This is a genomic window from Falsiroseomonas sp. HW251, assembly GCF_050563545.1.
In the GTDB taxonomy this organism is placed as follows: Bacteria; Pseudomonadota; Alphaproteobacteria; order Acetobacterales; family Acetobacteraceae; genus Falsiroseomonas.
The window spans coordinates 166,582-220,335 of the sequence record NZ_JBNXUM010000002.1 but is presented as its reverse complement, the minus strand read 5'-3'; the positions used below and the strand labels follow the sequence as shown (position 1 = coordinate 220,335).

At 72.6% G+C, this 53,754-nt stretch carries 54 protein-coding genes (1 of these 54 only partly in view); 27 read left to right on the top strand and 27 right to left on the bottom strand.

All coding sequences use genetic code 11. The features are described from left to right. Nucleotides 1–47 precede the first annotated feature (47 nt). Together ACLF3M_RS02965 and ACLF3M_RS02960 are read left to right on the top strand one after the other, a co-directional pair. The gene (locus tag ACLF3M_RS02965) at nt 48–1,985 is read left to right on the top strand and encodes a TonB-dependent receptor plug domain-containing protein (protein ID WP_430655350.1); all 1,938 of its coding nucleotides are present in this window, start codon (nt 48–50) and stop codon (nt 1,983–1,985) included. A 180-nt stretch (nt 1,986–2,165) separates the two neighbouring features. Next, nucleotides 2,166–3,806 carry a hypothetical protein gene (locus ACLF3M_RS02960; protein WP_430655349.1) on the top strand — a complete coding sequence of 547 codons (1,641 nt, stop codon included), beginning with the start codon at nt 2,166–2,168 and terminating at the stop codon, nt 3,804–3,806. Here the strand turns inward: ACLF3M_RS02960 and ACLF3M_RS02955 are convergent. The 7 genes from ACLF3M_RS02955 to ACLF3M_RS02925 all read right to left on the bottom strand — a co-directional run bounded on the left by ACLF3M_RS02955 (nt 3,803) and on the right by ACLF3M_RS02925 (nt 10,765). Continuing rightward, nucleotides 3,803–5,053: a M16 family metallopeptidase gene (locus ACLF3M_RS02955; protein WP_430655348.1), complete on the bottom strand. Its 1,251-nt coding sequence runs from the start codon at nt 5,051–5,053 to the stop codon at nt 3,803–3,805. The two genes, ACLF3M_RS02960 and ACLF3M_RS02955, sit on opposite strands and share 4 nt — an antisense overlap. Continuing rightward, nucleotides 5,050–6,777 carry an insulinase family protein gene (locus ACLF3M_RS02950; protein WP_430655347.1) on the bottom strand — a complete coding sequence of 576 codons (1,728 nt, stop codon included), beginning with the start codon at nt 6,775–6,777 and terminating at the stop codon, nt 5,050–5,052. The genes ACLF3M_RS02955 and ACLF3M_RS02950 overlap by 4 nt, the downstream gene beginning before the upstream one ends. A 5-nt stretch (nt 6,778–6,782) precedes the next feature. Then, the gene (locus ACLF3M_RS02945; protein WP_430655346.1) at nt 6,783–6,995 is read right to left on the bottom strand and encodes a hypothetical protein; all 213 of its coding nucleotides are present in this window, start codon (nt 6,993–6,995) and stop codon (nt 6,783–6,785) included. Between the two features lie 120 nt (nt 6,996–7,115). Beyond that, a complete protein-coding gene (argF, locus tag ACLF3M_RS02940) occupies nt 7,116–8,072 on the bottom strand; it encodes an ornithine carbamoyltransferase (RefSeq protein WP_430655345.1) in 957 nt (318 codons plus the stop codon). Next, on the bottom strand, nt 8,069–9,265 hold the full coding sequence (locus ACLF3M_RS02935) for an aspartate aminotransferase family protein (protein ID WP_430655344.1): 1,197 nt from the start codon (nt 9,263–9,265) through the stop codon (nt 8,069–8,071). The genes argF and ACLF3M_RS02935 overlap by 4 nt, the downstream gene beginning before the upstream one ends. A 233-nt stretch (nt 9,266–9,498) precedes the next feature. Next, nucleotides 9,499–9,852, bottom strand: coding sequence for a hypothetical protein (locus ACLF3M_RS02930; protein ID WP_430655343.1), 354 nt, complete (start codon nt 9,850–9,852; stop codon nt 9,499–9,501). 127 nt (nt 9,853–9,979) lie between these two features. Then, complete coding sequence (locus tag ACLF3M_RS02925) at nt 9,980–10,765, bottom strand: PRC-barrel domain-containing protein (RefSeq protein WP_430655342.1); 786 nt, start codon at nt 10,763–10,765, stop codon at nt 9,980–9,982. 148 nt (nt 10,766–10,913) lie between these two features. On the opposite strand from ACLF3M_RS02925, the gene ACLF3M_RS02920 reads away from it, so the two are divergent. From ACLF3M_RS02920 to ACLF3M_RS02875, 10 genes are all read left to right on the top strand, one after another. After that, nucleotides 10,914–11,519 carry a RecX family transcriptional regulator gene (locus tag ACLF3M_RS02920; protein WP_430655341.1) on the top strand — a complete coding sequence of 202 codons (606 nt, stop codon included), beginning with the start codon at nt 10,914–10,916 and terminating at the stop codon, nt 11,517–11,519. Next, nucleotides 11,516–12,289, top strand: a complete 774-nt coding sequence (locus ACLF3M_RS02915) for an AzlC family ABC transporter permease (RefSeq protein WP_430655340.1) — start codon at nt 11,516–11,518, stop codon at nt 12,287–12,289. The genes ACLF3M_RS02920 and ACLF3M_RS02915 overlap by 4 nt, the downstream gene beginning before the upstream one ends. Beyond that, nucleotides 12,289–12,594 (top strand): AzlD family protein, encoded by a 306-nt coding sequence (locus ACLF3M_RS02910; RefSeq protein WP_430655339.1) that lies wholly within the window; start codon nt 12,289–12,291, stop codon nt 12,592–12,594. Before ACLF3M_RS02915 ends, ACLF3M_RS02910 begins: the two co-directional genes overlap by 1 nt. Before the next feature lie 317 nt (nt 12,595–12,911). Further along, nucleotides 12,912–15,746, top strand: a complete 2,835-nt coding sequence (gene ileS / locus ACLF3M_RS02905) for an isoleucine--tRNA ligase (protein WP_430655338.1) — start codon at nt 12,912–12,914, stop codon at nt 15,744–15,746. Nucleotides 15,747–15,954: 208 nt separating this feature from the next. Then, the gene (gene lspA, locus ACLF3M_RS02900) at nt 15,955–16,452 is read left to right on the top strand and encodes a signal peptidase II (protein ID WP_430655337.1); all 498 of its coding nucleotides are present in this window, start codon (nt 15,955–15,957) and stop codon (nt 16,450–16,452) included. Continuing rightward, entirely contained in the window at nt 16,449–16,997 is a 549-nt protein-coding gene (locus tag ACLF3M_RS02895) for a DUF3035 domain-containing protein (RefSeq protein ID WP_430655336.1), read from the top strand. Before lspA ends, ACLF3M_RS02895 begins: the two co-directional genes overlap by 4 nt. A gap of 82 nt (nt 16,998–17,079) precedes the next feature. After that, on the top strand, nt 17,080–18,060 hold the full coding sequence (locus tag ACLF3M_RS02890) for an Hsp33 family molecular chaperone HslO (RefSeq protein ID WP_430655335.1): 981 nt from the start codon (nt 17,080–17,082) through the stop codon (nt 18,058–18,060). Between the two features lie 158 nt (nt 18,061–18,218). Then, nucleotides 18,219–18,842, top strand: coding sequence for a hypothetical protein (locus tag ACLF3M_RS02885; protein ID WP_430655334.1), 624 nt, complete (start codon nt 18,219–18,221; stop codon nt 18,840–18,842). Between the two features lie 25 nt (nt 18,843–18,867). Continuing rightward, the gene (locus ACLF3M_RS02880) at nt 18,868–19,254 is read left to right on the top strand and encodes a RidA family protein (RefSeq protein ID WP_430655333.1); all 387 of its coding nucleotides are present in this window, start codon (nt 18,868–18,870) and stop codon (nt 19,252–19,254) included. Nucleotides 19,255–19,339: 85 nt separating this feature from the next. Continuing rightward, nucleotides 19,340–19,930: a hypothetical protein gene (locus ACLF3M_RS02875; protein ID WP_430655332.1), complete on the top strand. Its 591-nt coding sequence runs from the start codon at nt 19,340–19,342 to the stop codon at nt 19,928–19,930. 143 nt (nt 19,931–20,073) lie between these two features. Here the strand turns inward: ACLF3M_RS02875 and ACLF3M_RS02870 are convergent, their stop codons facing one another. The 13 genes from ACLF3M_RS02870 to ACLF3M_RS02810 form a co-directional block, all read right to left on the bottom strand. Then, on the bottom strand, nt 20,074–20,427 hold the full coding sequence (locus ACLF3M_RS02870; protein ID WP_430655331.1) for a hypothetical protein: 354 nt from the start codon (nt 20,425–20,427) through the stop codon (nt 20,074–20,076). A 24-nt stretch (nt 20,428–20,451) separates the two neighbouring features. Then, complete coding sequence (locus tag ACLF3M_RS02865) at nt 20,452–21,423, bottom strand: VOC family protein (RefSeq protein WP_430655330.1); 972 nt, start codon at nt 21,421–21,423, stop codon at nt 20,452–20,454. Continuing rightward, on the bottom strand, nt 21,420–22,397 hold the full coding sequence (locus ACLF3M_RS02860) for a Bug family tripartite tricarboxylate transporter substrate binding protein (RefSeq protein WP_430655329.1): 978 nt from the start codon (nt 22,395–22,397) through the stop codon (nt 21,420–21,422). Before ACLF3M_RS02860 ends, ACLF3M_RS02865 begins: the two co-directional genes overlap by 4 nt. Continuing rightward, complete coding sequence (locus tag ACLF3M_RS02855; protein ID WP_430655328.1) at nt 22,390–23,517, bottom strand: FAD-dependent monooxygenase; 1,128 nt, start codon at nt 23,515–23,517, stop codon at nt 22,390–22,392. The genes ACLF3M_RS02860 and ACLF3M_RS02855 overlap by 8 nt, the downstream gene beginning before the upstream one ends. Continuing rightward, a complete protein-coding gene (locus ACLF3M_RS02850) occupies nt 23,514–24,581 on the bottom strand; it encodes a Rieske 2Fe-2S domain-containing protein (RefSeq protein WP_430655327.1) in 1,068 nt (355 codons plus the stop codon). The genes ACLF3M_RS02855 and ACLF3M_RS02850 overlap by 4 nt, the downstream gene beginning before the upstream one ends. A gap of 1 nt (nt 24,582) precedes the next feature. Then, entirely contained in the window at nt 24,583–24,810 is a 228-nt protein-coding gene (locus ACLF3M_RS02845) for a recombinase-like helix-turn-helix domain-containing protein (RefSeq protein WP_430655326.1), read from the bottom strand. Nucleotides 24,811–24,821: 11 nt separating this feature from the next. Beyond that, nucleotides 24,822–25,760, bottom strand: a complete 939-nt coding sequence (locus tag ACLF3M_RS02840; protein WP_430655325.1) for a PDR/VanB family oxidoreductase — start codon at nt 25,758–25,760, stop codon at nt 24,822–24,824. Then, the gene (locus ACLF3M_RS02835) at nt 25,757–26,572 is read right to left on the bottom strand and encodes an aspartate dehydrogenase (RefSeq protein ID WP_430655324.1); all 816 of its coding nucleotides are present in this window, start codon (nt 26,570–26,572) and stop codon (nt 25,757–25,759) included. The genes ACLF3M_RS02840 and ACLF3M_RS02835 overlap by 4 nt, the downstream gene beginning before the upstream one ends. Continuing rightward, entirely contained in the window at nt 26,569–28,236 is a 1,668-nt protein-coding gene (locus tag ACLF3M_RS02830; protein WP_430655323.1) for a thiamine pyrophosphate-binding protein, read from the bottom strand. The genes ACLF3M_RS02835 and ACLF3M_RS02830 overlap by 4 nt, the downstream gene beginning before the upstream one ends. Nucleotides 28,237–28,365: 129 nt before the next feature. After that, nucleotides 28,366–29,148 carry an SDR family oxidoreductase gene (locus ACLF3M_RS02825; protein WP_430655322.1) on the bottom strand — a complete coding sequence of 261 codons (783 nt, stop codon included), beginning with the start codon at nt 29,146–29,148 and terminating at the stop codon, nt 28,366–28,368. Further along, nucleotides 29,148–29,933, bottom strand: coding sequence for an IclR family transcriptional regulator (locus ACLF3M_RS02820; protein WP_430655321.1), 786 nt, complete (start codon nt 29,931–29,933; stop codon nt 29,148–29,150). The genes ACLF3M_RS02825 and ACLF3M_RS02820 overlap by 1 nt, the downstream gene beginning before the upstream one ends. Next, nucleotides 29,926–30,702: an alpha/beta fold hydrolase gene (locus tag ACLF3M_RS02815; protein ID WP_430655320.1), complete on the bottom strand. Its 777-nt coding sequence runs from the start codon at nt 30,700–30,702 to the stop codon at nt 29,926–29,928. The genes ACLF3M_RS02820 and ACLF3M_RS02815 overlap by 8 nt, the downstream gene beginning before the upstream one ends. Next, the gene (locus tag ACLF3M_RS02810) at nt 30,699–31,439 is read right to left on the bottom strand and encodes an SDR family oxidoreductase (protein ID WP_430655475.1); all 741 of its coding nucleotides are present in this window, start codon (nt 31,437–31,439) and stop codon (nt 30,699–30,701) included. Before ACLF3M_RS02810 ends, ACLF3M_RS02815 begins: the two co-directional genes overlap by 4 nt. A gap of 185 nt (nt 31,440–31,624) precedes the next feature. On the opposite strand from ACLF3M_RS02810, the gene ACLF3M_RS02805 reads away from it, so the two are divergent. Next, nucleotides 31,625–32,647, top strand: coding sequence for a Bug family tripartite tricarboxylate transporter substrate binding protein (locus tag ACLF3M_RS02805; RefSeq protein WP_430655319.1), 1,023 nt, complete (start codon nt 31,625–31,627; stop codon nt 32,645–32,647). Between the two features lie 66 nt (nt 32,648–32,713). Here ACLF3M_RS02805 and ACLF3M_RS02800 read toward each other — a convergent pair whose 3' ends face one another. Next, complete coding sequence (locus ACLF3M_RS02800; protein ID WP_430655318.1) at nt 32,714–33,388, bottom strand: hypothetical protein; 675 nt, start codon at nt 33,386–33,388, stop codon at nt 32,714–32,716. A gap of 203 nt (nt 33,389–33,591) precedes the next feature. On the opposite strand from ACLF3M_RS02800, the gene ACLF3M_RS02795 reads away from it, so the two are divergent. The 3 genes from ACLF3M_RS02795 (at nt 33,592) to folE (ending at nt 35,417) form a co-directional block, all read left to right on the top strand. Continuing rightward, nucleotides 33,592–34,200: a LysE family translocator gene (locus ACLF3M_RS02795; protein WP_430655317.1), complete on the top strand. Its 609-nt coding sequence runs from the start codon at nt 33,592–33,594 to the stop codon at nt 34,198–34,200. A 46-nt stretch (nt 34,201–34,246) separates the two neighbouring features. Continuing rightward, a complete protein-coding gene (apaG, locus tag ACLF3M_RS02790; RefSeq protein WP_430655316.1) occupies nt 34,247–34,651 on the top strand; it encodes a Co2+/Mg2+ efflux protein ApaG in 405 nt (134 codons plus the stop codon). Between the two features lie 127 nt (nt 34,652–34,778). Further along, the gene (gene folE / locus ACLF3M_RS02785; RefSeq protein WP_430655315.1) at nt 34,779–35,417 is read left to right on the top strand and encodes a GTP cyclohydrolase I FolE; all 639 of its coding nucleotides are present in this window, start codon (nt 34,779–34,781) and stop codon (nt 35,415–35,417) included. On the opposite strand, the gene ACLF3M_RS02780 is transcribed toward folE, so the two are convergent. Beyond that, on the bottom strand, nt 35,414–36,355 hold the full coding sequence (locus ACLF3M_RS02780; protein ID WP_430655314.1) for a Bug family tripartite tricarboxylate transporter substrate binding protein: 942 nt from the start codon (nt 36,353–36,355) through the stop codon (nt 35,414–35,416). The genes folE and ACLF3M_RS02780 overlap by 4 nt on opposite strands. A 106-nt stretch (nt 36,356–36,461) precedes the next feature. Here ACLF3M_RS02780 and ACLF3M_RS02775 point away from each other — a divergent pair, with 106 nt between their 5' ends. Genes ACLF3M_RS02775 through ACLF3M_RS02760 form a run of 4 tightly spaced genes read left to right on the top strand, consistent with a single transcriptional unit; the run spans nt 36,462 to nt 38,882 of the window. After that, nucleotides 36,462–36,830 (top strand): helix-turn-helix domain-containing protein, encoded by a 369-nt coding sequence (locus tag ACLF3M_RS02775; protein WP_430655313.1) that lies wholly within the window; start codon nt 36,462–36,464, stop codon nt 36,828–36,830. A 20-nt stretch (nt 36,831–36,850) separates the two neighbouring features. Beyond that, complete coding sequence (locus ACLF3M_RS02770; protein ID WP_430655312.1) at nt 36,851–37,918, top strand: hypothetical protein; 1,068 nt, start codon at nt 36,851–36,853, stop codon at nt 37,916–37,918. Continuing rightward, nucleotides 37,915–38,505 carry a YdeI/OmpD-associated family protein gene (locus ACLF3M_RS02765; protein WP_430655311.1) on the top strand — a complete coding sequence of 197 codons (591 nt, stop codon included), beginning with the start codon at nt 37,915–37,917 and terminating at the stop codon, nt 38,503–38,505. The genes ACLF3M_RS02770 and ACLF3M_RS02765 overlap by 4 nt, the downstream gene beginning before the upstream one ends. A gap of 17 nt (nt 38,506–38,522) precedes the next feature. Continuing rightward, on the top strand, nt 38,523–38,882 hold the full coding sequence (locus ACLF3M_RS02760) for a thermonuclease family protein (RefSeq protein ID WP_430655310.1): 360 nt from the start codon (nt 38,523–38,525) through the stop codon (nt 38,880–38,882). Between the two features lies 1 nt (nt 38,883). On the opposite strand, the gene ACLF3M_RS02755 is transcribed toward ACLF3M_RS02760, so the two are convergent. Continuing rightward, nucleotides 38,884–39,834 (bottom strand): cupin domain-containing protein, encoded by a 951-nt coding sequence (locus ACLF3M_RS02755; protein ID WP_430655309.1) that lies wholly within the window; start codon nt 39,832–39,834, stop codon nt 38,884–38,886. Between the two features lie 65 nt (nt 39,835–39,899). Between ACLF3M_RS02755 and ACLF3M_RS02750 the strand changes: the two genes are divergently transcribed. Beyond that, on the top strand, nt 39,900–40,667 hold the full coding sequence (locus ACLF3M_RS02750; protein ID WP_430655308.1) for an IclR family transcriptional regulator: 768 nt from the start codon (nt 39,900–39,902) through the stop codon (nt 40,665–40,667). A 244-nt stretch (nt 40,668–40,911) separates the two neighbouring features. Here the strand turns inward: ACLF3M_RS02750 and ACLF3M_RS02745 are convergent, their stop codons facing one another. Further along, the gene (locus tag ACLF3M_RS02745; RefSeq protein ID WP_430655307.1) at nt 40,912–42,237 is read right to left on the bottom strand and encodes an NAD(P)/FAD-dependent oxidoreductase; all 1,326 of its coding nucleotides are present in this window, start codon (nt 42,235–42,237) and stop codon (nt 40,912–40,914) included. Between the two features lie 118 nt (nt 42,238–42,355). Here ACLF3M_RS02745 and ACLF3M_RS02740 point away from each other — a divergent pair, with 118 nt between their 5' ends. From ACLF3M_RS02740 to ACLF3M_RS02725, 4 genes are all read left to right on the top strand, one after another. Beyond that, complete coding sequence (locus ACLF3M_RS02740) at nt 42,356–42,919, top strand: GbsR/MarR family transcriptional regulator (RefSeq protein ID WP_430655306.1); 564 nt, start codon at nt 42,356–42,358, stop codon at nt 42,917–42,919. A gap of 3 nt (nt 42,920–42,922) precedes the next feature. Continuing rightward, nucleotides 42,923–44,260, top strand: a complete 1,338-nt coding sequence (locus ACLF3M_RS02735; RefSeq protein WP_430655305.1) for a cytochrome ubiquinol oxidase subunit I — start codon at nt 42,923–42,925, stop codon at nt 44,258–44,260. A gap of 1 nt (nt 44,261) precedes the next feature. Further along, nucleotides 44,262–45,275, top strand: a complete 1,014-nt coding sequence (locus ACLF3M_RS02730; protein ID WP_430655304.1) for a cytochrome d ubiquinol oxidase subunit II — start codon at nt 44,262–44,264, stop codon at nt 45,273–45,275. A 211-nt stretch (nt 45,276–45,486) separates the two neighbouring features. After that, nucleotides 45,487–46,815 carry a glycosyltransferase family 4 protein gene (locus ACLF3M_RS02725; protein ID WP_430655303.1) on the top strand — a complete coding sequence of 443 codons (1,329 nt, stop codon included), beginning with the start codon at nt 45,487–45,489 and terminating at the stop codon, nt 46,813–46,815. On the opposite strand, the gene ACLF3M_RS02720 is transcribed toward ACLF3M_RS02725, so the two are convergent. After that, complete coding sequence (locus ACLF3M_RS02720) at nt 46,768–48,036, bottom strand: hypothetical protein (RefSeq protein WP_430655302.1); 1,269 nt, start codon at nt 48,034–48,036, stop codon at nt 46,768–46,770. The genes ACLF3M_RS02725 and ACLF3M_RS02720 overlap by 48 nt on opposite strands. A 153-nt stretch (nt 48,037–48,189) precedes the next feature. Here ACLF3M_RS02720 and ACLF3M_RS02715 point away from each other — a divergent pair, with 153 nt between their 5' ends. Next, nucleotides 48,190–49,737: a right-handed parallel beta-helix repeat-containing protein gene (locus ACLF3M_RS02715; protein ID WP_430655301.1), complete on the top strand. Its 1,548-nt coding sequence runs from the start codon at nt 48,190–48,192 to the stop codon at nt 49,735–49,737. Between the two features lie 12 nt (nt 49,738–49,749). Here ACLF3M_RS02715 and ACLF3M_RS02710 read toward each other — a convergent pair whose 3' ends face one another. Beyond that, a complete protein-coding gene (locus tag ACLF3M_RS02710; protein WP_430655300.1) occupies nt 49,750–50,700 on the bottom strand; it encodes a hypothetical protein in 951 nt (316 codons plus the stop codon). Beyond that, nucleotides 50,681–51,922 carry an ATP-binding protein gene (locus ACLF3M_RS02705; RefSeq protein ID WP_430655299.1) on the bottom strand — a complete coding sequence of 414 codons (1,242 nt, stop codon included), beginning with the start codon at nt 51,920–51,922 and terminating at the stop codon, nt 50,681–50,683. Before ACLF3M_RS02705 ends, ACLF3M_RS02710 begins: the two co-directional genes overlap by 20 nt. A gap of 404 nt (nt 51,923–52,326) precedes the next feature. Here ACLF3M_RS02705 and ACLF3M_RS02700 point away from each other — a divergent pair, with 404 nt between their 5' ends. Then, nucleotides 52,327–53,754: the 5' portion of a GumC family protein gene (locus ACLF3M_RS02700; RefSeq protein WP_430655298.1), read on the top strand. The gene runs 810 nt beyond the window's last position; only the first 1,428 of its 2,238 coding nucleotides appear in the window; it begins with the start codon at nt 52,327–52,329; its stop codon lies off the right edge, out of view.

Genomic DNA, 53,754 nt, shown 5'->3' with positions numbered 1-53,754 from the left:
GGGGAAACCCGGCCGGGCATGTCGTCACGCCGCACGGAGGGATATCCATGCGCCGCCATCTGTTGCTCAGCAGCGCGATCGCGCTGTCCACGCCTGCCTTCGCGCAGAGCCCGCCGCCGGTCCCCGACACCGTCGTCACCGCCACCCGCATCCCGACGCCGCTGGACCGCGTCCCCGCCGCGGTCACCGTCATCACCCGCCAGGACATCGAGGAACGGGGCTATCGCACACTGGCCGAGGCGCTGGTCTCCGTCCCCGGCGTGCGGCTCGTGCAGGGCGGCGGCTTCGGCCAGCAGGCCAGCGCCTTCGTCCGCGGCGCGGCGTCGCGCCAGGTGCTGGTTCTGCTGGATGGCGTGCCGCTGAACGACCCGTCGGAGCCGAACGGCGCCTTCAACTTCGGCAACGAGCTGCTCGGCGACATCGAGCGGATCGAGGTGGTGCGCGGCCCCGCGAGCTCGCTCTATGGCTCGGGCGCCGTCGGCGGCGTCGTCAACATGATCACCCGCCGCGCGCCGGCCAACACGCCGGCCCAGGTCTTCGGCGAGGCGGGCTTCGGCTCCGAGCGCACGGTCTCCGGCAACATCGGCGGCGCCGGCACGACCGACCGCTGGAACTGGCTGCTGATGGGGCAGGGCATCTCGTCCCGCGGGTTCAACGTCACGCCGCCGCGGCTCGCGACCAATATCGGCGAGGCCGACGGCTTCAACGGCCAGGCGGCCACCGCGCGGCTCGGCTTCCGGCCGAATGCGCAGTCGCTGGTGCAGGGGTTGCTGCGCTGGCGGCAGAACAACGTCAGCCTCGACAGCGTGCCCTATGACGACCCGAACAACCGCCTGACCGACCGGATGACCTACGGGCAGCTGCAGGCCGAGACGACGCTGGGCGGCGTCTGGACCACGGGCCTGCGCGCGTCCTTCGTCGGCGCCAACCGGCGCAACCTCAATCCCGCTGATGACGCGCAGTTCGCGCCCGCGGACGACATCTACCGCGGCAACCGGCAGAGCTATGAATGGGCGAACATCCTCCGGCTTGGCGATGCCGGGCCGTTCGGCGGGATCGCGGTGAATTTCGGCGTGATCCAATCGCTCGAGACCGCGGACAGCCGCGCGGGCGACCTGCCCTTCCAGACCACGACGGACGCGTCGCAGCGCGCGACGACCTACAACATCGGTATCCAGGCGCGGCTGCTGGACCGGATCGAGCTGCAGGCCGGGATCAGCCAGGAGCAGGCGCAGGGCTATGACGGCTTCACGGCCTGGCGGCTCGGCGCCAACATCGCGATCCCCGAGATCAATTCGCGCGTCATCGCGGCGGCTGGCACGGCGTACAAGGCGCCGTCGCTGTTCCAGCGCTACGGCGTGATCGGAACCTTCTTCCGCGGCAATCCGAACCTGCGGCCGGAGGACAGCTTCAGCTGGGAGGTCGGCATCGAGACCGACATCCCGGCCTTCGGCAACAGCGGCTTCGCGACCGCCGGCGCGACCTGGTTCCGGTCGAGCTTCAACAACCTCATCAACTTCAACGCCGCCTTCGACACGCTCGAGAACATCGACAAGGCGACGTCGCAGGGGGCGGAGCTGTACCTGACGCTGCGGCCGTGGCGCTGGCTCGAGCTCTATGGCGGCTGGACGATCACCGAGGCGAAGGACGGCGACGGTAACCCGCTGCCGCGGCGGCCGCGCAACGTGGTGACGGCCAATGCGCGGCTGGCCTTCGACCGCTTCGTCATCGTGCCGGAGGTGCTGTTCACCGGCCCGTCGCCGGAGGGCCCCTTCGCGAGCTACCTCGACGACGGGACGTCGGTGTCGGGCTATGCCTACAACAAGTCGGGGGCGGTGCTGAACCTGACCGCGACCTATCGCGTGACGGACCAGGTGAGCGTGTTCGCGCAGGGGCGGAACCTCGGCGGCAGCCGCTTCGAGCCCGCGAACGGCTTCGCGGTGCCGGGGCGCGCGGCCTATGCGGGGGTGAGGTTCGCGTTCTGAGGGGGTGGCCTCCCTCGCCTATGCGGCTCACTGCCCCGCATGCGGGGGGCCGACGCACTGTGTCGGCGCCCTGCAATCGGGGGAGGAGCCGATTCCAGTCCGCCCCATCCGCGTTCTAGACTTCTTCTGCAGCACGGGAGGCAGGCCATGGCGCGCGGTCCGAAAGGCATGACCAACCGCATGGCTTTCGAAGTCTGCCGCCGGCAGATCGAGTCCGACATCCGCACGGGCTGGCGTCCCGACGACCCGCACATGGCGCGCTCGATGGTCGCCGCTGTCTGGGCCGGGCGTTATGGACGCAGGCGTGGCGTGATCGAGGGCGCCCATGGCAGCGCCGGCATTGCCGATCGCGCCCTCGCCGACCGGCTCGCCATGCGCTGGCGCGCGCGGGACGCCGCGCTGGCGGGCCAGCCCGGCTGGCCAGCCGACATCGCCGAGCGCCTGGCGATGACCTATCGTCACCTCGGCAGCATCGGCCAGCTCGATGTCGCAACGCCGCAGGCGCCGCACGCCCATGGCCCGTCCTTCCGCGCGCTCTGGCTGGAAGCCGAGAAGGCCGGCGCGGACGAGGCCGGGTGCCTCGCAGCCATCGAGGCCTGGTCGAGGCGCCCGCTCGGCCCGGCTCCTGCCAAGGCCAGCGAGAAGCGCGTCGCGCCCTATCTCGCCCGCCCCGTGCCTTGGACCGAGACGGACGATCCCGACCAGCCCTGGGCAGCGGAAGTGGACGGACAGGCCTGGCTCGTCCAGCTCAACGACTTTCCGGAGGAGCCGCCCTACACGTTGCTTGTCGCGGGAAAGTCCGTCGGCAGCCTGCTCGACTGGCCCGAGACATGGCACCGCGGCGCCGATGCCAGCGAGGCAGCATCCGCCCCGGCGCCCGCTGCCATTATCCTGCCGGAGAGGCCGGAGGCCTGGCCGGCGCGCTACGAGGCTGGCGAGCACGAGGCGGTCTGGGCGGAGATGGTCGCGTGCGGCCCGCGCATCCGCGAGGCCCCCTTCGCCGCCCCGGCGGAGGCGGTGGCGCGCGAGACGATGCGCCGCGTACGCCGGAACATCGAGATCCTGCTGCCGCGCCTGGCCGCCGCCGGCTACGTCTTCGGCCTGCCCGACGCGCCGCGCGGCGAGCTGCGCATGATGATGGGCGGCCAGGTCATGGGGCTCGGCGACATGCTCTCCGCCGCGGGCCAGATGGACCCGTCGCGCCTGCCGAAGGAACTGCAGGGCGCCTTCGGACGGCTGCTCGGCTCGCTCGGCCAGATGGCCGGCGCCACGCCGAAGGCGAAGGCCCGGCCGGCGGATCCGCTGAAGGACGCCGACGTGTTCAGCCCGCCCGACCGCGGCGCCGCGCGGATCCTCGCGAAATTCGCTCGACGCGGCCTGCCGTTGCCGCTGAGCCTGCGCTTCTGGATCGAGGAGGTCGGGCGGGTGGACCTGACCGGTCGCCATCCTGTTCTTGCTCCGCCGGCGCGGGAGGGCGGCCCGTTGCCGGATCCGCTCTCGATCATTCCCGACAGCGACGATATCGCCGACCAGCTCGAAGGGCGTGACCGCGAGGACGAGCCCGAGCCCCTGATCCTCTGCTACAGCCCCGCGGACAAGTCAGCGCCCGACGTGCAGCAGACGGAATGGGAGGACGGCATGGCGATGCCGATCCCGAACGCCGGCGCCGATGCGCCGCTGGTCGGCGGCGCGGAGCACCCCGGCCTTGTCCCCTATCTCCGCCGCGCCTTGCGGCAGGGCGGCTTCCCCGGCTGGGAAGGCCATCCCGAGCGCCCCGCGGCGGAGATCGCGGCCTTGAGCGAGGGAATGCTCGCCTTCTAGACCCCCTCCGGCCTTCCCGCGATCGCGACGGCGAGCTGGTCGGGCTTCAGCAGCTTCCTCGCGACGGCCGCCGTCGCCTCCGGCGTCAGGGCGCGCAGCCGCTCGGCGCGCTCGTTCAGCCAGCCGATGGGGCGATTGTTCCGGCGCAGCGCGATCAGCGTGCCGGCGATGCGGCGGCTGTCGGTGAACTGCAGCGGCAGGTTGCCCGTCAGGAAGGCGACCGCATCGTCCAGCTCCTCGCGCGTCGGGCCGCTGTTGGCCATGCGCGCCCATTCATCCCGCGTGACGCTCAGCGTCTCGCCGACGCGGGCATTGTCGGTCGCCGACGACCCCACGATCACGCCCTGGCCGAAGAGGGTGTCGAGACCCGCGCCGATGCCATAGGCGAGGCCGCGCTGGACGCGCACCGCCTCCATCAGCCGCGAGGAGAAGCCGCCGCCGGCGAGTACGCGCAGCACCACCTGCGCCGTCTCCCAGTCGGGATCGGAGACCGCCAGGCCAGCCTGGCCGAAGACGATGGCCGATTGCGGGGACGCGACCTCGATCACGCGCCGCCCGAAGGCGGTGAAGGCGGGCAGGGGCGGCGCCTCCTCCGGCGCGCCCTCGGGCAGGCCTTCGAAGAGCGCGGGGATGACGCGGGCGAGCTCGTCGGCGGTGATCGCGCCGGCGGCGGCAACGACAAGCCCATCGGCGCGGATCTGGCGCGCGATGGCGGCGCGGATCGCGTCCTCGGGCAGGGCGCTCAGCGTCTCCACCGTGCCATTGGTCGGGCGTCCCGCGGGATGGTTCGGATAGGCCGCGGCCCAGAAGGCGCGGCCGACCTGGCCCCGCGGGGTTTCCAACTGCGCGCGGGCGCCGGCCACGGCACGCGCCCGCACCCGCTGCACCGCGGCGGGATCGAGCCGCGGCGAACGCATCGCGAGGTTGGCCAGCCGCACCGCTTCCGGCAACGCCGGGCGCAGCGCGCGCAGGCTGCCGTCGAAGCCGTCGCGCTGCGCGTCGAAGCCGAGGCCGATCGCCTCGTCGCGCAGCGCATCGGCGAAGGCGACGTTGTCGAGCGGACCCGCGCCTTCCGTCAGCAGCGACGCCGCCATGGACAGCGCGCCCGCGGTCGCGTCGGTGTCGAGCGCGGCGCCGCCCTTCCAGCCCCAGGCGATGGAGACGACGGGCACCGACTGGTCCTCGATCAGCCAAGCCGTCCGGTTGCCCGCGGTGACCTGCTGGATGTCGAGCCTGAAGGTGCTCATGCCCGCACCTCCACCGGGGCGGCAGCGCCTTCCGGCAGCAGCCACCCGCTGGCACTCGGCGCGCGGCCCAGCACGTGCACGGCGGCCGCCGCGACCTGGTCGCGCGTCACCGCGCGCAGGCGCCGCGGCCAGAACTCCACGCTGTCGAGGTCCTGCCCGATCGCCAGCGCATTGCCGATCATGCGCGGCGCGGCGCCGAGGCCGTCGAGCGCGAGCAGCGCGCCGGCGCTCATCTGGCGCACGCTGCGCTGGACCTCGGCGTCCGTCGGCCCGCCCTCGTCGAGCAGGCGCTTGACGACGGCCATCGCGGCTTCCTCGACGCGGGCCGGCTCGACCTCTCGCCGCGGCGTCGCGGAGACGTCGAAGTCGGTCCAGGAATAGACGTCGGCATCGTAGGAGGCGCCGGCCGAGACCGCGAGCCCGCCTTCCACCAGCGCGCGGTGCAGGCGCGAGCCCGGGCCGCCGCCGAGGATGTGGCGCAGCACCTCCAGCGCGTCGCCATGCTGGCTGTTCTCGGTGGTCGCCGAGGGCGCCTGCCAGGACCGCACGAAGGTCGCCTCGCCGCGCAGCCGCGGGTCGTTGCGGACATAGCGGGGCGTCGGCGGGGAGGCCGGCGGCGGCGCGCGGTGGCGCGGCACGGCGGGGCCGGGCGGCAGCGCGGCCCAATGTTCCTGCACGGTCTTCCAGAACCCGTCGCCGTCCACCGCGCCGGCGACGACCAGCACCGTGTTCCCCGCGGCGTAGCGCGCGCGGAAGAACGCCATGATGTCGTTATGGGTGATGGCGCGGATCTCGTCCTCCCACCCGATGATGGGGCGGCCGTGCCAGTGCTGCGGGCCCCACATCGCGGCCTGGAAGCCTTCGAAATAGAGGGCGCGCGGCGACGACCCCGTGCGCTGCGCGCGTTCCTCCAGGATCACCTGGCGCTCCGCCTCGAACTCGGCGGGCGCCATCTTCGCGCTGGCGAAGCGGTCGGCTTCCATCATCGCGACCAGGTCGAGCCGCGACGCCTCGACATGCTGGAAATAGGCGGTGACGTCGCGCGAGGTGAAGGCGTTGTCGTTGCCGCCTTCGCGGGCGACGCGGCGGGAGAACTCGCCGGAGGCGACGCGCGCGCTGCCCTTGAACATCATGTGTTCCAGGAAGTGGGCGACGCCGGAGCGGCCCGCGGGATCCTCGCCGCCGCCCGCCGAGACGAAGGCGTATTGCGCGATGACGGGCGCGCGGCGCTGCTCGACGAAGGCGACGCGCAGGCCGTTGGGCAGGGTGCGGACCTCCGCGCCGAAGAGCGGGCGCTCGGCGGCGGCCGCGAGCTGCGCGGCGGCCTGGGCCTGGGCTTCGGGGGTCAGGGCACCGGCGCAGGCAGCGGCGGCGGCGGCCTGCAGGGCGGCGCGGCGGGTCATTGACGTCATGTGCCCCAAGGTGGCCCCGGGGGCGAGGTGGGCCAAGCCCCGGTTGTGTAGCGAAAGGTTAGGGGCGGAGCCGTCTCCTCCGCCCCGCCGCCCCTTCCCGGCGCGCCTCAGGCGGCGCGCAGCGTGGCGGCGAAGGCCGCGATAGGCCTCGCCGCGGCGGACGGCGTCGTGCGCCGGGCCGGCGGCGAGGCTTGTGCCGAGCGCGCGGCCGCCATCCGGGGTGCGGAAATTGGTGGCGACGCGCGTCTCGCCCGCGAAGGCGGTGGCGACGCCGCCGCCGACGGTCGTGACGCGGTCTGGGATGTCGTTCATGCGGTTCAGCGCGCGATCGCCCAGCAGCAGCCGGAGGCCCTCCAGCTGCCAGCCCGAGCCGACCTCGCCGAGCAGGAGATAGGCGAGGCGGAGGTTGCGAGCTGTTCGGCGGTGAGCTGGCGCGCGCGCTCGCGCAGATCCTGCACAGTGACGCGGGTCAGCGCGCCAAGCCCGGCGGCCAGCGCGACGAGGCAGAACAGCAGCACGCGGACGCGCATGCCGAAGGCATCGAGCCGTCGCCGGATCCCGGCGAACCTGGGGCTTCCTCCGCGGCTGGTCGGCCGCGGGGTTACGCCAAGAGGATGAAGAGTCGGTGAAGCCCGGTGGTCAGGACGGCGTCAACCAGCGCCGCCGAGTGCCCATAGCAGCACGCCCTTCTGGGCGTGCAGGCGGTTCTCGGCCTCGTCGAACACGACGCTGTGCGGGCCGTCCATCACCTCGTCGGTGATCTCCTCGCCGCGATGGGCGGGCAGGCAGTGCATCACGATCGCGTCGGGCGCGGCCCGCTTCAGCAGCGCCTGGTTCAGCTGGTAGGGCGCGAGCAGGTTGTGGCGGTTGATCGCACCGGCATCCGGCTTCTCGTCCGACATGCTGACCCAGGTGTCGGTGACGACGCAGCGCGCGTCCTTCACCGCCGCGACCGGATCGCTCGTCAGCTCGATCCGCGCGCCCTGCGTCCGCGCCCATTCGATCAGCGTGACCGGCGGCGCGAGCTCCGGCGGTGTCGCGATGCGGAGGATGAAGCCGAAGCGCGCAGCGGCCTGGATGAAGCTCTGCGCGACGTTGTTGCCGTCGCCGGTCCAGGCCACGACCTGGCCGGCGATCGCGCCGCGATGCTCCTCGAAGGTCATGACGTCGGCCATGATCTGGCAGGGATGCGACACGTCGGTCAGGCCGTTGATCACGGGGACCGTCGCATGCTCCGCGAGCTCGCGGATCTTGGCGACGTTGTCGGTGCGCAGCATGATCGCGTCCACGTAGCGCGACAGCACGCGCGCCGTGTCCGCCGGCGTCTCGCCGCGGCCGAGCTGCATGTCGCGCGAGCTCAGCACGATCGCGTCACCGCCGAGCTGGCGGATGCCGACCTCGAAGCTGACGCGCGTGCGGGTCGAGGGCTTCTCGAAGATCAGCGCGACGGTCTTTCCCGCCAGCGGCCTGCCCGCGACGGCGCCGCGCTTGGCCTGCACGCCGAGCTCCAGCATGCGCCGCAGCGTCGCGGGATCGTGGTCCATGATCTCGAGGAAATGCCTCGGGGGGGCGCGGTCCGCGCCCCCCATCTTCAGCACGGCACTCATTTCGCCGCGACCTTCACCGCCTGCATGCCGCGGATCGTGCGGTCGAGGAGATCGACCGCCTCGTCGGCCTCGCCTTCCGTGATGATCAGCGGCGGCGCCAGGCGCAGCACGTTCATCCCCGCTGCGACCGTCAGCAGGCCCTGCTGCACCGCCGCGTCCTGCATCGCGCTGTTCGTCACGCCGTCCTGCAACTTCAGGCCGAGCAGCAGCCCCGCGCCCTGCACGCCAGCGATCACCTGCGGGTGCTTCGCCGCCAGGCCGAGCAACCCGCGCCAGAGATGGCGCGCGACGCGGTCCACCTGGTCGAGGAAGCCGGGCGCGAGCACCACGTCCAGCACGGCATTGCCCGCCGCGCAGGCCAGCGGCCCGCCGCCATAGGTCGTGCCATGCGTGCCGGGCTTTAGGTGCTTCGCGACCTTCTCCGTCGCGAAGACCGCGCCGAGCGGGAAGCCGCCGCCGATGCCCTTGGCACTCGACATCACGTCGGGCTCGATGCCGGCCCATTGATGCGCCCAGAGCTTGCCGCTGCGGCCCATGCCGGTCTGCACCTCGTCGAGCGCGAGCAGCAGGCCGAACTCGTCGCAGACCGCGCGGAGCTCGCGCAGGAAGCGCAGGTCAGCGGGACGCACGCCGCCCTCGCCCTGCACGGGCTCGATCATGATCGCCGCGGTTTCCTTGCCGATGGCATCCCGCACGGCGTTCATGTTGCCGAAGGGCACGTGGTCGAAGCCCTCCACCGGCGGGCCGAAGCCGGCGAGGTACTTGGCATTGCCGGTGGCCGAGATCATCGCCAGCGTGCGGCCGTGGAAAGCGCCTTCGAAGCAGATGGTGCGGAAGCGCTCGGGCTGGCCGTTCTCGGCGTGGTACTTGCGCACCGCCTTGACCATGCCCTCGTTCGCCTCGGCGCCCGAGTTGCAGAAGAAGACGCTGTCGGCGAAGGAATTCGCGACGTGCCGCTCCGCCAGGCGCTCGGCCTGCGGGACGCGGTAGAGGTTGGAGGTGTGGATCACCTTCGCGGCCTGCTCGGCGATGGTCTGCACGAGGTGCGGGTGCGCGTGGCCGAGGCTGCTGGTCGCGATGCCGGCGCCGAAATCGAGGAATCGTCGCCCGTCCGAAGCCCAGAGACGCGCACCTTCACCCTTCTCGAAGGCGAGGTTGGCACGGGCGTAGTTCGGCATCAGGGCGGGGATCACGATGTTCCTCGCTTCCTCCTTCTCCGCACGGCCGCGGCGGGATGCCGCTGGCGGGCGCGAAGCCCGCGAAAATGCACGGAAAGGCCCGAGGGGTCAAAACGAAGCGGGGCGCGCGGTATGCGAGGGGCGCATCGCTTCGATGCAGCAGCAGATGAAGGTTGCGCGATCGGCTGCCCCCACCCGACCTCCCCCGCAACAGCGGGGGAGGGGGAGGCAGCGCATGACGGCCGAGATTACTGGCGCATGCCGCCGCTGTTGGCGGGATAGGCGCCCGAGGTGTTCGACCCAGTCGCGCGGTCATAGGCGCGGCTCGCCGCCGTGCCCGGCGGGTTGGCGCGGGTGCCGTCGGTCTGCGCGGGATAGGCGCCGGAGGTGTTGGTGCCGGCCACGCTGTCGAAAGTGCGGCTGACGGCCGTGCCGGAGGGGTTGTTGCCGGTGCCGTCGGCGCTGGTCGGGCCGGACCCGGTCACGCGGTCATAGGTGCGCTGGGTGGCGGTGGAGGGGGGGTTGCCGGGCCGGCCGTCGTTCGGGTTGGCGCAGGCGAAGACGGGCAGCGCGAAAAGCGCGGCGACGAGAACGCGGTTCATCCGTTTGATCCTTCCGGTGTCGTCCCGGCCGCCTGGTAGCGGCCGGGACTGCGGGAGCGTAACGGCCTGCCCGGGGGAAGGTTTCAGCCGCGGGGCAGCGCCCGCGACCCCTCCTCCCCCCCTTGCGTCAGCCGCGCCGCTGGACGGTGTCACCCTCGTAGCGGAACTCCGGCAGGCCGCGCAGGCTGTCCTTGGTCGCGCCCTGCAGCATCCAGCGGTCGCGATCGGTCGCGTGCTGCAGCCGCTCATAGGGCACGGCGACAAGATGCGCGCCGATGCCGAGGAAGCCGCCCACCGAGATGATCACGACGGGCTGTGTCGTGCCCGCGGCGATGATGAGGTCGTCCACCTCGCCAATGCTCTCGTTGTTCTCGTTGTAGATGGTCGAGCCGATCACCTTCGAGGCACGGCGCCCGCCAGCCATGCGCGCGCTGTCCACCGCGGCGATGCTGCCCGCCGCGCCGGTCGTCGCGGCAGTGGAGGGCCGGGTGGTGCCGGTGCCGGGCGTCGCGGTCGGGCCCGCCGTGCCAGCGGGATTGGCGCCGGTCGTGTTGCTGCCGGTGGCGCGGTCGACCGCACGGCCGGCGGCGGTGCCCGGCGGGTTGTTGCCGGTGCCGTCGGGATCGCTGCGCTGGCCGGTCACCGCGTCGGCGGCGCGGCCGGTCGCGGTCGAGGGCGGGTTGCCCGGCGTGCCGTCGCGCGGGTTGGCCTGCGCGCTGGCGCCGGGTGCGGAACCGCCCTGCTGGTTGTTCGCCGGCGCGTCGCGGGCGGCAGGGGTGCCGGCCGCGCCCTGCGGCGTGGTCTGGGTGGCCTGCGGCATGGTGCTGCTGCCGCCGGTGTTCGCCTGGCCGAAGGCCAGCAGCGGCACGGCGCAGAGCGCGGCGGCCGTCGTCATCAAGAGGTAGTTCCTCATCGGGACCGTGGTTCCTCTCCTGTCTGGCGTCCCCCCGTGCAGGGCTGAACGCCGCGTCTTTCGTGGGGTTGCGGAACGGAGGCGTGCGCATGCCGGGGCTGCGCGGCGGCGCCTCGCGGCGCGGGGCGCGTCATGGCAGAAGACGGCGATGCGCCGAGACCGAAGCGGCCAACGCCACGCCCCCGGGCCCGCCGGCCCCCCGCCCGACGCCGCCCGCCTGCGCGAAGCCGCGCTGGCGCATCTCGCGCGCTTCGCCGCGACGGAGGCCGGGCTGCGCCGCGTGCTGGCGCGCCGGGTGGACCGCTGGGCGCGCGCCGCCGAGGCCGAGGGGCAGGAGGAGGTCGCCGGCCGCGCGGCAGCGGCGAAGGCCGCCGCGGCGGAAGTCGCGAAGCGCATGGTGACCGAGGGCGCCGTGGACGACGCGGCCTTTGCCGCAAGCCGGGCGCGGCGGCTGCTGCGCACGGGACGCTCGCCGCGCGCGGCGCTGGCGCATCTCAGGGAGAAGGGCGTGGATGCCGACACCGCCGCCGCCGCCCTGCCCGGGGATGCCGAGGCCGAGCTCGCTGCCGCGGTCGCCTTCTGCCGGCGCCGGCGGATCGGGCCCTTCGGGACGGCCGACGCGACGCCGGAGGCGATGCTGAAGGCGCTCGGCGCGCTGGCGCGGGCAGGCTACGGACGCGACGTCGCCTCGCGCGCGCTGCGCATGGACCCCGACGAGGCCGAGGCGCGGCTGATCGCGGCGCGCCAGGCGTGAGCGGGGCGGCCGGCGCGCGGGTCCCGCCGGAGGGCGCGCGGCACATCGTCTTCACGCGGGCCGGGGTGCGGCGCGGCGCGGTGGCGAGCCTGCCGCTCTGGCTCGGCATGGTGCCCTTCGGCCTGGTGATCGGCGTGCTGGCCGACGCCAAGGGCCTCAGCTTCGCCGAGACCGTGCTGATGAGCGCGCTCGTCTTCGCCGGCGCGGCGCAGCTGCTGGTGCTGGAGCTCTGGGCGGACCCGGTGCCGATCATGGCGGCGATCGTGGCGGCGGGGGTGGTCAACATCCGCATGGCGCCGCAGGGCGCGGCGCTGGCCGGCTGGCTGGACCGGCTACGCGGCTGGCGGCTGTGGGGAACGCTGGCAACGCTGGTGGATCATTCCTTCGCGATGTCGGTGCAGGAACAGCGCCGCGGCGGGCGGGATGCGGGCTACCTGCTCGGCATCGGGCTCGGGCTCTGGGTGAGCTGGGTGGCGACGACGGGGATCGGGCATCTCGCGGGGAGCATCGTCAGGGTGCCGCCGGGGCACCCGCTGTATTTCGCTTCGGTCGCGGCCTTCATCTCGATCCTGGTGGGTCTGTGGCGAGGGCCGCGAGTGGACCTGGGGCCGTGGGTGGTGGCGGGGCTGGTCGCGATCGCGGCGCAGCGGATGGGCTGGCCGGTGCCGCTGCCGCTGCTGGCCGGGACCTTCGCGGGGGCGGCGCTCGGCGCCTGGATCGAGCTGCGGGGCAAGGCGCGCGGGGCGGCGCGGGACAGGAAGCGCGGCTGATGGAATTGCGGCTGGAGGTCCTGCTGGCGATCCTCGGCATGGCGGCGGTCACCTATGCCAGCCGGGCTGGCGGCTATGCCGTGCTGCGCAGCGTGCGCCCGCCCGCCTTCGTCGAGGCGATGCTGCGTCACCTGCCCGGCGCGTTGTTTATCGCCTATGTCGCGCCGCCGCTGCTGGCGGGGTCGCTGCCGGCCTGGGCCGGGGCGGTGGTGGTGGTCGGGACGCAGCTCGCGACGCGGAACCTGGGGGTGGCGATCTGCGCGGGGGTCGCGGCGGTGTGGGGGGTGCAGGCGGCGTTGTGGTAGGATGCCGGCATGACCACCGCCTGCGCCAACATCGGGCATTCCGTCGGATTGGCTGCCCGCCCGAGGCGATGATCACGGCGGCGGCTGGCCAGGCCGTCGAAACGGTCGCGCGCCTCCGCGACGAAATCACCGCCTTCGCTGCGGGGCTGGGCCTCGCCCCACGCGCTTGACCCCTGGGCGCCCCCGTCCGCATATGACGCCCATGTTCCGGTTCCGCGTGCCCGCCCGAATTACCGCCCCGGCCTTCGCCTGAGGGCCGGGACCGCTCGCACGCCCTGCTGAACCCCGCGGCGCCACCGCCGCCCGAGACCGATCCGATGAACGACGCCCCAGACGCACCCGCCGCCCGCGACTACCGCGGCACGGTGATCCTGCCGAAAACCGACTTCCCCATGCGAGGCGACCTGCCGAAGCGCGAGCCGGACTGGCTGAAGCGCTGGCAGGACCAGGACCTCTGGGCCGCGATCCGCACGAAGTCCAAGGGGCGCGAGAAATTCGTCCTGCATGACGGCCCGCCCTATGCGAACGGGCCGCTTCACATCGGCACCGCGCTCAACAAGATCCTGAAGGACGTCGTCAACCGCGCGGCGCAGATGGCGGGCTACGACGCCGACTACGTCCCGGGCTGGGACTGCCACGGCCTGCCGATCGAATGGAAGGTCGAGGAGGAGTACCGGAACCCCAAGGGCAAGTACCAGGGCGGACGCAGCAAGGACGACGTGCCGGTGCTGGAGTTCCGCGCGGAATGCCGCGCCTATGCCGAGCACTGGCTCGGCGTGCAGCGGGAGGAGTTCAAGCGGCTCGGCGTGCTCGGCAACTGGGAAGGCCGCTACGCCACGATGGACTTCCCGTCCGAGGCGGTGATCGCGGGCGAGATCGGGCGCTTCCTGATGAACGGCTCGCTGTATCGCGGCCTGCGGCCCGTCATGTGGAGCCCGGTCGAGAAGACCGCGCTGGCCGAGGCCGAGATCGAGTATCACGACCACGTCTCGCCCACGCTCTGGGCGCGCTTCCCCGTGGTGAAGGCCGCGGCCGAGGACCTGCGCAAGGCGTCGGTCGTCATCTGGACCACGACGCCCTGGACCATCCCCGGCAACCGCGCGGTCGCCTATGGCGAGGAGATCGACTACGCGCTGGTGCATGTCGAGGGCGTGGCCGAGGGCAGCCACCTGCGCGTCGGCGAGTTCCTGCTGGTCGCTCTCGCGCTGCTGCCGCAGTTCGAGAAGGACACGGGCCTCGCCGCGCATACCATCAGGCGCGTGCTGAAGGGCGCGGAGCTCGCCGGCGTCATCGCGGCGCACCCGCTGAAGGGCATGCCGGAAGCCAACGGCGGCTACGCCTTCGACGTGCCGCTGCTGCCCGGCGACTTCGTGACGACCGAGGCCGGCACGGGCTTCGTGCACATCGCGCCCGGCCACGGCGAGGACGACTTCAACCTCGGCCGCGCGCATGGCCTGCCCGTGCCAGAGACCGTGGCCGATGACGGCACCTACACGCAGCAGGCGCCGGGCTTCGTCGGGCTTCACGTCTGGAAGGCGCATGACGCGATCTACGCGGCCTGCGAGGCGCTGGGTACGCTCGCCGCCAAGGGCAGGCTGACGCACAGCTACCCCCATAGCTGGCGGTCCAAGAAGCCCGTGATCTTCCGCGCGACGCCGCAGTGGTTCATCGCGCTCGACGACGCGAACGCGATCCGCACCAAGGCGCTGGAGGCGATCGCGGCGACCCACTTCGTCCCCGATATCGGGCGCAACCGCATCGGCTCCATGGTGCAGAACCGGCCGGACTGGTGCATCTCGCGCCAGCGCGCCTGGGGCGTGCCGATCCCGGTCTTCGTGTCGAGGCAGTCGAACGAGCCGCTGCGCGACCAGGCCGTCATGGACCGCGTGGTCGAGGCCTTCCGGACCGAGGGCGCGGATGCCTGGTACAAGCCCGGCGCGGCGCAGCGCTTCCTTGGGCCCGACCGCAACGCCGCGGACTATGAGCAGGTCATGGACATCGTGGACGTCTGGTTCGAGAGCGGAAGCACCCACGCCTTCACCCTCACGCCGGAGCGCGGGCTGCCCTGGCCGGCGGATCTCTATCTCGAAGGCTCGGACCAGCATCGCGGCTGGTTCCAGTCCTCGCTTCTCGAAGCGGTGGGAACCAGGGGACGCGCGCCGTTCAAGGCGGTGCTGACGCATGGCTTCGTGCTCGACGAGCAGGGCCGGAAGATGTCGAAGTCGCTCGGCAACGTCGTCGCGCCGCAGGAGGTCGTGTCGAAGACGGGGGCCGACATCCTGCGGCTCTGGGTGATGAACACCGACGTCACCGAGGACCAGCGTATCGGCAAGAACATCCTTGACCAGCAGGCCGAGCTCTACCGCCGCATCCGCAACACGCTGCGCTGGCTTCTCGGCAACCTCGACGGCTTCGAGGAGAGCGAGAAGCTTCCCTACGCGGCGCTGCCGGAGCTCGAGCGCTGGGTGCTGCACCGGCTGACGGAGCTGGATGCGAAGCTGCGCCAGGCGCAGCGCGACCACGACTGGACCGGCGTCTATCCCGAGATCCACGCCTTCTGCTCGGCCGATCTCAGCGCCTTCTGGTTCGATATCCGCAAGGACAGCCTCTATTGCGACGCGCGCGACAGCCTGCGGCGGCGCGCCGCGCGGACGGTCGCCGATGCGCTGCATCGCTGCCTGACGGCCTGGCTGGCGCCGGTGCTGGTCTTCACGGCGGAGGAGGCGTGGCTCGCGCGCTTCCCGGGCGCGGAGAGCATCCATCTGCAGACCTGGCCCGAGCTGCCGGCGGAGTGGCGGGACGAGGCGCTGGGGGCGCGGATGGCGGCGCTGCGCGAGGCGCGCGGCCTGGCGACGGCGGAGCTGGAAGTCGCGCGCCGCAACGGGCTGATCGGCGCCTCGTTGCAGGCGCGGGTGACGCTCGCTGGCGATACCTTCGCGAGGCTCGGCCTGGCGCCGGAGGCGTGGGAGGACGTGCTGATCACCTCCCAGGTCGTGGTGGCGGGCGGTGCGGTCGATGCCGTGACGGTGGAGGTCGCACCGGGCACGAAGTGCGAGCGCTGCTGGCGCGTGCTGCCGGAGGTCGGGCTGTCGGCCGCGCATCCGACGCTGTGCCGGCGGTGCGAGGCGGTGGTGGAGGGGCAGGGGGGGTGATGGTGCCGCAAGTCGCGAGCCCGATCCCGCTGCATTGCCTCCCTCCCCCGCAAGCGGGGGAGGGATGGGGAGAGGGTGCTCCGTCCAGCGCGCGCTCATCCTCGCACCCCCACCCTAACCCTCCCCCGCTTGCGGGGGAGGGAAGCGCCGAGACAGGGGAGGGAAGCGCGTATGCGGCGGAGGACATTTTGAGCGGGGACGGCGGCTGATGCTCCGCCCCGGCCTCTCTCTCGGCGCGGTCGTTCTCGTCCTGGACCAGCTCACCAAATGGCTGATCCTGAACGTGGCCAACCTGCCGGAAGTCCAGCGCATCCCCGTCCTCGCCGTCGGGCCCTTCGGCTTCGACCTCACCATGGTCTGGAACCGCGGCGTGACCTTCGGGATGCTCGCGGGGGATGAGGGCTGGACGCAGCTTGCCCTCGGCGCGCTCGCGCTGCTCATCGCGGGGCTGCTGATCCGCTGGATGAGCCGCGCCGACACCAGGCTGGTGGCGCTGGCGCTGGGCGGCGTCGTGGGGGGCGCGATCGGCAACGTCATCGACCGGCTGCGCTTCGGCGCGGTGGTGGATTTCGTGGACTGGCACGCCTGGGACTGGCACTGGTACGTCTTCAACGTCGCCGACGCCGCCATCGTGCTCGGCGTCCTCGCGCTGGCGCTGGATGCCTTGTTCCGGCCTTCGGGCAGCGTTAAGCCTTCGCCCCCATGACCCGCCCGCGCCCCGCCCTGCTCGTCCTGCCGCTGCTGGCCCTCGCGGCCTGCGGCAGCGACACCGCCCGCACGCTCGGCTTCACGCGCGACGCGCCGGACGAATTCGCGGTGACCACGCGGGCGCCGCTCTCGGTGCCGCCACGGCTGGGCGACCTGCCGGTCCCGACCCCCGGCGCCCCCCGCCCGCAGGAGAACCGGAGCGCCCAGGCGGCCTCCCTCCTCGCGCCCGGCACCACCGCGGCCGCGCCGAGCACGGCCGAGCGGGCCCTGGTCGCGCGCGCCGGCGGGCCGGTCGGCGGCGACATACGCCGCGCCGTGGACGAGGAAAGCCTGCGCCTCGACCGGCCGCCCACCACGGTGGTGGACCGCCTGATGTTCTGGTCGCCGAACCAGGCGCCGCCTGGCATCGCGGTGGACGCGCAGCGCGAATCCCTGCGCCTGCGGGAGAATGCGGCGCTCGGCCGCGACGTCGGCGACGGCACCACCCCGATCGTGCAGCCGCGCCAGCCCAACTGGTTCCGGCGGATGCTGGGGCTGGAATAGCCGGTCCGCGCGCCGCGACATGGCCAAGGGCCCCGGCGGTGCCTATCTAGGGGGCCGACCCCCCTTCGATGCGATCGCCCCTTTGACCGACCCGACCCGGCCCTCGGCCACGCCCGCCTTCCTGAACCATGACCGCCCGCCGGTGCCCGACCTTGTGGTGCCGCGCGGCGTGCAGCCCTTCCACCTCCACCTCAGGCCCGTGCGCGGGCGGCTGGTGCGGCTCGGCCCGCTGGCCGACGCGCTGCTGTCCCGCCACGCCGCGCAGCACGACGCCGTCCTGTCCCTGATGGGGGAGGCGCTGGCGCTGACGGCGGCACTCGCGACGGCGCTGAAGTTCAAGGGATCCTTCAGCCTGCAGGCGAAGGGTGACGGGCCCGTGCCGATGCTGCTGGCGGATTGCACGGAAGGCGGCGCGCTGCGCGGCTACGCCAGGGCGGATGCGACGAAGCTCGCGACGATGCTGAAGGCGGAGCCCGCGCCGCCGGCCGGCGCGCTGCTCGGCACGGGGTATCTCGCCTTCACCTGCGACCAGGGCCCCGACATGGACCGCTATCAGGGCATCGTCGCGCTGGAGGGCGTGACCTTGGCCGACATGACGGCGAGCTATTTCCGCAGCTCCGAGCAGCTGCAGAGCCGCGTCTTCCTCGCCTGCGCGCGGACGGATGCCGGCTGGCGCGCCGCCGCGCTCGTGCTGGAGAAGGTTGCCGGCGAGGGCGGCGTCGACCCCGCCGCCGACGCCGAGGCGCAGGAGGAGGCCTGGCGCACCGCGGTCATCCTCGCCTCCACCGTCAAAGCCGAGGAGTTGCTCGACGACGGCCTCGCCGGCGAGCGGCTGCTGCACCGGCTGTTCCACGAAGAGGGGCTCGCGCTCGATCGCCCGCGGGCGTTGTCCTATGGCTGCCGTTGTTCCCGCGCGCGGCTCGCGCAAGTGCTGGAGGGCTTCCCGCAGGACGACCTCGATCACATGGCAGAGGGTGGGGCGATCACCATGACTTGCGAGTTCTGCAACCTCGATTTCCGGTTCGGCCCGGACGAGGTCGCGGGACGGGCAGGGCGCGCGTAGGATACTGCCTGCGCCGCTCCAGCGCCTCCCTTCCCCGCAAGCGGGGGAGGGAAATCGATCAGCGGGGGAGGCCGGCGCTGGAGCAGGTCAGCATCGCCCCCACCCTGGCCCACCCCCGCGAAACGCCGTAACGAAGCGCGGACACTGGGAGAGAACCGATGCTGCGACGGGGCCTGCTGACCTTGCCGCTCGCGCTCGCCGCCTGCGGCGGCAGCCGCGGCGCCGATCCCGAGCCGCTGCCCCCGCTGGTGACGGGCTACGGCCACCTCACCCCCATCCGCCTGGACATCCACGAGATAGTGGTCGCGCCGCCCGCCGCCGGCGTCGTGCGCGTGGACCAGCCCGTGCCGTTCGACCCCGTGCAGGAGATGGAGCGCATGGTGCGCGAGCGCATCGTGGCCGCCGGCACCAACGGGACCGCGCGCGCCATCGTCCGCGCCGCCGAGTTCCGGCGCGAGCGCCTGTCGGGCGGCGGCATGTTCGCGGGAGAGCCGGGCGAGCGCTTCGTCGTGCGCCTCCAGCTTCGGCTCGAGCTCTCGGCGCCCGACGGGCGGTCCGGCTTCATCGAGGCCGAGGCGCGGCGCCAGCGCGCCACCGAATCCGGCCTCAGCCAGGCGCAGCGCAACCGCCAGGCCGAGACGGTGCTGCGCCAGGCCATGGACGACCTGAACGTCGAGCTGGAATTCCAGGCCCGGCGCAACCTGCGCGGCTGGATCGTGCAGGCCGTGACGCCGCCTTCCGGCAGCGACGGCGTGCAGGTCGAGGAGCTGCCCCGTTCATGAGACCGCACCGAGGGAGCCGACCGCCATGCCCGTGACCTTCGCCAACCCCGCCGGCGTGCACGCGCCGGGCTCGCGCTATTCCCACGCCGCGCTGGTCGAGGCACCGGGACGGCGGCTGGTGATCTCCGGCCAGATCGGGGTCGCGCCGGACGGGACGGTGCTGCCCGCCGGGCCCGACCAGATCCGCCAGGCGCTGGCCAATCTCGGCGCGATCCTGGCGGCGCATGGGATGGGGACCGCGAACATCGTCAAGATGGGTGTCTTCCTGACCGACCGCGCGCTGATCCCGGCCTGGCGGGCGGAACGCGAGGCGTTCCTGGGCACGCTGGCGCCGACCTCCACCCTGCTGGTCGTGGCGGGGCTGGCGGATCCCCGCTTCGTCTTCGAGGTCGAGGCAGAGGCGGTCGCCTGAATTCCCCGGCACGGTCCCGGCACGGCGTTTCCGCCGGGGCTGGTTCCATGCCACCATGGCAGGGATCTGATGGAGGAAAGCGGCGATGGTGTCTCGACGTGGCGTCCTGGCGGGCGCGGGTTTGCTGATGGCCTCGCCGGTCCTGGCGCAGGTTCCGGGGCAGCGGCTGCGCGGCCGGATCGTCGCGCTGGAGGGCGAGACGCTGCGCATCGCGCCGCGGGAAGGCGGCGAGCTGGCGGTGCGGCTGAACGCCGAGACGACTTTCGGCGCTCTGCGGCGCGTGACGGTGGCGGAGCTCGCGCCCGGCACCAGGCTCGGCGTGGTGGCGGAGCCCTTCGGCGACGGGCTGCGGGCGGTGGCGGTGACGGTGCTGCCGGCGAGCGCCACGCGGGAATTCCAGTCGGGCTGGGACCTCACGCCGACGAGTTCGATGAACAACGGCGCGGTCGCGGCGGTGGTGCAGCGGGCGGACACGCATGAGCTGTCGCTGTCCATCAACGGGCGCGACATCCCGGTGCGGATCGACGCGGCGACGGCGATCGTGCAGCCCATCCCGGCGGCGCGGTCGGACCTGGTGGCGGGGCGCGCGGTGCTGGTCAGCGGCGGCCCCGGCGAGGGCGGCTTCGTCGCGCAGCGCGTGACGGTGGAGAAGGACGGCGTCGCGCCGCCGACGTGACCGGCGATGAAGCCCTCTCCACCCGCAGGGGGGAGAGGGATGGGTGAGGGGGCGTTAGTGCAAGGAGCGCGCTCCAAGCCTTTCCTGTCCCCCTCACCTAACCCTCTCCCCCATGAGTGGGCGAGAGGGCTTTGCGCGTCCCGCTACGCCTCCTCCCACTCCAGCATCGCGTACTGGAAGAAGTCGCCGCGCTGGTCGTAGATCGTGACGGAGGCGCCGCCGCCCGCACGGCCGGTGAACCGTTCGCGCGATTGCGGGTCGAAGCCCGCGAAGGCCACGTCGCCTTCCAGCCCGAAGGCGATGGCGCCGTCCGGCAGCAGGATGCGGCCCGGCTCCGACCGCACGACGATGCCGCTCTCGACGTCAAGGAAGCCGTCGTCGCGCGCCTGCACGACGAAGCTTTCGCCGGTGCCGAGCGCGTGGATCACGCGCGGGCAGGCGCCGGCACGCCGGCGATGCGCCTCCACCGCGACGATCCGGCGAAGCTCCGGCCGCATCATGGTCCTCCTACGGAGGCGGGATCACGCATGCCCGCGGCCGCTGCGGTCCGTCGTCGCGACCTGGCGGCGCGTGGTGCCGTCGATGCCGCCCGCGATCGCCCATTCCGCGAAGAGCTCGGGCTTGCGGGACCATTCCTGCGGCACCCAGGCCTCGGTGCAGTAGTCGTCGTCGGCGTAGTATTCCAGCGGCGGGCCGAGCGGGTTGTGGAAGTACCAGAAATAGGCGGAGGACAGCGGATGCCGGCCGGGCCCGATCTCGGTCTTCCAGCCCTTCTGCGCCATGGCGATGCCGCCGCCGATCACCTCATGCACGTCGGTCAGCGTGAAAGCAACGTGGTTCACGCCGGGCTTGCCCGGCCTGTTCAGGATGAAGAGGTTGTGGTGCTCGCCCCGCTTGCGGCAGCGCAGGAAGACGCCGTGGCCGGGATACTCGTCGCTGACGATGAAGCCCATGGCGTCGGTGTAGAATTCGCGCATCGACGCGAAATCCGCGGCGAAGAGCACGATGTGGCCGAGCTTGACGGGATGCGCGCGCTCATGGACGGGGGATCGGCGGTCGATGCGCGCGGGATTGCCCGGCGCGTTCACCGGCGTCGGCGTCACCGCGACATGTCGGCGGCGCGAGACGCGGAAGCCGTGGCGCAAGCCGTTCGGGTCCACCGCGCGGGGCAGGCCGTCCGGGCCGGGCTGTAGCGCGCCCTTGGCCGACAGGCGCTCCAGCGACTGCTTCAGCGCGCCGGCATCCACCGCGCCCCAGATCACCTCGCGCACGGTGTTGCCGGGCTCGATCGCCGGCGGCAGGTCGGGCGCGTCCTTCGGGCGGACGATTACCTCGCCGCCGTCGCGCGTTTCGTAGACCAGGCGGTCGGCATCGGCGAAAATTCTGGTCAGGCCCCAATCTTCAAGGAAGCGCTGCGCTTCAGCCATGTCGGCCACGCCGAAGACGACCGCGTCCACCCCCGAGAACGGCATCTCCTTCCCCTCCTCGTTCATTCCGCGGTGATCCCCCTTGCCCGGATCACCTCGGCCCATAGCGCGGTCTCCCGCCGCAGCCTTGCCGCAAAGACATCGGGCGACTCGCAGACGATGTCCAGACCCTGGCCGGCCAGCGTGCGGGCGTTGTCGGGGGAGCGCAGCACGGCCTCGGTCACGGCGGCGATGGCGTTGACGGCGGGCGCGGGCGTCGCCTTGGGGACCAGCAGCCCGTACCAGGACGTCACGTCGATGTCGTAGCCGGCCTCGGCCAGGGTGGGAATTTCGGGCAGCTGCGCGACGCGCTGCGCGGTGGTCACCGCCAGAGCCTGCAGGCGGCGTTCGCGGATGCCTTCCAGCACGACGGGCAGGTTGGAGGACAGCAGCTGGATGCGGCCGCCCAGCAGGTCGGTCAGGGCCTGGGTCGTGCCGCGATAGGGGACGTGCTGGATCTCGATCCCGGCCTTGGACCGCAGCAGCTCCATCTGCAGGTGCAGCTGGCTGCCGACGCCGGAGGAGCCGTAGGAGATGGTGTCCGGCCGAGCCTTCGCCGCCGCGACGAGGTCCGCGACGGTACGCAGCGGGCTGCCGGACGCGGCGACGATGACGTTCGGCGTCGTCGCCATCATCGAGACCGGCGCGAAGTCGCGCTCAACGTCGTAGGGCAGGTTGCGGACCAGCGTCGGGCTGATCGTGAGGTTGCCCGCGGGGATGACGAGCATCGTGGTGCCGTCGGGCGCGGCGCGGCGGACGAGGTCGATGCCGATGGTGCCGCCGCCGCCGGTGCGGTTGTCCACCGCCGCCGCGACGCCGCTGCGCTGCGCGAAGCCGGCAGCCAGCACGCGGGCCAGCACGTCGATCGGGCCGCCGGGCGTAAAGGGCGCGACGAGGGTGATGGGCCGGTTGGGGAAGCCGGCGGGCACCTGCGCGCGCGCGGGCATGGCCAGCAGCGCGGCACCGGCGCCGAGCAGCGCGCGGCGGTTCATCTCATGCATTCTCGAGCACCTTCACCGCCCAGCTGTCGTAGCCGTAGACCCAGTCGGCATTGCCGCCCTCGCGCAGCCAGTTGTTGGCGCGCGAGCCCAGCTGGATCTTGGCCGTGCGCTTCCGCCGCGCGGCCTCGTAGGCGGCGAAAGCGACGACGATGTCCGGCGCCTCCGCCACGCAGCGCGCCAGCACCACCGCGTCCTCGGCGGCCTGGCAGGCACCCTGGGCCATGAAGGGGAGCATGGGATGCGCGGCGTCGCCGAGCAGCGTGACGCGGCCCTTCGACCAGAAGGGCAGGGGATCGCGTTCCCAAAGCGCGGTCTTCAGCACCTCGTCGCAGGCATCGAGCAGCGCGCGCGCTTCCGGGTGGAAGTCGGCGTAGAGGCTGCGGAGCTCGGCGACGCTACCGGGCTGCGTCCAGCTTTCATGCGTCCAGCTGTCCTGGCCGATTGTCGCGAAGATGAAGATGTCGCGGCCGAGGTTCAGCGGGAAGGTGACGATCTGGCTCTGCGGGTTCGGGCCCCACCACTTCGTGAAGCTGTCGAGGTTCGGAACGCCGGCGACCTTCTCGCGCGGGACGACGGCGCGGAAGGCGACGACGCCGGTGAAGCGCGGGGATTCCGCGCCAAGCAGCGCGGCGCGCACGACGGAATGGATGCCGTCGGCACCGACCAGCGCGTCCACGCGCGCGGTCTTGCCATTGGTGAAGCGGATGGTGACGCCGGTCGCGTCCTGCTCGATCGCCTCGGCCTTATGGCTGAGCCGAATGGCGTTGGCGGGCAGCGCGTTCTCCAGCGCGCTCAGCAGGTCGGCGCGGTGCAGCGTCAGCTGCGGAGCGCCATACTTACGCTCGGCCTCGTCCGACATCGGCAGGCGCGAGGTCTCCTCGCCGGTGTCCCACATCCGGCTGATGCGGAACTGCGGGCGCGCGGCGGTGGCGCGCAGGGCCTCGCCCACGCCGAGCCCGTCCAGCGCGCGCACCGCGTTCGGCGTGAGGTTGATGTCGGCGCCGACGCGGCCGAAGCGCGGGGCCTGTTCGAACACGATGACGTCGTGGCCGACCTTGCGCAGCGCGATGGCGGCCGAGAGGCCGCCGATCCCGCCGCCAGCGATGCCGATGGTGCTCATGCCTTCCCCGCCTCGCGCAATGCCATCAGTTGCTGCCGCGCTTCCTTCGCGAGGTAGCGCCGCAGCCGGATCAGGCCGGCGTCGTGCTGGTAGAGCATCTCGTGCTTCTCGAGGCCCAACCCGCAGCCATCCATCATCTCGCGGTCCTGCTCCAGCACGTGCCAGTGCCGCGGCTCGAGCTTGGTGCGATACAGGAAGCGCCAGACGTTGCGCTGCCAGCCCTCGACCTTGCGGACGCGGAAGAAGAAGCAGGCGGAGTTGGTCTCGTCGATCGGCGTGATGACGGAGACGATGCCGAAATTGCCGCCGGGACCACCGGTCTTGGGGTAGGGGATTTCCAGCCGGACATAGAGGGCGCCATCGTCCAGGAACTCCGACCAGTCGAAGTTCACGTCGCGCTGGCCGGCCTTCTCGAAGACGAAGCCGTGCGGCGTGTCGCGCGTGACGAACACCGCCTGGGTGTCGCCCTGGTACATGGTGTGGGAGTTCGCGTGCAGGAACGTCCCGTGCATGGGGTCCATCAGGTTGTCGTAGATGTAGCGCCAGGACGCGTTCCAGTCGGCGTAGCAGCAGAAGCTGGACCAGGCGCCGCCGGCAAGCTGTTCCGGCGGGTTGAAGGGCGCGGGATCGGCGTGCAGTGCGTCGCCGAACCAGACCCAGATCGCGTCGGCCTGCTCCACCGCCGGGAAGGTCTTCACGGCCTTGCGCCCTTCCAGTGGGCAGCCCGGCTGGCCGGGGACGGCCAGCACGGTGCCATCGGGCCCGACCTCCACGCCGTGATAGGCGCAGCGCAGCCGGTCGCCCTCGTTCACGCCGCGCGACAGCGGGACGGCGCGGTGCGGGCAGCGGTCGGTCTGGACATGGATCGCGCCCTGCACGTCGCGCCAGAGCACGATCTTCTCGCCGAGGCGCGTAAGGCCGACAGGGCGGCCGCCTGTCTCGACGAAGCGGCTGGGCAGCACGGGATACCAGCGGTTCCGCAGGCCGGTGGCGAGCGAGGCCTGGACCTCCTGGTCGGTCGGGTTGGCGAGGCCCGTGGCGGGGCGGTCGAGAACGCTGCTCATCTCACGCCCCCAGTTCGCGCATCAGCGCGGTGAAGCTCTCTTCGGTCCAGTGGCCGCCGTCGCGCGGGCGGACGCGCGACGCGTTCAGCGCGGCGACCAGCGCGGGCAGTTCGTGATGGCCGTTGCCGAAGGCCTGCTCGATCGCGCCGGCCAGCGACATCTCCCAGTCCGTGGGCTCGCGGTCGCGGGACTGGTGCGGCGAGAGATAGGGGAAGCTGTAGGTCGCCATCTTCGTCTCCCTCAGATGTCGAGAACCAGCCGCGCGCCCTTCGCGCGCGACACGCAGGCCATCATCACGTCATTCGCCGCGCGCTCGGACGCCGAGAGGATGGAGTCGCGGTGATCCACCTCGCCCTCCAGCACGCGGCATTCGCAGGTGCCGCAGACCCCCTGCTCGCAGGAGGAGACGAGGTCGAGCCCGGCGTCGCGCAGGGCGGCCAGCACGCTGGTGTCGGCGTCCACCCGCACCGTCTGGCCGGAGCGCGCGCAGACCACGTCGAAGCCGCCATCCTGCTCGCCTTCGGGGCGGGATTTCGGCTGGAACCATTCGAAGCGAACGCTGCCTTCCGGCCAGCGCGCGGCGGCGGCTTCGACCGCGGTCATCAGGGCTTCCGGGCCGCAGCAATAGACCATGGTGCCGGGCTGCACCTCGGCGAGCCGTGCCGCGACGTCGAGGCGCGTGCCCTCGGCGGAGCAGTGCGTCGTGACATCGGCAAGCCCGCGCGCGGTGTCGAGGAACGGAGCCTCCTCCGTCCGCTTCGCGCAGAACAGCAGCGTCGCCTGCGCGCCCGCCCGCTGCGCCGCGCGCAGCATCGGCAGGATCGGCGTGATGCCGATGCCGCCGGCGATGAAGAGATACCGCGGCGACGGAGACAGATGAAAGTTGTTGCGCGGGCCCTCGGCCTCGACCAGCGCGCCGACGCGCAGCGCCTTGTGCACCAGGCCGGAGACGCGCCCGCCCGCGACCTCGCGCACGGCGATCCGCCAAGTCGTGCGGTCGTCGGGATCGCCGCAGAGCGAATATTGCCGCACCGGCGCGCCGGGGAGATGCAGGTCGAGATGGGCGCCTGCCTCCCAGGCCGGAAGCGCGGCGCCGTCTAGGGCGACGAAATCCAGCGAGACGACGCCCGGCGCTTCCCAGGTCATGCGCTTCACGCGGAGAGGGCGGCGCGCGGTCATGCCACCACCACCGCGTCGCGGTTCAGCACCGCGCGCGCCATGGACAGGCCGGCGGTGAGCGAGGTCTTGGGGTTGGTGGACGACGGCACGCCTTCCAACCGGATGGAGAAGCGCAGCGCGTCGGACTCGACCTCCAGCTCGTGCAGGTTGCGCGCGATGCCGGGGTCCGCGACCAGCTTCACCTGTGTCGCCCCGAAGCCGACGCCGGCGAGCGCGATGGTCGCCGCGACATTGGCGTTCTGCGGGAAGTCACGCGCGGCGGCGCGCGCGCTGCCTTCGTAGAAGGTCGCGGGCGCCTTGAGCGCATCGAGGTCCAGCAGCGTCTCCGCCTTCGTGCCCTTCCAGGCGCCGGGCGGCTTGCGGCCGACATAGGTGACGCGCGGCGTGCCCCTCAGCTTCGCGGCGGCCAGCGCGTCGAGCCCGCCGACCGCGCCGGCCGGCAGCAGGATCTGCGCCCCGCCCTTCACCGCGGCATCCTTCAGCGCGTCGAGCAGCGCCTGGTCGGCCAGCGCGCCGGTCGAGGCGACGACGAGGTCGCGCCCCGCCGCAAGCACCGCCGCGCCGTGCTGCGCGACGGCCGCGTGCCCCGCGCATTCGCATACCAGCCCGGCGCCGGTCTGCAGCATCGCGTGCAGCTCGGTGTGCACGCTCGCCATCCGCGCGCAGCCGCCGAGGCGGGCGACCAGCGCCTCGCCCTTCGCGCGGTCGCGCACCAGCACGGCCAGGTGGTCCAGCAGGCGAGGTTCGTGCGCGGCGATCGCCTCCAGCATGGTCGCTGCCATGCCGCCGGCGCCGATGACGCCGAGCTTCATCGCACGGACCCCGCGGCACCGGCGGGCGGGCCGGCGAAGCTCTCGGCAAAGGGACCGATCGCGACCATGTCCACCTCGATCATGCGCGGGCCTGGCGCGGCGAGCGCGGCGTCCAGCGAGGCGGCGAAGTCCCCGGTGCGGGCGACCTTCGCATGCGGCAGGCCCATCGCCTGGCAGATCAGCGAGAAATCGGGCGTGAGGATCGAGGCGTAGTGCTGCCGCCCCCCGTATTGCGCGTCCTGGATGTTGCGGATGACGCCATAGCCTTGGTCGTTCATCAGCACGAAGACGGTCTCCGTGCCGCTTTCGACGGCGGCGGCGAGTTCGCCGAGGGAGAGCTGCGCCGCGCCGTCGCCGACCAGCGTGATCGCCTTGCCCGCGCCGGCCAGGCCGGCGCCAATGCCCATCGCGATGCCCTGCCCGATCCCGCCGCCCAGCGCATGCACGCCGAGATTCGGTGCGGCGAGGCGGACATAGCGGTTGCCGAAGGTGGAGTTGGAGATGGTGACGTCGCGCACCCAGGGGCGACCCTGCGCGACACGCTCGCTGATCGCATCCGCCACCGCGGCGTAGGGGCCGAGCATCTTCCGCAGTGCCGCCTCTCCCTTCGCGCGCGCGGCGCCGATGGAATCGAGGAAGGCGGCATCGGTCGAAAGCAGGGCCGGCAGGCGGGCGAGCAGGCCTTCCAGCACCAGCCGCGCATCGCCGGCGACGAAGAGCTCCACGGGGTAGTTGCGGCCGGCCTGGGTCGCGTCGGCGTCGGCCTGCACAAGCCGCGGCAGGCGCATCGCGTTGTTGCGAGTTTCGTTGCCGCGGAGGCGCGAGCCCACGACCAGCATCAGGTCCGACTGCTCATAGATCGCCTGCGCGTCCGGCGTCATGTTGAAGGCGCCCAGGCTCCAGCGATGGCCTTCCGGCACCGTCGCGCGGCCGTTGGTGCTGGTCACGGCGCCGACGCCGCGCTCGACCAGGGCGGTCGCGGCTTCGGCCGCGCCGCGCGCGCCGCCGCCGAGCCAGATCATCGGGCGGCGCGCCTGCGCGACCATCGCGGCAAGCTCGTCGAGCAGCGCCGGGTCCGGCACCACCGATTGAACGGCGATGCGCGCCGGCGCGGCGCGCATCCGCGCCTTCAGGCGCTGCACGTCCACGGGGATCTCGAGCGACACCGGCCCCGTCGGTGCCGACAGCGCGGCCTGCGCGGCGGCGAGCAGCGCGTCCACGGCGTTGTGCGGCTCCCAGGCGCGGATCACCTGCTTGCTGACAGCCTTCAGCATGTCGGGCTGGCGCGGCACGTCGTGGATCGCGGCGCGGTCGCGGTCCATGAAGGGGCGGTCGATCTGGCTCGTGATATGCAGCACGGGGCTGCCCGCGGTCAGCGCCTCGACTTGCGCGCCGGCGGCGTTGCCGGCGGCGGTGCCGGTGGAGGTGAAGCAGACGCCCAAGGACCGCGTCACGCGGGCATAGGCATCGGCCATGTTCATCGCGCCGGCCTCGCCGCGGGCGGGGACGAAGCGGATGCGGCCCTGGCGCGCGATGGCGTCCAGGATCGGCATATTGTGGATCGAGATCACGCCGAAGGCATGCGTCACGCCGAGATCGGCCAGCGCGCGGGCGATAAGGTCGCCGACGGGCTCCTCCAGCGTGGTTTCGACGAGGGCGTCCATGGTCAATGCTCCGCAGGCGCCGCGACAGCGGCGAGCGAACGAATGGCCGCCGTGGCCAGTGCCGCGTAGCCAAGCGCCGGAGGCGCGCCGGCGAGTGAGGCCAAGAAAACTGCGTCCATGCGCGTCTTCCTAGATGTGCCGCGAGACGCCGCCGGAAATCTCCAGGCTGGCACCGGTGATGTAGCTCGCCGCCGGCGAGCCGAGGAAAACGATGGCGCGCGCGGGCTCCTCCGGCTGCCCGAGGCGGCCGAGCGGAATGCCCTTGTCCTGCGCAAGCCGCCCGAACCAGGCGTCGCGCGTCTCGGCCTTGTCGGCGCGGGCCTCGAAGCGGCGCTGCCACTGGCCGGAATCGACCAGGCCCAGCAGGATCGAGTTCACGCGGATGCGCGGGGCGAACTCCGTCGCGAGCGACTTCAGAAGGCTCTGCACGCCGGCCCGCGCCGCGGAGGTGCAGACCATGTGCCTCTCCGGCTGGTAGGCCAGCAGCGAGTTCACGCCGACGATCGCTGCCGCATCGGACTTGTCGAGCATCGGCTTGAAGGCGCGGATCGGCAGGACCTGGCTGAAGAACTTGAGATCCAGCTCGTCCTTCCAATCCTGGTCGGTCGTGTCGGCGAAAGTGGAGACGCGGCCCTGGCCCGCGTTGTTCACCAGCAGGTCCAAGGCGCCGCTTCCCCACTCCGCGACAGCATGCGCGAAGCCCGCGACCTCCGTCGCGTCCAGCACGTCGCAGCGGAGCGCGAGCAGGCGGTCGGAGCCGAGCTCCTTGCGCGCCGCATCCAGCCGTGCCTGGTCGCGCCCGCAGATCGCGACGCGGGCGCCTTCCGCCAGCAGCAGCCGCGCGGTCGCGAGCCCGATGCCGGACGACCCGCCCGTCACCACCGCGACGCGGTTCGCGTATCCCAGCTCCATCACGCCACCTTCCGCATCACGAAGCCGAGCCGGCCGGAGATCTCGGCGGCTGCATCCGACACCGCGGCGCCGATGCGCGCGCGGTTCGCCTCGAAGTTCACGACCTGGCCGCTGACATTGATCGCGGCGACCGGCCGGCCCCTGGCGTCGCGCACCGCGGCGGCGACGGATCCGATGCCGGGCTCGAAGAAGCCCTCGCTCCAGGCAAGGCCGGCCTCGCGGTCCTGCGCAAGGCGGGCGAGCAGGCCGTCCACCGTCGTTGCGGTGTGCGGTGTCACCGCCGTCATCGGCGCGCCGGCATAGAGCGCACGCACCTCGGCCTCCGGCAGATGCGCCAGGATGATCCGGCCCATGTTCGCGGCATGCGCGGGCAGGCGGGAGCCGACGCGGATGTTGGACACGAACGCCGCGCTCGGCGTGCGGCGGACGAGGTAGACGACCTCGCGCCCGTCGAGCACGCCGAGATGGGCGGACATGCCCACGCTCTCCGCGAGCGCCTGCAGGACGGGCTGCGCGGCCTCCGCGAGGTCGCCGGAGGCGAAGGCATGCGCGGCGATGGCGATCAGGCCCGGTCCGATGCGCCAGCCCGAATCGCCGGCAGGCTCGATGAAGCGCTCGGCTTCCAGCGTGTGCAGCAGGCGCAGCAGCGTGGTGCGGCTGATGTCGAGCTCGCGCGCGGTGCGCGACATGTTGGTGACGCGGTCGCCCTCCGCGATGCGGCGCAGCAGCTTCGTCGCGCGCTGCACGGGGGGCGAGAGGTAGTCGCTGCCGTTGTCGTCAGACATGCGCCAGCATTCCGGCGAGCAGCGCGGCGACGGCGCCGGGCTGGTCCTGCGGCAAGGCGTGGCCGGCCTCGGGGACGATGTGGAGCGTGCTGGCGGGAAGGGCTGCGTGCAGCGCGCAGGCGTTGGACGGCGGTGTGATCGCGTCGAACTCGCCGCAGGCGACGAGCGCCGGCGGCAGCCGCTTCGCGTCGCGCAGCAGGTCGCCGGCGCCGAGCGCGTGGACGGCCTGCGCGTAGCCCGGCAGGTTCACGGCCGACATCGCCTCGCGCACTGCGGGCAGCGATTCCGGCCTGTGGACCAGCCGGCCCGCGCGCTTCGCCGCGAAGGCGCGGGGGCCGAGTTCCGCGAGGTCGTCGATGCGCGCCTGCACGCCGGGCGGCAGCGCGGCGCCGGGGGCGACGCCATAGCCCAGCGCGGGCGAGAGCAGGGCGAGCGCCGCGACGCGATCGGGATGGGCCAGCGCGAAGGCGCCCGCGAAGAGGCAGCCGAGCGAATGGCCGACCAGGGCGACGCGATCGAGCGACAGCCCGTCCAGCACCTGCGCCAGCCGCGCGGCGTAGTCCGCCGGCGTCGGGCGCTCGGGCCTTACGGGCCTGGAATCGCCATAGCCCGGCGCCCACCACGCCACGACGTCGGCGTCGTGCGGCAGCGCCGACACCATGGGACGCCAGGATTCCGCGTTGCTGCCGATGCCGTGCAGCAGCACCAGCGTCGGCCCCGTACCCTCGCGGCGCAGAAGCGCGGTATCGGCGGCGCGGATCCACTTCATGTGAAGACAAAGCCGTTGTTGACCGGCAGCACCTGGCCGGTGACGGCGAGCGCGCCGGGCGTCAGCAGAAAGACCACCGTCGGGGCGATGTCCTCCGGCACCATCGCACCCGGCGCTGCGCGGCCGTTCTCATAGAGCGCGTGGCGCTCCGGCGGGACGTATTCCGTGGCCTCGTTGCGCAGGATGCCCGGTGCCACGGCCGTTACGCCGATGCCGCGCGGTCCCATCTCCCGCGCCAGGCTGCGCGTCATGGAAATCACCGCGCCCTTCGACGCGACATAGGCCAGCAGGCGCGGCGCGCCCCATAGCGCGGTGTCGGAGGCCAGGTTCACCACGCGGCCCGTCCCGTTCGCCGCCAGCATCGGCGCGCATTCCCGCGTCATCAGCCAGGTGCCGCGGACATTCACGCTCATCACGCGGTCCCAGGTGCCGATCTCGATCGCGTCGAATTCGGGTCCGCCGATGCCGGTCGCGATGGCGGCGTTGTTCACCAGGCCGTGCAGCTCGCCCTCGTGCCGCGCGATGTCGGCCGCGCAGGCCGCGATCCCCTGGGGATCGCCGAGGTCGAGCTTCACGAAGCGCGACAGCAGCTCCGCCGACGTGGCGCGGCCCTGCTCCTCAAGGATGTCGGCGACGATGACGCGGGCGCCGGCCTCGGTGCAGGCATGGGCGATCGCCCGACCGACGCCGCGCGCCGCGCCGGTGACGAGGATGGTGCGGCCTTCCAGCGCGCTCATCGGCACGGCCCCCGGTCCCTGCAACGTTCATATTTGGACGTATCGTTCATATAAGAACGATGCTAGGAGGTCCATCGCCGCGCGGTCAAGCGGAAAATCCTCGTCCGCTGCAGGCGCGGCGCAGGCCTCGCGCGGATTTCGGGCTTGACGGCGCCACCCCATGCCACGCTATCGTATGGCCATATATGAACGATACGTCCAAATACGAACAGGTTCAACCCGTCACCGCCGCCGCGAAAGGCCATTGCATGACGCTCTCCCGCCGCTCGCTCGCCCTCGGCCTCGTCGCCGCCCCGCTCGCGTGTCCCGCCCTGGCGCAAGGCAACAGGCCCGTGACCATCGTGGTCGCCTTCCCGCCGGGCGGCGAGACGGACGTGCTGGCCCGCGTCTATGCAGAGAAGCTCGCGCCGCGCATCAACCGCAATGTCGTGGTGGAGAACCGCAGCGGCGCCAGCGGCACGATCGGCGCCGCGCAGGTCGCGCGATCCGCGCCGGACGGCGACACGCTGCTGTTCGCGCCGAACACCTTCGCCATCGCGCCGCATGTGATGCGGGCGCAGCAGACCTACGACCCCGTCGCCGACTTCACGCCCATCGTCATGACCGGCACCAACGCGCTGATCCTGATGGCGAGCCGTGCGTCGGGCCTGCGCACGCTGGCCGATGTCGTCGCCGCCGCCAAGGCCGGGCGCATCGCGACCTATGGCTCGCCGGGGTCGGGCTCGCCGATGAACGTGCTGGGCGAGCTCTTCAACCGCACCGCCGGCATCAGCCTGACCGAGGTGGCTTATCGCGGCACGGCGCCCCTGGTCACCGACCTGCTGGCGGGCGTCGTGCCCGTGGGCTTCGTGACGCCCGCCGTCGCGGTGGAGCATGTGCGCGCCGGCGCGATGGCGCCGATCGCCGTGTCGTCGCGGGACCGCGCGGCGATGGTCCCCGACGTCCCGAGCTTCATCGAGGGCGGCTTCGACATCGAGATCACCGCTTGGTACGGGCTGTTCGGCCCGCGCGGCATGGCGCCGGCGCTGATTGAGCAGCTCAACGCCAACCTCAATGCGATCCTGGAAATGCCCGATGTGCGCGCCCGCATGGCGACGATGGGCATCGTCCCCGCCGGCGGGCCGCAGCCCGGCTTCGCCGCGCTCGTGCGCAGCGAATCCGAGCGCTACGGCCGCCTGGTGCGGGAGTTCAACATCTCGGCGAGCTGACGCTCGCCCCCACCCACCCCTCTCCTCCATGAGCGGGGGAGAGGGGTTTGCGGTTGGGGGGCTGGTCTACGAGCCAATCTTCGCCCGCGGCTCGAATACCTTCTCGAGCCGCTGCGCCCAGGCCGGGGAGGGCGCGACGCGTTCCCCGCCGACATCGCAGAGCCGGTCGAGCAGCCCGATCGCGAGATCCCACAGCCGATCCGCTTCCTTCGGGTCCGGCGCTTCCCGCGCAGCACGGGCCAGCAGCCGCCCCACCGCGCCGGCCGCCGCGATGGCGCGGGCGAGGTCCGCGCCGTCGGACAGCGCGACCGCGCGGTCCATCATCCACTCCGCCTCGCGTTCCAGCCGGCGCATGCCGAGGATCGCCCAGAAGCGCCAGAGCGGCCCTGCGAAGCGCCGGGACTGCGGGGGCTGGCGGCCGCCGAGGCGCGGCAGCACCTCCTCGGCCAGCGCCCGGCGCAGCAACTCCGCGCGCTGCGTGTCCATGCCATCCTGCGTGCCGAGGATGCGCGGCGCAAAGGGCTTCAGACGCTGCCGCACGGCATGCGGCATGTTGTCGTTCAGCGGGATCGCGAAGGCCCGGATCAGCGGGGACGCGCAGCCCGGGCTGTCCGTGTGTTCCTCGCCCGCGAGGCAGGCGACGAGCGACATGACGCACATTCGGCCCGCATCGCGCGTGCCGACACCGGTGACAAGTTCCACGCGCTCGAGAGCCCGCTCGAGCCGGATATCGAGATGCATGCGGACCATCCTCCTTGCAGCCGCGGCGAAGCCTGGTCTGCCAAGCGTCCGTCGAGGGTGCCCGACAGCTTCAATGCGCAACCCCCACGTCGCGTTCCCGGGGCGCGCGACGATGATGGTGCCAAGCCTCACGGCCGGCGGGGTAATCACATGGGCTCGACGCGACGGCCCCCCGTGCTATGCCGCGGGCAAGGAGAGGACCGATGGACCCCACGACCTGGCTCGCCTTCTGCGCGGCCGCGATGGCGATGCTGCTGATCCCCGGGCCGACCATCCTGCTGGTGATCGGCCAGTCGCTAGGCGGGGGCGCGCGCAACGCGCTGCCGCTGGTGGCCGGGGTCGCGCTCGGCGACCTCACGGCCATGACGCTGTCGCTGGCGGGGATGGGGGCGCTGCTCGCGGCGTCCTCGGCCGCCTTCACCGCGGTGAAATGGGCGGGCGCGGCCTATCTGGTCTGGCTCGGCGTCAGGATGTGGCGCGCGCCGGTGACGGAGCAGGCGGCGCCCCCGCTGACCGGAAGGCGGGCGCTGCGGGAGGCCTGGGTCGTCACCGCGCTCAATCCCAAGGGCATCGTCTTCTTCGTGGCCTTCGTGCCGCAGTTCATCGACGCCGCGCGGCCCTTCGTCCCGCAGGCCGCGCTGCTGGTCGCGACCTTCGTGACGCTCGCCGCGATCAATGCCGCGGCCTATGCGCTGCTGGCGTCCCGGCTGTCGGGTGCGGTGCGCCGGCCGAGGCTGCGCCGCGCGCTGAACCGGGCGGGCGGGACGGTGCTGATCGGCGCCGGGCTCGCCGTCGCCCTGCGCAGGGCTTGAGTCGGGACCGGTCCGGCCCGAGATTGCGCGCCACGGGAGCATCGCGATGCGCGAGGACTACACCGAGACGACGCGGGCGATCCGCGTTTCCGTGCGTGCCTTCTACCTGGCCGACCAGTCGGAGCCGGAACGCGGCCACTATGTCTGGGCCTATCGCGTCTCGATCGAGAACCAGGGCCGGGACACGGTGCAGCTGCTGAAGCGCAGCTGGCAGATCACCGATGCGATGGGCCGCACCCAGCAGGTGCATGGCGAGGGCGTGGTCGGGGAGCAGCCCGTGCTGGAGCCCGGCCAGAGCTTCGAATACACCTCCGGCACGCCGCTGGCGACGCCGTCGGGCATCATGCGCGGCGCCTACCACATGGTGGTCAGCGGCACCGGCGAGGCCTTCGACGTCGCGATCCCCGCCTTCAGCCTGGACAGCCCGCACCAGGCGGGCCGGCTGAACTGACCCACGGGTTGCGCGTTCGCGGCCCCCACCCATTTCCGCTGCCGAGGAAGGCGCCGTGACGCGGTGGCGCGGAACCGATCCGCCGCATCCTGATGCCAGGGCCCATCGCCCGAGGAACCCGATCGCCGTGAATATCCAGACGCCCAAGCGCACGCTCGCCACGCCTTCGACGACCGAGCCGCGCCCGACCCGCCAGGACGCCGAGGACGCGATCCGCACCCTCCTCCGCTGGGCCGGCGACGACCCCGCGCGCGAGGGCCTGCAGGACACGCCCTCGCGCGTCGCCCGCGCCTACCGCGAATGGTTCTGCGGGTATGAGGAAGACCCCGTCGAGATCCTCGCCCGCTCCTTCGAGGAGACGGACGGCTACGACGAGATGGTCGTGCTGCGCGACATCCGGCTCGAGAGCACCTGCGAGCACCACATGGCGCCGATCCTGGGCAAGGTGCATGTCGCCTACCTCCCCAATGGCCGCGTGGTCGGCATCAGCAAGCTCGCGCGCGTGGTGGACGCCTATGCCAAGCGGCTGCAGATCCAGGAGAAGATGACGGCGCAGATCGCCAACTCCATCCAGGACGTGCTGCAGCCCAAGGGGGTGGCGGTGGTGGTGGAAGCCGCGCACCAGTGCATGACGACGCGCGGCGTGCACAAGCCCGGCGTGACGATGGTGACGTCGCGCATGCTCGGCGCCTTCCGCGACGACCCCTCCACGCGGCGGGAGTTCCTCGCGATGATCGGGAACCCGCGGGACCGCGGCGAGGGCTAGCCCTTCGGTAGTCTGGGCAGGAGGCCGGTCACCACCGCGCGGTCGGCCTCCCAGAAGCGGGCGAAGTCGGCCGCGCCGAGGAAGGCCGGCGTCTCGCCGAGCCGCCTCACCGCGGCCAGGAAGGCAGGATCGGTGAAGGCCGCAGCCACCGCGCCGTCCAGCGCCGCAATGCGGTCGGCCGGCGTGCCGCGCGGCGCGAACAGGCCGCGCCAGCCCTCATAGACCAGGTCGATCCCCTCGGCTCGAAAGGTCGGCAGACCCGCGAAGCCCGGCACCGGCGCCGCCGTCATGGAGGCGATCGGGCGCAGCCCCGGCTGGTCCTGCAGCGTGCCCGGCGGCGCGGTCAGCAGCGCCACCTGGCCGGCCAGCACGGCGGTCACCCCCGGCGCGGTGCCCTGGAAGGGCACATGCGTCAGCTCGACCCCGGCAAGCCCCGAGAACTGCTCCATTGCCAGGTGGAAATGGCTGAGGATACCGAAGGTCGCGTAGGTGACGCCGCCCGGATCGGCGCGCGCGGCGCGGATCACGTCGGCCAGGCTGCGCAGCGGCCCGTCCGCCCGTGCGGCCAGCAGCACCGGGCTGGTGGCGAGGCGGGCCACCGGCTCGAAATCGGCGGGTCCGTAGGGCAGGCGGTTGGCCAGCGGCAGGATGGACATTGGCGCGGCATCGGCCTGCAGCACGGTCTCGCCGTCCGGCGCGGCGCGGGCGGCGGCGGCGGCGCCGATCGTGCCGGTGGCGCCGGGCCGGTTCTCCACGATGACGGCGCGGCCGCCACGCCCGCCGATCTCGGCGGCGAGCGCGCGGGCGAGCAGGTCCGCGCCGCCACCCGGGGGATAGGGCACGACGATGCGCAGCGGACGTCCCGACTGAGCCTGCGCGCCGGCCGGCACGGCGAGGCCGGCCCCGCCCTTCAGCAAGCTGCGCCGCGCGATCGGCATGCGGTCCTCCCCGGGTTCTTGCGGGCAGGATAGGGCAGGCGCGACACCGGCGGCCAGCCGCGCCATTCCCGTTGACTCCAAAACGTAAAGCGTTTACTTGACGCTTATGTCGCCCGGTCCCGCCGAGCAGGAACTCGGTGTCCGCCTTCGAGAAGCCCGCCTTGCCCGCGCCGCCGACGCGCCGCGCGACTTCTCCGTTCGCGCCCTCTCGGCCCGGATCGGCGTCTCGGCCGCCTACCTCTCGCTCGTCGAGCGCGGGGCGGAGCGCCCGACCGAGGCCGTGATCCGCGCCCTGGCCGAGGCGCTCGGCCTCGACCCCGGCCCGCTGCTCGTCCTTGCCGGTCGCGTGCCCGCCGAGGTCGCCGCCGCCCTGATCGCCCGTCCTGCGCTGGCCGAACTGGTCCGCGCCGCCCGAGACCTGCCCGAGCCCGACCTCGCGCGGATGATCCGCCAGGTCCGCGACGGCGATTGGTAGAACCCCTGGGGAGGACCACCATGCCCGTTGCCCTGCACGCCGATACCCTCCGGCTGGAATTCCCGGACCTTCATCCCGACGCCGTGCTGCACGTCACCTTCCAGCGCACGCTGCGCGTCCCCGACGACGCCACGCGCTACGGCCTGCCGCCCGGGCTCGGCCGCTTCCCGCTCCGCGCAGTGGACGAGTTGCGGCAGGACGCGGTGCCGCAGGACTGGAAGCGCCGGGGCGGCATCGCGCTGCCGATGTGGCAGGCCGAGGCCTGCTGGCTCAGCTTCTCCTCGCCCTCCGGCTACCCCTTCGCGCTGAAGGTCGCGGCGGGGAAGGTGAACGCGGTCAACGGCGCGCCCTGGACCAACGAGCTCGACGCCGGGGACCAGGACTATATCGAGGTGCCGGGCCAGCCCTGGCTCGACGGCTTCTGCGTGGAGAAGGGCGTGGTGCGCCAGTTCGTCGCCATGCCGCTCGGCCAGGGCTACACCGCGGAGGAGCAGGTGACCGGCAAGGCCGAGCATGGCGGCATCCAGCTGCTGGCGCGCCCCCTGAAGGCGGCGATCTGGGAGGAGCGCGAGGAAGCGCGGCGGCGGGAGGAGGAAGCGCGCCGCGCCGCTATGGCGGGGGCCGTGTTCCGTCATGCCTCACCGCCGCTTGCCGCGATGCCGATGGACATGGCCGTCTCGGCGGCCGCGTCCAGGATGGATATGGGCCTCGCCCCCGGCGGCTCCATCGTGCAGGAGATCGCCAAGCCGCAGGAACGCGCCGACGCCTGGGACGACACGCAGCGCGCCCGCTGCTTCGTGCAAATCGCCAACAGCGAGGCCTGGACCGCGCTGACCGGCGCGCCGCCGCCGACGCGAATGCCGACCGCCGCCGACTACCGCCGCGCCGGGCTGCCCTGGTTCGAATGGTACGCGGACCGCCCGGCCCGGGCGGGGTCGTCCATCCTGGCGACGCTCAAATCGGTCGCGACGCTCGGGCGCGAGAAGCGGGAGGCGCCGTTGCCCGACAACGAATCCTTCGACCCGCCGGAGCCCGTGCGCCTGGGCCCGGCGGCGGCCCGCGCGGGACGGCTCGAGGGAACCTGGTGACGAAGGCGGCGGACCATCTGCGCATCGCGGTGGGTGGCCGCGCCGCGCTGCGCGCCTGGCTCGCGGCCAACCACGCCTCCTCCGGCAGCATCTGGCTGGTGACCTGGCGCAAGCCCGATCCGCGCCACCTGCCCTATGACGCGATCGTGGAGGAGGCGCTGTGCTGGGGCTGGGTGGACAGCCTGCCGCGCAGGCTGGACGAGAGCCGCACCATGCTGCGCCTCTCGCCCCGCCGGCGTGGCAGCGCATGGTCCGCGCTGAACAAGGCGCGGATCGAGCGGCTGGAGGCGGCGGGGCTGATGGCGCCGCCCGGCCTCGCCGCCGTGGCGCGGGCGAAGGCGGATGGGTCCTGGTCGAAGCTCGACGCGGTGGAGACGCTGGCGGAGCCCGCGGACCTGGTCGCCGCGCTGGCGCGGCATCCGCCGGCGGCGGCGCATTGGGCGGCCTTCCCGCGCTCCGCACGGCGCGGCATCCTGGAATGGATCGAGCAGGCCCGCACGCCGGTGACGCGGGTAAAGCGCGTCGAGGAGACCGCGACCGAAGCGCAGGCGAACCGCCGCGCCAACCGCTATCGCGGGCCCGGGTGAGCGGGCGGGTGAACGGCATGCTGTGGCTGCTTCTCGCGCTGCTCGCGCCGCCGGCCGAGGCCGCGACATGCCGCGTCACCGACGGTGACAGCCTGGTCTGCGGGCAGGAACGCGTGCGCATCGCGGGCCTCGACACGCCGGAGCTGCATGGACGCTGCCCGCAGGAGACGGCGCTCGCCCGCCAGGCGCGCAGCCGGATGCGCAGCCTGGTCGCCCGCGGCGTGACGCTGCATCCGCAGGGCCGCGACCGCTATGGCCGGTTGCTCGCGGTGGTGGTGGATGCGCGCGGCACGGATGTCGCGCGCATCATGATCGCCGAGGGCCTCGCCCGCCCCTCCTACCACGGCGAGCATCGCCGCGGCTGGTGCGGGCGGTAGCTCAGCCCTTCGCGAAGGTCACGCTTTCCGCCTTGGCGTCGCCGACCACGCACCAGGCGGTGCAGGGACCGACGCCGGCGTTGCGGAACCAGTGCGGCCGGCCCGCGGGATTGAGGACGAGGTCGCGGGGGCCGAGCTCCATCTCGACGCGCTCGCCATGCTCCTCCCACCCCACGACCAGGCTGCCTTCGAGGACCATCAGCGCGTCCTCGACATCGCGGACATAGGCACCGACGCCGACGCCCGCGGGGATCGCGTACATCTCCTTGCGGCAGGTGTCGGATTCGACGCCGCCCGGACCGACGTAGATCCGGCGCTGGAAACCGGCGGCCTCGAGGATCGGCTTCTGCTCGACGTGGCGGATCACGTTCCGCGCCATCTGCTGCTGCAGCGGATGATCGCCGTTGATGTCGAAGGGGATCGTCTTCCCCGGTGCGGCGCCGAAGCTGCGCGCCAGCGCGGGATCGGTGCCCATCTTAGGATGATACAGGTAGCGCGGCGGCAGCGGCTTGCCGACATCCACGCTGATCGACATCAGCACGGGCTCGATGCCGTCGTTGCGGAAGCCGTGGCCGACGTCGCGCGCGTTGAGGATCATGTCCTTCGGCCCGAGCTTCACCTCGCAGACCTCGCCGTCGCGCTCCCAGCCCACGACGAGGACGCCGGCGATGATGAGGAAGCTCTCCTCGATCTCATGCGCGTGGCAGGCCGCGTAGTTGCCGACGGGCTTGTGGATCAGGCTGAGGGTGAAGTGCTGGGGCGGGAGCGTGCCGGGCTCGCCGACCTTGGGGCTGCCGCCGGCGCCGATGTAGCGCATCTGGGCGCGCGCCAGCTCGGGGTAGCCGCGGTTGGAGGGGAAGGCGTCCCAGTCGAAGGTCTTGTCGACGTGGCGGACCACGTTGCGGCGCAGGGCGGCCGCGAGCGGGCCGGCGGGCTTCGTCATCACGTTCATGGCGCAACTCCTCCTCGGTGATCCTCCGATAGCGCCGGGGCGCCCGTCGGCGTAGCCTGCGTTTCATGGGCAAAACGCCGGACCTGCACGACCGCTACCTCGTGCCCGGCCTGGCGCGCGGGCTGCAGGTGCTGGCCTGCTTCACCGCGGAGACGCCGCAGCGCAGCCAGAGTGAGATCGCGGCCGCGCTCGGCGTGACGCGGTCCGCCATCTTCCGCGTGGTCTACACCCTCGCCGAGCTCGGCTTCCTGCTGCACGATCCCGCGACCGGGCGCTATGCGCTGGGGCCGGCGCTGCTGCGGCTCGGCCACGGCGTGCTGCCGGCGCGGGACGTCGTGCCGGTGGCGATCCCCGTGCTGGAGGCGCTGCGCGACGCCAGCGCCTGGTCGGCACATCTCGGCGTGCTGGAGAAGCGAGAGGTCGTCTATCTCCTCCGCGTGCCGGCCAGCCGCGGGCGGCCATCCATCGTTCATGTGGGCTCGCGCCTGCCGGCGCATGCGACGGCGATGGGGCGCGTGCTGCTGGCCGCGCTGGACGAGGCCGCGCTGGACGCGCTCTATCGCGACGCGCCGCCGCGCGGGACGACGCTCGCGCAGCTGCTGCGCCGCGCCCGGGCTGACCGCGCGCGCGGCCATGTCGCGCATCTCGGCGAGTTCGAGGCCGGCATCGCCTCCGTCGCTGCGCCGCTGCGCGATGCCGCGGGGCGGGTGGTCGCTGCGATCAACCTCTCCGCGCCGGAAGCCGAGGCGCCGGAAGCACGCCGCCGTGCCGCGCGCGATGCGGTGCTGGAGGCCGCGGCGGCGATCTCCCGCAGCCTCGGCTGGGCGGGCTGACGCGCCGGCCCGGGGCTAGGGCCCGTTAGACAGCGCCGCGCGGGTCGGTCCGGCGGGTCTTTTCCGCCCTGGCTTCGTCAGCCGGCTTGCCGATGGAACAACCATCGGCTGCGCCGTCGGCCTTCTGCCTTCGGCGTCGCGGCAGTGCCGCGACCCTGCCCAGGCCGGAAAATCCCTCGCCGGCCCTCAGCCGCGGGCATTGTGTAACGGGCCCTAGACCGCGGGCGCGCCGATCGGCCGAGGATCATGCGCGCCGGCGCGCCTGCTCCATCGTCGCGGGGAGCTGCGCCTCCTGCGCGGCGGGCGGCGCGGGTGCGGGGTCGCTGATCAGCCGCGCGCCGCGCTGGAAGGTCAGGTAGCTCCACAGCCATTCGAAGGAGACGACGACGCGGCTGCGGAAGCCGATGAGGTACCAGACATGCGCGATGCCCCAGAACCACCAGCCGATCCAGCCGGTCAGCCGCACGCGGTCCAACGAGACCACCGCCGCGCGCCGCCCGATGGTGGCGAGGTCGCCATGGTGGCGATAGCGGAAGGCACCGGGCGCGGGCCGCCCCGACACGCGCGCGGCGATCACGCGGGCGGCGTGGCGGCCCATCTGCTTGGCCGCCGGCGCCGTCCCCGGCACCGGCCTTCCCTTCGCGTCGACGACCGACGCCGTGTCGCCGACCGCGAGGATCGCGGGCTGGCCGGGCACGGTCAGGTCCGGCGCTACGCGCAGCCGCCCTGCGCGGTCGCGCTCGGCCTCGATCCAGCCCGCGGCCGGCGAGGCGGTGACGCCCGCGGCCCAGACCACGGTGCTGGCGGCGATCCGCTCCTCCCCGCATTGCACGCCGGCCTCGTCCACGCCGGTGACGCGCGTGCCCGTCAGCACCTGGACGCCCATGCGTTCCAGCGCGCGATGCGCATAGAGCGAGAGCTCCTCGGGGAAGGCCGGCAGGATGCGCGGGCCGGCTTCCACCAGCACGACGCGCGTGGCGCGCGGGTCCATCCGGCGGAACTCGCCGGCGACGGTCTTGCGCGCGAGCTCCACCATCGCGCCGGCGAGCTCGACCCCGGTCGGCCCGCCGCCGATCACGACGAAGGTCAGCAGGCGGCGGCGGAGGTCAGGATCGGAGGCGACCTCGGCGCGCTCGAACGCCAGCAGCAGGCGTCGCCGGATGGCGCGCGCATCCTCGATCGTCTTGAGGCCCGGCGCGTCGCGAGCCCACTCGTCGCGGCCGAAATAGGAATGCGTCGCGCCCGTGGCCAGCACCAGCATGTCGTAGGGGATGTCGAGGCCTTCCGCCGTGCGCAGCAGGCGCGCCTGCGTGTCCACCCCCGTCGCAGTCGCCATCAGCACCGTGACGTCCGGCCGCCCGCGGAAGATCGCGCGCACCGGCCAGGCAATGTCGCCGGGCGACAGCGCCGCGGTCGCGACCTGGTAGAGCAAGGGCTGGAAGAGATGGTGGTTCTGCCGGTCGAGGATCGTGACCTCGAGCGGCGCGCGGGCCAGCGCGCGGGCGCATTCCAGCCCGCCGAAGCCGGCGCCGAGGATCACGACACGGGGGCGGGCGGAGCTCTCTGGCATCGCGCCGTCAGCGACGCGCGACCCCGAGGGTTCCGGGGAACGGCTTGACCGTTGCGGAAGGCATGCTATCTGGCATTTCAGAAATTCCTGAAATCACAGCCGGGACCGTCTCCTTCCCATGCACCTGCCACCGCTGATCCAGTCCTTCGTGCTGCATTTCGGCGAGATGGGCGGCCGCTGGGGCATCAACCGCACCGTCGGGCAGATCTACGCGCTGCTCTACGTCTCGCCGGCGCCGCTGAACGCCGACGAGATCGTGGACGCGCTCGGCGTGTCGCGGTCCAACGTCTCGATGGGCCTGCGCGAGCTGCAGGCCTGGAACCTGGTCAAGGTCCGCCACATCCCGGACGACCGGCGCGACCACTTCGCGACACCCGGCGACGTCTGGGAGATCCTGCGCGTACTGGCGGAGGAGCGGAAGAAGCGCGAGGTGGACCCGACGCTGTCGGTGCTGCGCGAATTGCTGATGCAGGCGCCGGCGAGCGAGGCGGAGCGCCACGCGCAGCACCGCATGGCCGAGATGCACGGCCTGATCGAGCAGCTCACCACCTGGTACGACGACGTCCGGAAGCTCCAGACCGAGCGGCTGGCGCAGCTTCTCGCGCTCGGCTCGCGCGTCGCGCGGCTGGTGGAGGCGACGGACAAGGTGGTGTCGCTCGGACGGCGGAAGGGGAAGGCCTGACCGATGGACGCGCTGACGCTCGCCCGCATCCAGTTCGCGGCCAACATCTCCTTCCATATCCTGTTCCCGACCATCACCATCGCGCTCGGCTGGGTGCTGCTGTTCTTCAAGCTGCGCTTCAGCGCGACCGGCGACGCGAAGTGGATGGACGCCTACCGCTTCTGGGTGAAGGTCTTCGCGCTGTCCTTCGCGATGGGCGTCGTGTCGGGCATCACGATGAGCTTCCAGTTCGGCACGAACTGGCCGGGCTTCATGGAGAAGGTCGGCAACATCGCGGGCCCGCTGCTGGCCTATGAGGTGCTGACGGCGTTCTTCCTGGAAGCCACCTTCCTCGGCATCATGCTGTTCGGCTGGCGGCGCGTGCCGGGCTGGCTGCACACCACCGCCACCGTCCTCGTCGCCTTCGGCACCACGATGAGCGCCTTCTGGATCCTGGTGCTGAATTCCTGGATGCACACGCCGCAGGGCTTCGAGATGCGCGACGGCGTGGCGCATGCGACGGACTGGCTGGCGATCGTCTTCACGCCGTCGCTGCCCTATCGGCTCGCGCATATGCTGTTGGCCTCCGCGCTGACCTGCGCCTTCCTGATCGCGGGCCTGTCGGCCTATCGCTGGCTGCGCGGCGACACCGCGCCGGCCGTCGCCGCGGCCCTGCGCACCGGTGTGGTGATGGCGGCCGTGCTGGCGCCGGTCCAGGCCTTCGTCGGCGACCTGCATGGCCTCAACACGCTGGCGCACCAGCCCGCCAAGGTCGCGGCGATGGAAGGCAACTGGAGGACCGGGGGCAACGTGCCGCTGCTGCTGTTCGCCATCCCCGACGAGGCGACGCGGTCGAACCGCTTCGAGATCGCGATCCCGTCCGGCGCGAGCCTGATCCTGACGCACAGCGCGGATGGCGTGGTGCCGGGGCTCGACCGGTTCGAGGGAAGGCACCCGCCCGTCGCGCCTGTCTTCTTCGCCTTCCGCATCATGGTGGGCACGGGGCTGCTGATGATCGCCTTCGGCCTTGGCGCGGCCTTGCTGCTGTGGCGGCGCGGCACGCTGCCGAAGCTGCTGCTGCGCGGCCTCGTCGCGATGACCTTCGCGGGCTGGATCGCGACGCTGGCCGGCTGGTACGTCACCGAGATCGGGCGCCAGCCCTGGCTCGTCACCGGCGTGCTGACCACGGCGGAGGCCGCGGGGCCGGTGCCGGCGGCGGCGATCGGCTCGACGCTCGCGATGTACCTGGCGCTCTACGCGCTGCTGCTGGCGGCCTATGTGATGACGCTGTTCCGCTCGGCGGCGAAGGGCCGGCTGCTGGAGCACCTGCCGGGCAACCAGCCCTTGCCCGCCGGAGCCTGAGATGACGCCCTTCCTGCCCGCCGACACGCTCGCGCTGGTCTTCGCGGGGCTGATGGCCTTCTCCATCCTGCTCTATGTCGTGCTGGACGGCTTCGACCTCGGCGTCGGGCTGCTGATGCCGGCGGTGCCGGAAGAACGCGACCGCGACCGCATGGTCGCCTCCATCGGGCCTTTCTGGGATGCCAACGAGACCTGGCTGGTGCTGGGCGTCGGGCTGCTGCTGGTCGCCTTCCCCACCGCGCATGGGATCGTGCTGACCGCGCTCTATCTCCCTGTCGCGCTGATGCTGGCCGGGCTGATCCTGCGTGGCGTCGCCTTCGAGTTCCGCGCCAAGGCCGCGACGCCCGTGCACAAGCGGCGCTGGGACCACGCCTTCGTCGGCGGATCGGCACTCGCCTCGCTAATGCAGGGCTGGATGCTCGGGCGCTACGTGCTGGGCTTCGACGAGAGCGTGGCGGCCACCGCCTTCGCCTTCCTCTCGGCCTTCGGGGTCGCGGCGGCCTATGCCTTCATCGGATCCTGCTGGCTGATCTGGCGCGCCGAGGGCGAATTGCAGCGCCAGGCCGTGGGATGGGCGCGACGCACGCTGTGGGTGGTGGCGGTCGGGATCGCGGGCGTTTCCGTGGCGACGCCGCTGGCCTCGGCGCGGATCATGGGGCGCTGGTTCGAGATGCCGAACCTGCTGGCCCTCGCCCCGCGGCCGCTCGCGACCTTCGCGATCATCGCGGGTCTCTTCGCGCTGCTGCGTCACATGCCGCTGCCGCACGACGCGCTGCGGCGCCTGCCCTTCTGGGCCGCGGTCGCGCTGTTCTGCCTGTCCTTCGCCGGCCTCGCCTGGTCCTTCTTCCCCTATATCGTCCCGGAGAAGCTGACCCTGTTCCAGGCCGCGAGCGCGCCGGAATCGCTGAGCATCATCCTCGCCGGCGCGGTTTTCGTGCTGCCGGTGATCCTGGCCTACACCGTGCTCGCCTGGCGCATCTTCGGCGGCAAGGCGATGGAGCTGCGCTACGACTGAGCCGGCCTGCCGGCACGCCTTCGCCCCCTGTGCCGCAGGCACGCCTACGGCGTGACGATCCCGGATCAAGACGGCGTGGGCCGGCCCGCGGAGTGTTGGCAGAGCAGCACGGCGTAGCGCATTGCTTCCCGCAGCGCGGCGCGATCGCCGCAATGGCGGGAAGGGACATCGCGATGGGCGTTGCGTCACATGGAACCGGGATCACGCGGGCTTGCGCGGTCCCGCCGGCGCGGCGCTGACGATGCGGATCCTGCTATCAGGCATTGCCTGCGCGCCGGATGCGGGCTCGGAGCCCGGCATCACCTGGAACTGGGCGGAGAACCTGGCCGCCGACCATGACGTCTGGGTGATCACCCACGAATACTTCCGCCCCGCGATCGAGCGGTACCTTGCGGAGCATCCGCTGCCACGGCTGCGCTTCACCTATACCGGGCGGCTGGGCTGGTGGGACATGCTGCGCCTGCCGTCGCAGCGCGGCATCCGGCTGCACTACGTCGCCTGGCAGCGCCACGTCCTGCGGATCGCGCGGGAGCTGGACGCCGAGCATGATTTCGACCTGATCCATCACGTGAGCTGGAGCACGATCGGCGCGCCGCCGCGGCTCGGCGAGCTCGGCAAGCCCTTCATCTGGGGGCCGCTCGGCGGCGGGCAGACCACGCCCTGGCCGCTGCTGCGGGAGTTCGGCTGGCAGGCGCCGCTCGAGGTCGTGCGGAGCCTGCGCATCGCGCTGCTGCCCTACCTGCCCTCCGTGCGGCGCGCCGCGCGCCAGGCCAGGCTCGTCATGGCGGTCAACAACGAGACGGCGGCGGTGCTGCGGCGCGCCGGCGTGCAGCGCCCGCGCTTGTTCGTGGATGTCGGCGTGCCGCCCCGCGTGCTGGACGCGCCGCTGGCTGAACGCCCGACGCAGGGACCGTTCACCGTGTTCTTCGCCGGGCAGATCGAGCTGCGCAAGGGCATCGGCCTGCTGCTGGAAGTGGCGCGGAAGCTCCGCGGCCAGGACATCCGCTTCGTCGTGGTGGGCGACGGGCCGAACGCCGCGGCGGTGCGGCGCCGCGCGGAGGAGCTCGGCCTTCCCATCCGCTTCCTCGGCAAGCGGCCCTGGCGGGAAGTGCAGGATCTCTATCGCAGCGCGCATGTCTTCCTCTTCACCAGCATCCGCGACAGCTTCGGCACGACGACGTTGGAGGCGCTGGCCGGCGGTGCGCCGGTGATCTGCATCGACCACCAGGGCGCCGGCGCGCATCTGCCGAACGACGCAACCGTGAAGGTGCCCGTCGGCCCGCGGGAGCAGGTGGCGGAGAGCATGGCGCGTGCCGTGCTGGACCTCGCCGCCGACCGGCCGCGCCTGGCCGCGATGTCGCGCGCCGGGCGGCTCTGGGTCCTCGAGACCGAGGCATGGGACCGCCGCACCGAGCGGATGGAGCGCATCTACGAACAGGTGCTGGCGCCGGTCGCCGGGCCACCCGCGCCGCGGCGCGTCGAAAGCCGCGGCTCAGCGCCGCAATACGGGGATCGCGCGGGCGAGGCGGCCGGCGGCTGACAGGCCGCCGACGGTCGCCGAGCCGAAGGCGCCGAAGGCGGCAGCGGCCGGCAGCCCGACCGTCACCGCGGTGGCGAAGCCGACGAGCTGCGCCGTCCGCTGCTCCCGCGCGCGCCCGAGGCCGAGGAGCAGGGCGCTAGCGCTCTCCGCCGCGGCGGTCAGCAGATAGGTGATGCCGAGCAGGCGCAGCGCGCCGGCGTAGCTGCCGTAATCCCCGCTGGTGCCGTAGAACAGCGTGATGATGGGCAGCGGAAAGAGCAGCACCGCGATCCCGACGCAGCCCATCGCCCCAGCGAGCGGCGCGGCGGCGATGATGCCCTCCAGCACCGCCCGGCGGCGGCCGGATGCCTGTTCCGCGCGACGGACCACGGGCACGACGAGCGTCTGGATGCTGAACAGCAGCGGGTGCGAGATCCCGACGATCGAGATCATCGCGGTGTGCACCGCAACCATCGCCTTGCCCTGGGTGGCCAGCAGCGTCCAGAGCACGAGCTGCGGCAGCAGCACATCGACGATCGCGCCGACCGCGGTCAGCCTGCCCGTCGCCACGCATTCCGCGAGCCGCGCGCGCGAGAAGCGGAGGTGACGCGGGCGCAGTCCGCACTGCCAGGCCTGCAGCAGCGTCGCGAGCGTCGCGGTCAGCGCGAGCACGGCAAAGGTCGTCGGCAGACCGAAGGCGCCGGCCTGCAGGCTCAGCGCGACGCCGAGCGGCAGCCCGAGATGGCACAGCGCGTCCCCGACGGCCGATCGCAGGAACAGCAGCTGCGCATGCAGCGCCTTTCGGGTCACGGACTGCAGCAGCCAGGCAAACCCGGCCAGCGCCGCGACCGCTGCGAGCGCTGGCTCGGCCACCACCAGGCCGATCGCGAACACGGCAACGGCGATCGGCAGCGCGAAGACGAGCCCGGTTGCCATGAAGGAGCCGACCACCGCCGGCGCATCGGCGGGGTCCTCCGCCAGGCGCAGCGTCATGGGATAGGTCACGAAGGTGCCGAACAGGTTGTTCGCGAAGAACAGCGCGCCGAGCAGGATCGCGATCTCGCCGAATTCATAGGGCGTGACGGTGCGGATCAGGATCAGGTTGGTGATGAAGAGCCCGAGGCTGACCGTGCCCTGCGACGCGAGCGCGCCGAAGATGCGCAGCCCCCGCCCGAGCAGCGCGGCGCGCCAGGGCGGCGTGCCGCGCGCCTTCCCGCTGCTCTTCGCATCGTGCAACCGCATCCCGCCCCGTCCCAGCTTCGGTTCCCACCATAGCGGAGCGGCGCGGCGCGCATCGCGCGGCGGGCATCACGAGTCGTCCAGCATCGGCAGGAGACCATCGCGTGTCGCGCGAAGCGGCGGCAAGGTCGCGCCGATCGTGGAACGGGGGCGCGGATGCAAGCGCTGAAATCTCGCGCGGCCCTCCTGGCCGTGCTGCTGCTCGGGACGCCGGGGGCGCTGCCGGCGTTCGGGCAGACGGTGCTGCATGTCGCCCCGCCCGACGGCGCGGCCGCAGCCGGCGACGGCAGCGCGGCCAGGCCGTTCCGCTCGCTTGGCGCCGCCATCCGCGCCTGGAGCGTCGCGCCGCTGGCGGTGCCGGTCACGATCGTCATGGCGCCCGGCACCTACCGGGAGGCCGTGGAGATCCACGGCGGGCCCGCGCCGCGGCTGCGGATCCGCGCGGCGGTGCCCGGCGCCGCGGTGCTGTCGGGATCGGATGTCGTCACCGTCTCGCAGCGCGCCGGCGCCACGCGGATCACGATCGAGCAGGCGCCCGTGATGCCGCTCTCGCCGATCCCGGACGGCTGGCCCGCCGCGGAGATCGGCATGCCCGCGCGCTGGCGCGAGATGGTGTTCCACGAGGGATCGCCGCTGCTGCAGGTCGAGCGTCCCGTCGCCCTGCAGCCCGGCGGCTTCCTCGCCGACCGTGTGCGCGGCCGCTTCGAGGTCGCGCTGCCGCCGGGCGCGAACGCCCGCCGCGTCGTGCTGGAGGTCGCGCGCCGGCCACGCCTGCTCACCATCGCCGGCGCGCAGGACATCGAGATCACCGGCCTGGTCTTCCAGCACGCCAACAGCCGGATGGCAGACGCGGCGGTGGTGGTGGACGGCGCGCGCCGCGTGCGCATCACGGATTCCGTGTTCCGCGCGAACAACGCGGCGGGCCTGTCGGTGAAGCGGTCGCGCGACATCACGCTGGAGCGCAACGTCCTGAACGGCAACGGCGAGATGGGTCTCGGCATGTGGCGCGTGCGGAATGCGCTGGTGAGCGGGAACGAGACCTCCGCGAACAACTGGCGCGGCGAGAGCGGCGGCTATACCGGCTGGTCCTCGGCGGGGATGAAGACGGTGGAGTTGTACGACGCCGTCGTCGAGCGGCACCGCGCGCGGGACAACCGCACCTATGGCGTCTGGTTCGACTTCAACATCAGCCGCGTCACGCTGCGCGATTCCGAGATCTGCGACAACCTCCGCTTCGGCGTCGTCGTCGAGGCCGCGCAGGGGCCGGTGGAGGTCTCGGGATCGCGCATCTGCGGCAATGCGGAGGGCGGCGTTCTGGGCGCGGAGGCGCGCGGCCTGCGGCTTGTCGGAAACGTGATCGCCTGCAATGGGCGGCGACAGATCTACGTCTCCGGCCAGCTGGACCGCCCAGTGGCGGACAGCTTCACGGGCGCGCGGCTGGTGCTGAACAACGCGGGCTGGGAGGTCGAGGGCAACCTGCTGGCCGGGCGCGGCCGCGAGCGCCTGGTCGAGACGACGCTGCCACTGGCCCGCTGGCGCGGCTTCCTGGCGGAGACGCGGCTGTCGGGAAACACCTGGCTGCACCCGTCCGGCGCAGCTGCCTTCGCGCAGCCCGCGCGCGCGGCGGATTGGGGCGTGCAGGGCGCCGCCGATGCCGCCGTCGAGCCCTGCGCCGAGACGGCGCCGGCGAACGACGCGTCGTAGCGCCGGCGCGCGTCACGGCGCGGCGCGCAGGCTTTCCAGCGGCGCGGCGGCAGAAGCGTCGCCGCGCACCAGTCCCGTGCGGTACCACTGCGCGGCCAGCACGCGATCCGCCTCCTCCGCGCGCCGGCCGAGCCGCGCTAGCAGCGCGGGATCGTGGCTGCGGCCGAGCGCGGTTGCGGCCTCGGCGCTGCCGGCCTCCGCCGCGCGACCGAGCAGCACGCGCGCCGCATCGATGTCGCCGAGCGCGAGCAACGCCTGGCCGCGCCGCAGCAGGCCCGCCGGCGTCTCCGCATCCTCGACACGCCGCTGCGACGCCGCGGGCGGAGGCGGTGGCGGTGGCGGTCGCTCCGGAATTGCCTCGGGCAGCGGCGGGGCGGGCGGTGCCATCGCCTCGATGTGCGATGGGGGCGGCGCGGGGGCCGGCGGGGCAGGGACGTCCGTCGGGGCGCGCAGCAACAGCAGCGCGCCGCCGGCCACCAGCGCGACGCCCGCCGCGACGAGCGCCCATTCCGCGATTCCCCGCCGCGGGGGCACCGCGATGGGGGCCGGCGTCGCGCGCGGCGTCGCGCCGAGCAGCAGCGCGACCTCCTCCACCCAGCTCGCCGGCGCCTCGAAGGGCTGTTCCCAGCCGAAGGCGTAGTCCAGGATGTCGGGCAGCCGCGGCAGGTGCTCGCGCGTCAGCACGCGGTGCACGATCGGCGGCGAGAGGCCGGCCTCCCGCAGCGCCATGCGCAGCGCGCCGGCCGCGTCCCGCGTGATCCGCGGCGCGAGGTCGAGCAGCGCGACGCCGAGCGCGGGATGCAGCAGCGCGAGCGCGACGAAGGGACGGCGCCTGCCCGAGGCGTCCGGCAGCGTGGCGGGGCGCACCACGCGCCAGGCCGGGCCGAGCCCGCGCAGCGCCCCGTCCAGCGCCCCCTCGGGCACGGCGGTCGTGAGAGGGACCTCAGCGGGCGCGGTCGTCATTGGCGGGCCGGTGGCGGGACAGGATCGCGCGATGCAGCACGAAGGCCGCGAGCATCGCATGCCCGAAGGCATGCAGGCCCGGATCGGCGCCGGGCTGCGGACGCAGCGCGCCGCGCCCGATGAGCCGCTTCCAGGTCGCGGCGTCGGCGCGCATCCCGCCGACCAGCACGCCATTCCCCTCGCGGATCGCGTGGATGTTGCCGAAGCCGTCGCGCGGAGAGGAGGCCGCGGCGCGCAGCACCGCGAGCGCGGCCGTGTCGCGCTCGCCTTCCGTCGCGGCGCCATACAGAAGCTGCACGCGCGGATCGGCCTCCACCGCCGCCGCGTCCACCGCCGCGACGAGGTCGCCGCCGCGGATCTCGGTGCGGCCGGCGTCCAGCGCCGCCTGCCCCGCACGCAGCGAGAGCAGCTGCGCCATGTACGGCACGCCGCGCGCGAGCCGCGCGATGGTCGCGCGCACTGCGGCCGGTACTTCGAGCCCCGCCTGCTCGCCGCGCGCGGCGATCTGCGCGGCTTCCTCGTCGGCCAGCAGCGGCAGCGCGATGCGCGCCAGGCAGCGCTGGATGGAGGGATGCCGGCCGATCAGCTTCTCCGCGTCGTCCGACACGCCGACGAGCACCAGCGAGAGCGGCAACCTGCCGTCGCTGCACTGCTTGATCAGGTCCGCCATCGCGGTGCGGGTCGCGTCTTCCTGCACGCGGTCGAACTCGTCCACGACGAAGACCAGGCGCAGGCGCCGGAAGCCCGCCAGGCGCGCGACGACCTCGGCCGGCGTGAGCCGAAAATCCGGCAGCGAGACGGGCTCGCGCCGCGGCGGCGCGCCGGGCTGCGCGGGCGCGACGAAGGCGCGCGGCAGGTCCTGGAACAGGGCGCGCAGGATGGAATCGAAGTCGCTCTCCGCGCTGCAGACATGGCGGAGCACCTGGTACCCCTCGGTCTGCGCGCGCGCGACGGCGAGGTTGGCGAGCGAGGTCTTGCCGAGCCCGCGCTCGCCATGGATCAGCACATGCACGCGATCCTCGATCAGCGCGCGGGCGATGCGGTCGCGTTCGGCGCGGCGTCCGATGAAGGCGCTGTCGTCCTCCCGCAGCTGCACCCCGGCACCCGAAAGCGGGCGCGAGGGCGTGAAGACCAGCGCGAGCCTGTCGCGCGCCGCGCGCATGGTGCGCGCGCGCTGCTGCGCCGTGTCGGCCGGGCGCTCCGCCGCGCGCCGTTCGGGCATGCGGGACGAGGAAGGCTGGAACCAGTGGCGTAGCGCGCGCAAGGCGTGGCGGGTCCTTGTCCGAAGCGGGAGCGGCGGAAATGGTGCCGCGGGTCGTCACAGTAAATGGCGTCGCGCGGATCGCCAGAAGCGAGTTGTTGCGACACGGTTTCGTGTTCTGCGACAGACGATCCGCGCCGGTTTTCGATCGGCGGTGGAACATCGCGCGGCACGCACGACCTTTCGGGTTCGAATTCAACCACGGACTGTTCTGGCGCCGCTCACATGACGGACAGAACGCTGATTCTGACACGACCGTTTAGTGCGGTGCGCACGAGGCGCGGATAAGCCTGCAACCAGACGAAAATACAGGGACAAGCCGGGCGCCCGCCTTCCCCCGACGGCCGGGCGCCTGGCGAGAGAGCATGCAGCATCAATTCACCCCAGCCGCGCCGGGCGACGGCGTCCCGCGATCCTGGCGTGCGCCGGAACGCGCATCCGGCGACGCCTCCGCGATCGGGCGGCTCTTCGGCCTGCTCGTCGCGCGGAAATGGACGATCCTTGTCGCCGTGCTGCTCGGCGTCGGCGCCGCGGCGGTCGCGCTGCACTTCATCCCGCCACGCTACTTCAGCCAGGCGACGGTCGTCGTCGGCGCCCGCGTGCCGCAGGTCGTGCAGCTCGCGCCGGTGATGTCCTCGCTCGAGATCAGCCCCTTCTCCGCGCAGTCGCAGGTCGAGACGGAAATGCAGATCGTCCGCTCGCGCGGGATCGCCGAGCGGCTGATGGAGCGGCTGCACCTGGAGCAGGATCCCGAGTTCAACCCGATCCTCGCGGAGCGGCAGGGCAGCCAGCTGCCGCCCTGGCTGCGCCAGGCGATCGCCGAGCTGCGCCGTGCTGTCGGCCGCGGCAACGAGGCGCCGCCGGCGACGGTCGAGGACGAGATCTCCCAGGTGCTCGACCAGATCGGCCGCCGCGTCTCCGTCGAGCAGGTCGGGCGGTCCACCGCGCTCGCGATCTCCGCCTCCTCGTCCGATGCCGAGAAGGCGGCGCTGATCGCCAACACGGTGGCCGAGCTCTACGTCTCCTCCTCGCAGCAGGACAAGATCGCCGCGACCAACCGCGCGCTGTCCGCGCTGCGCGACCGCATGGAGGAGCTGCAGCGCAACCTGGTGGCGTCTGAACGCGCGGTGGAGCGCTACCGCATCGATGCGGGGCTGGTGGACCGCGACGATTCCGGCAGCTCCGCCCAGCAGATCACCGAGATTCGCCAGCAGCTGACGCTGGCCCAGGCGCAGACCGCGACGGCGGCCGCGCGCCAGGCGCAGCTGCGCGACCGGCGCAACGCGATGGCGGGATCGGCCGACGTGCTGAACTCCGCCACCATCGCGCGCCTGCGCGAGCAGGAGGTGATCATCGACCGGGAGCTGCGCGACGTCGCGACCCGCTTCGGCGACCGCCATCCCGAGACGATCGGCCGCCGCGGCGCGCTGGATGCGGTGCGCGCGCGCATCCGCGACGAGATCGAGCGCATCGCCGCCTCCATCGAGACCGAGCTGCAGGTCGCGCGCGACCGCGAGGCCGCGCTGCGGCGCGAGCTGGCGGACGCCGAGCGGCAGGCCGGCGCGCGCAACGAGGCCGCGGTGCGCCTGCGAGAGCTGCGCCGCGAGGCCGATGCGAATCGCCGCCTGTATGAGACTTTCCTGCAGCGCTACCAGGAAGTGGCACAGCAGGTCGGGCTGCAGCAGTCTGATGCGCAGCTCGTCTCCCGCGCGCGGGCGTCCAACACGCCGAGCTGGCCGCCGGCGCTGCTGTTTCTGGGGCTCGCAGGCATCGCCTCGCTCGCGATGTCGAGC

Excerpts from the sequence above, each read along its gene's own strand:
- ACLF3M_RS02705 (WP_430655299.1), bottom strand. The coding sequence starts at position 51,922 with ATGCCCGAACGGCGCGCGGCGGAGCGCCCGGCCGACACGGCGCAGCAG.
- ACLF3M_RS02960 (WP_430655349.1), top strand. The coding sequence starts at position 2,166 with ATGGCTTTCGAAGTCTGCCGCCGGCAGATCGAGTCCGACATCCGCACG.
- ACLF3M_RS02715 (WP_430655301.1), top strand. The coding sequence starts at position 48,190 with ATGCAAGCGCTGAAATCTCGCGCGGCCCTCCTGGCCGTGCTGCTGCTC.
- apaG (WP_430655316.1), top strand. The coding sequence starts at position 34,247 with ATGCGCGAGGACTACACCGAGACGACGCGGGCGATCCGCGTTTCCGTG.
- ACLF3M_RS02805 (WP_430655319.1), top strand. The coding sequence starts at position 31,625 with ATGAACGATACGTCCAAATACGAACAGGTTCAACCCGTCACCGCCGCC.
- ACLF3M_RS02720 (WP_430655302.1), bottom strand. The coding sequence starts at position 48,036 with ATGCGGTTGCACGATGCGAAGAGCAGCGGGAAGGCGCGCGGCACGCCG.
- ACLF3M_RS02860 (WP_430655329.1), bottom strand. The coding sequence starts at position 22,397 with ATGCATGAGATGAACCGCCGCGCGCTGCTCGGCGCCGGTGCCGCGCTG.
- ACLF3M_RS02775 (WP_430655313.1), top strand. The coding sequence starts at position 36,462 with ATGTCGCCCGGTCCCGCCGAGCAGGAACTCGGTGTCCGCCTTCGAGAA.
- argF (WP_430655345.1), bottom strand. The coding sequence starts at position 8,072 with ATGAGTGCCGTGCTGAAGATGGGGGGCGCGGACCGCGCCCCCCCGAGG.
- ACLF3M_RS02920 (WP_430655341.1), top strand. The coding sequence starts at position 10,914 with ATGCGCCGAGACCGAAGCGGCCAACGCCACGCCCCCGGGCCCGCCGGC.
- ACLF3M_RS02835 (WP_430655324.1), bottom strand. The coding sequence starts at position 26,572 with ATGAAGCTCGGCGTCATCGGCGCCGGCGGCATGGCAGCGACCATGCTG.
- ACLF3M_RS02740 (WP_430655306.1), top strand. The coding sequence starts at position 42,356 with ATGCACCTGCCACCGCTGATCCAGTCCTTCGTGCTGCATTTCGGCGAG.
- ACLF3M_RS02825 (WP_430655322.1), bottom strand. The coding sequence starts at position 29,148 with ATGGAGCTGGGATACGCGAACCGCGTCGCGGTGGTGACGGGCGGGTCG.
- ACLF3M_RS02840 (WP_430655325.1), bottom strand. The coding sequence starts at position 25,760 with ATGACCGCGCGCCGCCCTCTCCGCGTGAAGCGCATGACCTGGGAAGCG.
- ACLF3M_RS02930 (WP_430655343.1), bottom strand. The coding sequence starts at position 9,852 with ATGAACCGCGTTCTCGTCGCCGCGCTTTTCGCGCTGCCCGTCTTCGCC.
- ACLF3M_RS02950 (WP_430655347.1), bottom strand. The coding sequence starts at position 6,777 with ATGAACGACATCCCAGACCGCGTCACGACCGTCGGCGGCGGCGTCGCC.
- ACLF3M_RS02800 (WP_430655318.1), bottom strand. The coding sequence starts at position 33,388 with ATGCATCTCGATATCCGGCTCGAGCGGGCTCTCGAGCGCGTGGAACTT.
- ACLF3M_RS02955 (WP_430655348.1), bottom strand. The coding sequence starts at position 5,053 with ATGAGCACCTTCAGGCTCGACATCCAGCAGGTCACCGCGGGCAACCGG.
- ACLF3M_RS02880 (WP_430655333.1), top strand. The coding sequence starts at position 18,868 with ATGCCCGTGACCTTCGCCAACCCCGCCGGCGTGCACGCGCCGGGCTCG.
- ACLF3M_RS02865 (WP_430655330.1), bottom strand. The coding sequence starts at position 21,423 with ATGAACGAGGAGGGGAAGGAGATGCCGTTCTCGGGGGTGGACGCGGTC.
- ACLF3M_RS02745 (WP_430655307.1), bottom strand. The coding sequence starts at position 42,237 with ATGCCAGAGAGCTCCGCCCGCCCCCGTGTCGTGATCCTCGGCGCCGGC.
- ACLF3M_RS02735 (WP_430655305.1), top strand. The coding sequence starts at position 42,923 with ATGGACGCGCTGACGCTCGCCCGCATCCAGTTCGCGGCCAACATCTCC.
- ACLF3M_RS02795 (WP_430655317.1), top strand. The coding sequence starts at position 33,592 with ATGGACCCCACGACCTGGCTCGCCTTCTGCGCGGCCGCGATGGCGATG.
- ACLF3M_RS02895 (WP_430655336.1), top strand. The coding sequence starts at position 16,449 with ATGACCCGCCCGCGCCCCGCCCTGCTCGTCCTGCCGCTGCTGGCCCTC.
- ACLF3M_RS02750 (WP_430655308.1), top strand. The coding sequence starts at position 39,900 with ATGGGCAAAACGCCGGACCTGCACGACCGCTACCTCGTGCCCGGCCTG.
- ACLF3M_RS02770 (WP_430655312.1), top strand. The coding sequence starts at position 36,851 with ATGCCCGTTGCCCTGCACGCCGATACCCTCCGGCTGGAATTCCCGGAC.
- ACLF3M_RS02730 (WP_430655304.1), top strand. The coding sequence starts at position 44,262 with ATGACGCCCTTCCTGCCCGCCGACACGCTCGCGCTGGTCTTCGCGGGG.
- lspA (WP_430655337.1), top strand. The coding sequence starts at position 15,955 with ATGCTCCGCCCCGGCCTCTCTCTCGGCGCGGTCGTTCTCGTCCTGGAC.
- ACLF3M_RS02760 (WP_430655310.1), top strand. The coding sequence starts at position 38,523 with ATGCTGTGGCTGCTTCTCGCGCTGCTCGCGCCGCCGGCCGAGGCCGCG.
- ACLF3M_RS02850 (WP_430655327.1), bottom strand. The coding sequence starts at position 24,581 with ATGAGCAGCGTTCTCGACCGCCCCGCCACGGGCCTCGCCAACCCGACC.
- ACLF3M_RS02965 (WP_430655350.1), top strand. The coding sequence starts at position 48 with ATGCGCCGCCATCTGTTGCTCAGCAGCGCGATCGCGCTGTCCACGCCT.
- ACLF3M_RS02945 (WP_430655346.1), bottom strand. The coding sequence starts at position 6,995 with ATGCGCGTCCGCGTGCTGCTGTTCTGCCTCGTCGCGCTGGCCGCCGGG.
- ACLF3M_RS02755 (WP_430655309.1), bottom strand. The coding sequence starts at position 39,834 with ATGAACGTGATGACGAAGCCCGCCGGCCCGCTCGCGGCCGCCCTGCGC.
- ACLF3M_RS02925 (WP_430655342.1), bottom strand. The coding sequence starts at position 10,765 with ATGAGGAACTACCTCTTGATGACGACGGCCGCCGCGCTCTGCGCCGTG.
- ACLF3M_RS02710 (WP_430655300.1), bottom strand. The coding sequence starts at position 50,700 with ATGACGACCGCGCCCGCTGAGGTCCCTCTCACGACCGCCGTGCCCGAG.
- ACLF3M_RS02875 (WP_430655332.1), top strand. The coding sequence starts at position 19,340 with ATGGTGTCTCGACGTGGCGTCCTGGCGGGCGCGGGTTTGCTGATGGCC.
- ACLF3M_RS02855 (WP_430655328.1), bottom strand. The coding sequence starts at position 23,517 with ATGAGCACCATCGGCATCGCTGGCGGCGGGATCGGCGGCCTCTCGGCC.
- ACLF3M_RS02815 (WP_430655320.1), bottom strand. The coding sequence starts at position 30,702 with ATGAAGTGGATCCGCGCCGCCGATACCGCGCTTCTGCGCCGCGAGGGT.
- ACLF3M_RS02810 (WP_430655475.1), bottom strand. The coding sequence starts at position 31,439 with ATGAGCGCGCTGGAAGGCCGCACCATCCTCGTCACCGGCGCGGCGCGC.
- ACLF3M_RS02830 (WP_430655323.1), bottom strand. The coding sequence starts at position 28,236 with ATGGACGCCCTCGTCGAAACCACGCTGGAGGAGCCCGTCGGCGACCTT.
- ACLF3M_RS02780 (WP_430655314.1), bottom strand. The coding sequence starts at position 36,355 with ATGCCGATCGCGCGGCGCAGCTTGCTGAAGGGCGGGGCCGGCCTCGCC.
- ACLF3M_RS02870 (WP_430655331.1), bottom strand. The coding sequence starts at position 20,427 with ATGCGGCCGGAGCTTCGCCGGATCGTCGCGGTGGAGGCGCATCGCCGG.
- ileS (WP_430655338.1), top strand. The coding sequence starts at position 12,912 with ATGAACGACGCCCCAGACGCACCCGCCGCCCGCGACTACCGCGGCACG.
- ACLF3M_RS02910 (WP_430655339.1), top strand. The coding sequence starts at position 12,289 with ATGGAATTGCGGCTGGAGGTCCTGCTGGCGATCCTCGGCATGGCGGCG.
- ACLF3M_RS02820 (WP_430655321.1), bottom strand. The coding sequence starts at position 29,933 with ATGTCTGACGACAACGGCAGCGACTACCTCTCGCCCCCCGTGCAGCGC.
- ACLF3M_RS02885 (WP_430655334.1), top strand. The coding sequence starts at position 18,219 with ATGCTGCGACGGGGCCTGCTGACCTTGCCGCTCGCGCTCGCCGCCTGC.
- ACLF3M_RS02845 (WP_430655326.1), bottom strand. The coding sequence starts at position 24,810 with ATGGCGACCTACAGCTTCCCCTATCTCTCGCCGCACCAGTCCCGCGAC.